Source organism: Algibacter sp. AS12, assembly GCF_046736315.1.
GTDB lineage: Bacteria > Bacteroidota > Bacteroidia > Flavobacteriales > Flavobacteriaceae > Algibacter_B > Algibacter_B amylolyticus.
In genome coordinates this window covers 2,955,388-3,013,058 of sequence record NZ_CP151841.1, presented here as the reverse complement: position 1 = coordinate 3,013,058, position 57,671 = coordinate 2,955,388, and the positions used below count along the sequence as shown (strand labels likewise).

The following is a 57,671-nucleotide window of genomic DNA, read 5'->3' as shown; positions in this document are numbered from 1 at the left end:
TTTTTTCGTCGTCCTTCTTATAAAATTCTAAAAGACGCTCCATAGAGCCATTTGTTTGTTGTAAAAACTGTTGGATTTGATAATCTACATTTTTTCTTACTTCGGCATCAGAAACAGGAATACTATCTTGAATAGCATGATGTGCATATAGTTTTCTTTCTAACATTAAACCAAATAATTCGCAATCTTCTACCCCTTCAATAGATCCTCCACTTGCTGTTATTTGATCTTTTTCTTTTTGAATATCTGACTCTAAAACTATAAAATCGCCAACCACAGCTGCTACTCCATCTACCTTTCTAGCATTTGATGTATCAACAGAATCTACTTTTTTAGTAACTACCTCTTTAACTTCATCTTCAATAATCTCTTGAGCATTTACAGCATTTGCTGTTACTAAGGCTACGCATAAAGAAAATACGTATTTAAGGTTAATTGTATATTTCAAATTGTTTGTTTTTAATCGCATCTTTGGTGATATCTTTTTCTAATTCTCTTATAAACTCAAGCTTACGCTTATTAATAACTATTTGGTCGATAGTTGGCTTAACATATTCCAATGGTGCCGTATCATTTCTAACCAAAACATCATTAATTTGCATCAAATATACTCCTAATGAATCTTTGAGTTGTACAAAATTAGATTTTTTTAACAGTTGATTTCTATTTTCAGAATTTACAGATGGAATTTTCTTAATAACTTGACTCAATTTAATCCAAATGGAGTCGTTAAGCGAATAGGATTTAAACTGAATGGAAATAGAATCTAGTGCCTTTCTATCTTCGCTATTATAGCGTTTCAGTTTCTTTTTAATATTATCAAAATCAATGATGTTTTCATTTACATGGATGTAACGGAACTTAATAAGCTCTTCATTTAATTTAAAAACCTCCTTGTTATTGTTGTAGTAAATCTCAGCCTCTTCAAACGACACTTTTCTATCTACACTGCGTTCCACTAGAGCCTCTATGTAGGCTTTACTATATAAATCGTTTTTGTATTGTTGTACCAACCTGTCAAAGTCAGCTTGTTTATCTTCTCCTAAATTTAGTTTGGCACCATCAACAAGTAATTGTTGTGTAGCCCAACGCTTAATAAAATTTTGCACTATTAAGGTGCTATCCTCTTGCGAGGCATCTTCGGAGACTAAATCTTCAATATCATCTAAATACAAGTAGTTTTCATTTACGCGTGCTATTGGGCTGCCTTCATCGGATGTTTTTAAAAACTCGCATGAGCAAACCGACACTAAAACTAACAGAATATATATTTTTTTACGCACGCTTATTTATTAAGTTTAGTTTTTACCGCTTGTAAAACGTCTTGATTAACATCAATTTTATATTTAGCTTTTAAGGCTTTAAGCCAATTTTCTTCTTTATAATTTTGATAATCGCTAGTTACAGCGCCTTTAGCTTCATCGAACGTTTTTTGTGCTTTTGGAAATATTTCTTTAACCTTAACTACCACAAAAGCATCGTTATGCTTATAAATTTTAGATACTCCTTTTTTGAAGTTGAATTTCTCAGGAAGGGTTTGATGGCTAGCATCCATAACATCTGAAGTAAAAATAACATCGACATTATCATTACTGTTCACTAATGATTTAATACGATCTATTGGCATATTTTCATTAAGTAGTTTCGATACTTTTTTTAATGTTTTTTGTTTAGGTGATGTTGCCACAATCGCATCTATTCGCTCTTCCTGCATATAATCAGTCTTATGGCTATCGTAAAAATTTCGAATACCTGTAGAATCTGTTTTTGAAGCATTCCAAATGGTTGTTTCCATTAAATCGAATAACAATAACCCATCTCTATATTCTTCCACAATATTTGCATAATCTTCATTATCCTCTTCTAAATGCGCTTCTTGATAATCGATTAAGTTTTCATTTAAGAAGGCTTCGTATTTATTTAACACTAATCTCTTAAAAGCTTCTTTAACCGAAGTATTACGCTGTGAGTTAGTTAAATACACACCAAAATCGTTATACGTTAATTTTTTATCTCCAATCGCAACTAAAGGTTGATTACCTGCAAAATCCGATGGAAGCTTCCATGTTTTCTTAAAATAATCATCATTTAAAATAGAAATAAAATAGTTTAAATTTGGCGGCGTATCGCTAATTGAATACTTAGCCCTTAGCTTATCCGTAAGTGCTTTATCAATAAGCTTAGATCTGCTATCGCGTTTTACTTTCTCTACTAATTCGAGCTTAATAGTTTTAAGACTTGGTACTGGCGAAATTTCATGTAATTTTACAATATGCCATCCAAAATCTGTTTTAAAAGGTTTCGATACATCGCCTATATTTTTTAATCGGAATGCCACATCTTCAAATTCCTTAGCTCTTAATTGTCCACTTGAAAAAGCTTTAAGCATACCACCTTTTGATGCTGAATTTTTATCGTCTGAAAACTGTTTCGCCAATGCGTCAAAAGCCTCACCTTGAGTTAGTTTTTTATAGATATCTTGAATTCTAACTTCTGGATTTTCTGCTAAAGAATCATTTTTATTTTCTACTACCATAATATGAGCAACAGTGCGCTCTCCTCTAGATTCTCGTTTATCTAAAACATGAAGTATATGATAGCCAAAACGCGTTCTAAACGGTTGAGAAATATCACCAACATTTGTATTAAATGCAGCATTTTCAAATTTATAAACCATTTTAAAACCACCAAAATAACCAAGCTTCTCGCCATAAACGGTTTGTCCGTTATGTACTTCTGCTCTCACTTTTTCAAAACCTTCTTTTAAAGCTCGTTCTCTTAATTTAGATATATTATTAAAAGCGATAAGCGAATCTTGAGGTGAAGCATTTTCATTAAGTTTAACTAAAATATGGTTAGCGTTAACCTCGTTTAACGTTCTATCGTAAGCCTCTTCAACCAAAGCATCGGTAACCTTAGAGTCTGTTATATAGTTTTTTGCTAATTGCTTTTTATAGCTAGACAATTCTCTTAAATAACTTGGTTTCTTGTCCAACTCCAAACTTTTAGCTTCTTTTAGCTTTAACTTATAGTTTGTAAAAAGCGTTAAATAAGCATCAACATCTTTTTGCGATTCATCTTGAACCAAATCTAAATTTTTATTGTAAACTCTTAAAAATTCAGAAGCATATACGGGAGCGCCATCTACGGTAAAAAGCACGTCGTCTTCTGCAGTTTGTCCCTTTACGTTTAACGCTGCTAAAGTTAAAAACAGAGTAAATAAATATCTTAATGTCATCAGATTAAATTTTAAAGTGTTCATCGATTGGGTAGCATAACGCTATTATTAGTTATAGTATTACAGCCTCTTAGTTTAGACGCCTAACATATAGCGTGATATTTTTTTTCAACGCTTACAAAAATAATAATATAAACCTATTATACAAGTTGTTTTGCTAACGATTAAAAAAACTAATTAGTATAATTAATAAACTTTAAAACAAGAGATTATATTTGTTTCTATTAGCTTTATATTTGAACCTAAAAACAGCAACTTATACACATGCGTAAACTTAAACTTATTTGGGACTTTCGCGGTCCAGATGCCAGTAAAATAGCAGAACACCATGAAATTCATTTAAAAGAATATATTCAATTAGAAAAGTTAAACATTACCATTACAGGTGTTGAAACATTAAGCGAACTTCATACCCTTGCTTTTTTAGTTGTAAATGAAGACCAAATGAAGCCTATAAGAGATGCCTTAAAACCCCACCGCGGAGAAGTTTATAGCGATGAAAAATAAATTACCTTTTAGGATATTGCTTTCTAATATTCCAAATTAACTCCTCCAATCCATTTAATTTTAATTCGTAAACCTGTTCTAGCATAGTGCCTAATTTTCCTTTTGGAAATCCTTTACTATGGTACCAAACTACATAGTATTCTGGCAAGTCTATTAAGTAACGGTCTTTATATTTACCAAACGGCATTTTAGTATGCGCCAAGTCTATTAAAAATTGTTTATCTGGCAGCATAGGTTTAGTTTGTTTATTTAATTGGTTTTTAATTTGATGCGTATTTCGAAAACTTTTCAAGTTCAGAACTCATAAAAACATCCCATGATGCTTGCGCTTCTTTATTTCTTGAAAAATCCGTTTCGCTGTCGTACTTTTTTTGCATCACAGCTAGTTCTGCTTTAATCGTTTTATAAAGTATTTTAAGTTCCTGTTTTATAGAATTGGAAATGTTCAGCTTACTAATTCTATATCTAAACTTTCTTGCAAATAACTCTGTTATATTAAAATGAGTTTGTTCGTGACCTAAAATATGTGTAGTAGCCCGATCTTTTTTATACCAAGACTTTTCGTGGTAAAAATGAGCAAATACCTCGGTAGTAAAACCAACCACCTCATCTTTATCCGTTTTAGTAACCGAATATCTAAATGTTATTCCAGAAGCGGTATTAGCAACTGCTGCTTCGTCCATTTTAGGCGTGCCCTTAAAATCTTTCCAGGACAGTTTGTTTGCATCACTCCAAACCAAGAAAGGCTCGTTATCTTGAACACAAAAAAGACATATAAAAAGTAGTAAAACTTTGCTCACAAGAATAAAACGTATAGCCTTAAGTATTATTATTTGACCTCAACAATAGTTAAATCGTCGTACTTTACTAGGTAAACAGAATCGTTATAATACCCTCCAAAAAGTTTCTTTTTATAGGCAAATTTATTCTCAACATATTCCGTTAATGGTGCACTAATTACTGAAGCATATAAATCGCTAGACGAAACCAAACGCAACACCACATCCATAGTTAAATCGAATCCTTTAACAGCCCTTTTATTTGGCGTTATATTATATAATTTCTCGTATGCTTTAACGAAAGAATTATTATCATTTTCGCTGTATTCCTTTGATGCTGCTGCAAAATGAAACTGTAAGCTCGATAAATGTGAGTTATTAATTTGATCGCCTTCAAAAGCCGAATTAATATTGGTAGTTAATAAAACAATCTCGGTTGCTTTAGCATCTGCTTTTTCAGGATTAACTCTATTATTTAACGACGCTAATACACTCGTTACATTGGATGCATAACCTTCATTTTGTGTTTCTAAAAACACCATGTTTTTACCCGGTTTTAGCGCTCCCTCAATATCCTCTTTAGTTACAAAAAACTCATCTTTACCATCTTTATTCTTTCTAGAATACACAATTTTTGCAGCATTAAACTCTCGTTTTAAGCTATTGGCAATAGTAATATTTTTAGTATCGGCAATAATAACGATATTACTAGCCGTAGAGTCAGACTTAACAAAATTAACCACCTTATCTTTTAATAAGTCGTTAGATGGTCTAGATTGAAACACATTGTCGTGCAATTTTAAGTTTGTACCAATTGGCGAAATTACAGGAACATTATAAGGTTTTAACTCCAAAGCAACCTTATTAAAGCTCGCAGGTGTTAATGGCCCAATAACGGCATCGACATTTTCAAAATTATTTTCTCTTAAAATCCTAGATACTTCGCTAATCTCATAACGTGTATCGTAAACATCTACTTTTAAAGATACACCTAAAATTTTTAAAGAATCTAAAGCCATTAAAACACCCGAATGAAAATCTAAAGACACGTCTAAATAAGGATCTCTTTTTAAACTACTTTTTATATCACTTACGGAGTCAAAATCAACACGATGCATTCTAAAAGGCAGCATAACAGCAATATGCTTGGTATCCAAATTAGATATACTTCTAGATAAATCACGAGCTTCCCCTTCCTGCATCGCACCACCCAATTCGTTACTATTTGCTGTAGCAACATTTGTTGTATGTGGTATTTTTAAAATCATTCCAGACTTTAAACCCGTTTCCTTTAATCCTAGGTTTAAAGCTTCAATTTCAGCTTGCTCCAATCCTAATTTTAACTTTAATCGATAAAAGCCTTCTTTAGGCAATACCTTATAATAACTGTACTTCTCGTCGTATTGCTTTTGTTCTTTAGCTTCAAGATTTGGCACAATAATAGAAGCTCCTTCATTTAAAACCGCTGGCATATCTGGGTTTAAAGCCTCCAATTCATCAACAGTAATTCCAAATTTATATGCAATACGCCATTTCCCTTCTTTTGGTTTTACGGTATACGTTTTTGTTGTAGCAACTTCCTCAACCGTTTCTGTAATTTTAAACTGTGGAATTTGAAGTTTATCACCTTTCTTTAAAGGGTTTGCATACAAGAACTTGTTATGCTTTTTAATATCATCCTCAGATATTTTGTACTTTTTAGCCAAACTATAAAGCGTTTCTTTTCGCTTCGTTTTATGCTCTGTAAAACCCACTAACTGCTTATCTACAGTTACTTTTGGTCTATTAGCCTTAGATATAGGAATTATTAAAACCGTATTAGGTTTTAATGACTTTTTAGCATCTGGGTTTAACTTATAAATATCAGAAGGCGTTACAAAATATCGCTTTGCAATCCCTTCAACCGTTTCTCCGTTTTTAACCTGGTGCGTACTAAAATTTTGTGCTTGTACACTTGTAAAACCAAATGCTAAAACTAAAAAAAGTACTAATAAAAATCTATTCATGTTATTGTAATCTGCTAATAAATATAAAAACCCCGACTATAAAATTATATACGTGCCAACCCTAATAAAGGACTAAAGCAAAACTATTTTTCTTAACACTAGCACATAACATGCCAAAACTTATTTGGGCGTTACCCACAAGGGTCGCGCTGGGAGCCTGTCTTGAGCAAAGTCGAAAGGCTACAAGTCCTCGCACATCCTTCGTCGGGCTGTGGGCTATCCGCTGCAATCCCTAACGCAGAACGGTCTTCAGTTCGCAGTCTTCAGGTTTAGTTATAACGCTACCGTAAACTGCTTACTAAATTACTCCCATTCAATAGTTGCAGGTGGTTTACTACTAATATCGTAAACTACTCTATTAACGCCTTTAACCTTATTTATTATATCATTCGATGTTTTTTGTAAAAACTCGTAAGGTAAGTTTACCCAATCGGCAGTCATACCATCCGTACTTTCAACAGCTCTTAAGGCGACACATTTTTCGTAAGTACGCTCATCGCCCATTACACCTACACTGTTTACTGGTAATAACATTGCTCCTGCTTGCCAAACCTTATCGTATAAGCCCCATTCTTTAAGGCCGTTTATAAAAATAGCATCAACTTCTTGAAGCATACGTACTTTTTCTGCAGTAATATCTCCTAAAATACGAATTCCTAAACCAGGACCAGGAAACGGATGACGACCCAATAATTCTGGATCAATGCCTAAAGTAGCCCCAACACGTCTTACTTCATCTTTAAAGATAGCACGCAAAGGTTCTACAATTTTAAGTTTCATAAAATCCGGTAAACCACCAACATTATGGTGACTCTTTATAGTTGCCGATGGTCCTCCAGTTGCCGAAACACTTTCAATAACATCTGGATAAATAGTACCTTGCGCTAACCACTTAACATCTTCTAATTTATGAGCCTCGTCATCAAAAACTTCAATAAAAGAGTTTCCAATAGCTTTACGCTTTTTCTCTGGATCTTCAATTCCGGCTAAGGCATCTAAAAATCGTTTAGAAGCATCGACACCTTTTACATTAAGGCCCATACCTTCGTATTGTTTTAAAACACTTTCAAACTCATTTTTACGAAGTAAACCATTGTTTACAAAAATGCAGTATAAGTTTTTACCAATAGCTTTATTTAAAAGTACCGCTGCTACTGTTGAATCTACACCTCCAGAAAGTCCTAAAACCACTTTATCGCCTCCTACTTTATCTTGAATAGCTGCTACTGTTTCTTCTACAAAAGAATCTGGCGTCCAATCTTGATTAATACCAGCAATAGTTACTAAAAAGTTTTCAAGTAACTGTTTCCCATCGGTAGAGTGATATACTTCTGGGTGAAACTGTATAGCAAAAGTAGTTTCGCCTTGAATTTTATAAGCCGCATTTTCCACATCGCTAGTACTAGCCAATAACACACCGCCTTTTGGTAAAGCCTTAATAGTATCGCTATGGCTCATCCAAACTTGAGATCCTTCAGATATATTAGATAAAAATGCTTCACCTTTTTGAACAAACGATAAGTTTGCACGACCATACTCTCTTGTATTTGATGGTGCTACTTCACCTCCCGAAAAATGAGCCAAATATTGCGCACCATAACATACGGCAAGCATTGGTTTTTTCCCTCTTATTTCCGACAAGTCCGGATGCAATGCATCTTCACCTCGTACAGAGTTTGGGCTACCAGAAAGAATTACAGCTTTGTAATCTTCTATGTTGGTTGGAATTTTGTTAAATGGATGTATTTCGGAGTAAATGTTGAGTTCTCTAACTCGACGAGCAATAAGTTGTGTGTATTGCGATCCGAAGTCTAATATTAATACCTTATCATGTTGCATGCGCAAAAATAGTAATGATTTTATAATTATAAATATCTATTCAAGTTTTTTTAAGGCTACTTTTCAACAGTTTCTTTTTATAACATTTTTAATTAAACCATCGAATCTAAAATAGATTTTATATCGTCTTCTGTAGTATCTGGGTTTATAAAACAAAAACGCGAAACGGTTTCAAAAGTATCGCCATTTTTCCACTTGGTAGGTGTAACTAAGGCAAAACCAGATTTATGATTTTCATAGGTCCAATGTGTATAATCTTCAGGCTTCCATCCTATCCTTCTATATAAGACACAAGACAAACTAGGTGCTCTTACCAATTCTACATTCGGGTTTTCTTCAATTAACCTGCCTGCAATTTGCGCTAATTCTATACCACGTTCTATAGCTTCTTTATACCTATCCGTGCCATGTGTGGCTAACGAAAACCATAAAGGTAATCCTCTCACACGACGAGTTAATTGTATTTGATAATCGGTTGGGTTAAACCCATGCGCCCCTTCATCTTTAAAAATATCTAGATAAGACCCCTGTTGCGAGTGTGCATTTTTAGCTAATTCTGGGTCCTTATAAATAATAGCACCACAATCGTAAGGCGAAAACATCCATTTATGCGGATCTATGGTTATACTATCGGCACGCTCAATACCATTAAACAAATGCCTTACAGAATCGGCAGCCAAAGCACCACCACCATAAGCAGCATCAACATGAAACCATATGTTTTCGTTTTCGCATATTTTGGCAATGCCTTCTAAATCGTCAATAATACCAGCATTAGTTGTGCCTCCTGTTCCTACTACGGCAAATAACCGCGTGCGTTGTTGCTCGGTTAAACCATCTATTGTTTTTTGTAAATCTAAGCCATACATAACATCTTCAGTATCTACTAAAAGAATATCTACATCGGCTACCTTAGCCATAGCTTTTATAGAAGAATGCGCCCCTATTGAAGTTATTATTAAACCTTTTTCTCTTTTAAATGCGTCGTGCTCTCGCCAATGTTCTCGAGCTGTAACAATTGCCGATAAATTAGCTGCTGTTCCGCCGCTTGTAAACACTCCAAAAGCACCTTCTGGTAAACCTGTTAAGGATACAATCCATTTCATGGCTTCGTTTTCGCAAAAAATACCGCCAGCGCCTTCCATCCAATAGGCACCATGAATGCTAGATGCAGAAGTTACCAAATCGAACATAATAGCTGCACGTGTTGGAGCTGCAGGCACAAATGCCAAATTTCGCGGATGATCTACCGGCACATTAGCTTTCATTAAATGCTTTCGCCACTTTTTAAACGCAACTTCTCCTCCAATACCTTCTTTAGTAATGGTTTCGCCCACCAACGCCTTTAACTCTTCTGCCTTTTTGGGCTTGCCTATTTTAGGATTAGTAGAAGAAATCCTATCAATGGTGTACTTCATGACATCCATAGTCATTTCTACTAATTCAATATCTATTTTATGCATGCTTTTACAAGTTTAAAATTAAAAACTCGCCTTTTAAAGGCTCTAAGTTTTCAATTAGATTAGGAATTAGTTGGTCGCCATACTCTAAATAAAACTCCGAAAAATTGGCGTTTCGTTCTTGCAAACTTTCGTTAGGAAATAATTCGTTTTTTATGGCTGTCATGCGTGCTACCTCATCAGACAGTTTTCTTTTTTGTGCTTTCAACAGGCGCTTTTCTAGATTATCAAGACCTTTTAACTGTTTCAACTCTTGCGCTTTTACAGCGCCTAAAAAAGATTTATCGGTTTGTTCTGCTAATTCATATAACGCTTTAAACTGATCTTCTAAATGTGTTTTTTGAGGCGAAAAATCTATATCGATATTCGAAATATCTCTTACTTTTTTATTAATTAAAGACGCTCGCTTTAAAAATAAATTTTCGGTTGTAATATTTAACTTCTCAAGCTTTTCTACTTGCTTTTCTGTTCTTATTAGTACCGAGTTTCTTAAAAGCAACATCGGGAAAGGCACCTTAACGGCATCAAAATAATCTTTTAACTGCATCCAATAGGCCAACTCTCCGCCACCACCAATATAGCATAAGTTTGGTAAAATCACCTCTTGGTATAAAGGACGCATTATAACATTAGGCGAAAATTTTTCTGGATGCTCCAAAAGCTCTTTTTGTATGGCATTTTTACTAAACATAATTGTGGTGTTTAGTACTTTGTATACATCATCTTCAAAAACAATACGATCTCTTATGCCCTTTTCTAAATAAAATAAATTTATTTCTCTTGGGTTTACTTGTATTTTATAAGCGTCTGATACTGCTACTAACCTATTATTTGTTTCTGTAACTTTGTTAAAAGACGTTTGGTTAAACAATTCGGCTTCAACATACGGTATAAACAACTTTTTTAATGCGGCATCATTAGCATCTACTATTACTAACCCGTAATCTTTAAACAATTCATTTGCCAAAAATCGTGTTGCATCAGCAAGATTATCATGCTTTAAATAGGCATTTTCAAATAAGGCTTTTATATGTTGTGCATTTGTGGTTTGCCCTAAATCTTTCGAAAATATATTAAGAATAGCATCTAAACCTTCGGTTGAAAGTTCTCCAACAGCACCACTAGCCACTTTGTTCCATTGAAATTTCTTCCCTTTAAAATTGAAAAAATTAATTTCATCAAAATCATGATCTTCTGTCGCCATCCAATAAATAGGAACAAAATCTTGATTTGGATATACCGCCTTAAGCCTTTTAGCCAAATTTATAGTGGAAACAATCTTGTACAGAAAATAAAGTGGCCCCGTAAATAAATTAAGTTGATGCCCTGTTGTTATAGTAAAAGTGTTAGTGGCATTTAAAAGCTCTATATGGCTATTAGTTTCAGCTGAAGTATCTAAACTTTTATATTGTTTTTTTAAAACAGAAACGAGCATTTTTCTGTTTTCCATTGGAAAAGACGCCGCTTTATCTTGTATTTGAGCTTTAAAATTTTCGAGTTTAGGAAAACGATTGTAAAAAGATTCTAATTCTGCTTTTTCATCTAAATAATCGCATATTAACGACGAAAAGTATCCTGTTTTATTAAATGCTATATAATCTTGTGTCATGCTTTACATTAAAATCATGTAAATATACGGCTATTCTATTTTTAGAAATCTAAAAAATAAGTTAAGAGTTTTTACATATTTACAACAAGGTAATATTAGGGTAACATACTCCAACAAATTAGCAACTCTACTTAATACTATTTTAACCTAGATAACTTTATTATAACCCTAAATTAATAAAAGGACAAGGCTAGCTTAACACCATTACGACCTTGTAATAATAGTTTTGACTACATATAATTAACCAAATAAAACAATCGAAATTATGAAGAATTTTTTAAGACTACTATTAGCATTTTTAGTAGTTTTTTCAACAAGTACAACACTTTTAAGTTGCGAACCAGAAGACGGTAAAAACGGTATTGATGGTATAGATGGCGAAGACGGAGCCGACGGTGAAGATGGAGCCGATGGTGAAGATTTTACACCAGCAATTACTATGTTTGAAAACAAATCTACCTTGGCACCTTTAGTATCCATAGGTTCAGATTTTAGCACAGTAAATGCATTTTCTTTAATTAGCTCTACCGATGTACTTTCTAACGGTTTTAGATTAATAGGTGCACAAGATGGCGCTGGATTTCTTAAAGATGGAAATGAATATATATATGTAGTTAATGCTGAAGATGATTATAGTGTTTCTCGTATCCGTTTTGATGAAAACTTAAACCCAATTAAAGGAGATTGGTTATTAAATGCTGGTGTTGCAGATTTTGCAAGGCAATGTTCTGGTACCATGTGGGAAAAAGAGATACATGGTGGAGATAAAGACATCTTTTTATCGGCTTCTGAAAGCATTGCTTACGATGTTAAAGGTATTGACCCTTGGATTGAAACACCTACTCCTACTGCCGATTTTGGATTAGATGCTTTAGGTGAGTTTTCTTGGGAAAACGCTGTGCCATTACCAAAAAACACCTATGCTGGTAAAACAGTTATTGTTGGTGGAGACGACGATTCTAGCGGATCTGAAGGTCAAGTTACTATGTATTTATCTGAAAATGGTGATGCCGATTTAGAAAACGGAAAAATTTACGTTTTAAGATTCAAGCAAGTTTCTGATGGTGCAGGTGGTGCAGTTGCTGTAGACGCAGATAAAGTTTATAACGAAGGTAGCCTTGATTTCCAAAAAACTTACGACGTTGAATTTGTTGAAATCGTTGATGGTGCAGCCATGACAAAAAACGAAATGGAAGATGCTTGTACAGCAGTTTACGCCTCACAATTTATGCGTGTTGAAGATGTAGATTACCAAAAAGGTAGCGATGCCAATGCATTAAATGTGTTTTTTGCAGTAACAGGAAGAGGACCAGGAAGAGGAACTTACAACGATTGGGGCACTGTTTACAAATTAGAATTAGATGCTAACAACCCATTAGAAGGGAAACTAACTCAAATTGTAAGTGGAAATACAGATACTAACAACATGGACGGAAACCTTGATGCCCTACAAAGTCCAGACAACATATGTGTAACAGAAAACTATGTTTATATTCAAGAAGACCCTAACTCTTTTAGTAGAGGTCATGCAGCTCAAATTTATCAAACAGATTTATCTGGTAATGGATCCAAAGTACTTTTAGAATTAGTAGTTGAAAATAATCTTGACCCTTCAGGAAGTTCAGGTTTTTCAGGAGAATTTGGTGCTTTAGTAGACATCTCAGACAAAGTAGGTGTGCCAGATACGTTTTTATTAAACTTACAGCCACACTACTGGGAAAGCGACGAGTTTGTTACTTCTGCTTTACCTCATAACCAAGGTGGTCAAATTGTATTATTACAAGGCTTACCTAGATAACATTACATTTTTATTTAATAATAAAAGAATCTCCATTTAGTAATGGAGATTCTTTGTATTTATAATTTTATTCAAAACATGACTTCCACCATTAAACTTTTAAGCATTCTAACATTAATAACCATTCTTCATTCTTGCAACAAAGCAAAAGATGAAACTGTTCCGCTTCCTAATTGGTCGGCGGCACAAAATTATTACTTAGAGCAAATCAATACATCAATTGCATATCTTGACAGCTTAAAAGCCGAAGGCATACACGGACAAAAATCGAAACACTATTTTACATTAGCAAGAGCCGCTTTTAAAAAAACAGAACCCTACGCGTCTTACCTAAACCCAGAAGTTGGCCATAGAGCAAACGGACCTGCACTTCCTGTGTATAAAGAGGATAATGGCAAAATACTTAATCCTGTTGGTTTTCAAAAAATAGAGGAAAGTGTTTACGACAAAGCAACATCGACCGATGAATTTAATGCAGAAGTATATGTTACCACAGGAATGCTACATGTGCTAAAAAAAGGAATTGCCAAACGCGAATTAAATGCACAACGCTTTTTTATTGCGACACACCAGCAATTATTTAGGATAGTGAGTTTAGGTATTTCTGGTTTCGACACTCCCGTAAGCCATTTAGGAATAAACGAAAGTAAAATTTCATTAGAGGCATTACATACTGTTTATAAATACACTATACAACCCATTGTAAAAGCGAAAGACGCTAATTTAGATTCTCAATTTCAAGACCATATAACTAAAGCAATAACTTACATTGAAAATAATACCGATTTTAACACCTTTGATAGGTTTACGTTTACTAGAGATTTTATGAATCCTATAACTAGAAATTGGGTTGAAATTCGGAAAACAAGTAATATTTGGGAACCAATTACTACAACGCCTTTTAATTTTGATGCACCTACATTTTTTGAGGATAACACATTTAACCTTAACTATTTTACTCCAACAACCAACCGTAACCCAACCGAAAAACAAATTGCTTTAGGTAAAAAACTTTTTTTAGACCCTAAACTATCTGCAAATGGTAATATGGCTTGTGTAACTTGCCACATACCAAGTAAAGGCTATGCCGATGGTATGGCGTTAAATTTAGATAACCAAGGTAAACCCTTGCAACGCAATACCCCTACTTTAATAAATTCCACATTTCAAAAAAGTTTCTTTTGGGACGGTAGAGCTAATAGCTTATTAGATCAAATTTCAATGGTTTTTAAAAACAATAAAGAGTTTAATACCAATGTTCATGAATTTTCGGATGCTATTCTTAAAGACTCTACATATAATAAGTTATTTGAAGATGCCTACGGCTCAATTCCTAAAAGCAATAAAACGGTTATTAAAGCTATATCATCATACATATCAACCTTAAACGGTTTAAACTCTAAATTCGACCAAAACATTAGAGGTGAGAAAAACACTTATACAGAAGAAGAAAAACAAGGCTACAATCTATTTATGGGAAAAGCATTATGTGCTACTTGCCACTTTATGCCTTTAACAAATGGTACTGTACCTCCTTTTTTCACCGAAACAGAACGCGAGGTTATTGGTGTTCCAGAAACTAATAAAAACCAAAAGCTTGATGACGATTTAGGCTTTTATTGGAGGTTTAAAGAAGATATTCATTTAGGCATGTTTAAAACACCAACCATACGTAACATAGCCCTTACTGCGCCTTATATGCATAATGGCGTTTTTAATACTTTAGAAGAAGTTATGGAGTTTTACAACCAAGGCGGCGGAGGCGGACTAGGATTTGACCTTGCACACCAAACTTTGCCTTTTGATCATTTAAACCTATCTGAAAAAGAAGTAAAATCTATTATTGCATTTATGAAAACATTAACCGACAATAGTGCAAACAATGCCTATGAATAAAACAAATCTATTGATTTTTAGATAATTACAGATATATTTTGTATTTTAATAGATGAATTAAACACAAAATATAGCCATGAAAAACATAACATATTATACGATTGTCTATATAACTGTTCTATTATTCTTTAGCAGCACAGGCATTATAGCTCAAAATCCGGATACATTTGAAGAATTAAATGGAAAAATAGTTGATGCCGATAGCAATACACCATTAACTTTCACCGACATTGTTATAACCAACTCCAACATAAGTACGGTTACTAATAATGACGGTGAATTTCTTTTAAAAATACCAACTACACTTTTAGATGGCACATTATCTATTTCTCATTTAGGCTATGAAAAGGTAGATTTAAAAATAAGCGACATTAAACTTAATTCAAAAATTAAATTAACACCCGCTCTTACCACATTAAACACTATTAAAATTACAACAGTTACTAAAAATGCCCGAGATGTAGTCATAGAAACGCTAAAAAAGAAAAGCAGTCTATATAATAACAAAAACACTGTTATGACGGCCTTTTACAGGGAAACCATAAAAAAACGCAGAAAAAACGCATCCTTATCTGAAGCGGTTGTTAAAATTCATAAACAACCGTATAACAATATTAAGAATGACCATATTGAGTTAATAAAAGCCAGAAAAAACACCGATTATTCCAAGCTAGACACTTTAGCTTTAAAACTACAAGGTGGTCCGTTTAGTAATCTATATACCGATATTATTAAATACCCGGAATTCATTTTTACAACCAATGATATACCCATGTATGCCTTTAGCTTTGATAATTCTACAATTATAAATGGCAGAGACATTTTTGTTATAAATTTTAAGCAAAACGAAAATATAAGCATTCCATTATACTACGGTAAATTATATATCGACGCAGAAACACTAGCGTTAACCAATGCGGTTTACAGCCTAAATATTTCAAACAGAGAGTTGTCTAGTAATATGTTTGTTAGAAAAAAACCGAAAAAGGTTGATGTTTACCCAACGCAAGCCACATATCGTGTAAATTACAGAACAACAAACGGCAAATGGCATTATGCATACAGTAATATAGCTTTAACCTTTAAGGTAAACTGGAAAGGCAAACTATTTAATAGTGTTTATACTTTAAATAGTGAAATGGCAGTAACAGATTGGGAAATTCACAACACTAAACTAGCCAAGACACGAACTACATTAATACGCCCAAACACTATTTTAAGTGATAAAACCTCAGGTTTTTCAGACCCTGAATTTTGGGGGTCATTTAATATTATAGAACCAGAAAAATCAATTGAATCGGCTATTAGAAAAATCCAAAAACAGCTAAAACGGACGTAATAAGTCGATTTTAGCGAAGTTTAAACGCTTTTATTTAGAACAAAGTAGTTTGTCCTTCGCCATCCTTATCCTCATCCTCACTAGAGTTTGGTTTATCTGCCGCTCTGTCTTGATCTTGATTATTTCCGTTCGATTTAGACATTTCTTGTTCATCTACAACTTCTAAGTCATCTGCATGAACCGCTTCATTGGACTCGTAAGGTAATGGATCTAAAAGATTAATTTGATTCACCTTATCTTTTGTTAATTGATTACCTTGTGCTGTAAGTCCCTTAATATCTATAAACTCTTCAAGATTAATTTCTAAGTTTTCTTTACGCTCCTTACCACGCTCTTTAGCAAATACAATTTCTGCCATAGGTTTCCAATCTGTAGATACTATTTCTAGTTGCGAATTAGGATGCTCAGAAATAAAAGACTCTTCTTTACCTTCTTGCTCTATTAAAAAACGTTTAACGTAATAAAGTTCTTTTTCACCATTAAAATAAATAGCAGATATTGGTTTTTTAGGCTCCCATTTTTCCATGACAATCATATCGTCATCAAAATGCATAGTAACCTCTGGAGTAACGGTTTTAATTACACCAGATTGGTTGATAATTAATAATTTATCTTCACCTCTAAATTCCCCTATCAGTTCGCCTCTGCCATCCACATTTAAGCGTTGAACGGTATCATCAAACCAAATTTTTCTTGGTTTCAATGTTGAAACCCCTTTTTCCTTTAACTCAACACGTTTAATAGGATATTTGGTAACTACATTTCCTTTTGAAGCACGTCCTTTAATAAGTATATCTGAAAAATCTAAATCCCATTTTAACTTCTTAATACTACCTGCTTGTCTTAGGTTGATAGACACCACTTCCGCCTCGCCATTTGGGTTTGCTGAAAAATATAAACAAACGGAACCTTTGTTTCCATTGGTTAAATCGTATTCCCTATCGCGTGTTACGCTTGTAACAGCAAATCGTTTTATATATGATGGGCCTTTGGCACCATCCTTATAAATCATATTATATATGGTACGTTTATCTTTCTTTTTAAAGATAGCAACATGAATAATATCCTTACCAATAAATGTTTTTGTATCGACTTTAGTAACCATCATTTTACCGGCTTTGGTAAAAACAATAATATCATCTATATCACTACAATCGCCAACATATTCGTCTCGTCTTAAAGATGTTCCAATAAAACCCTCTTCCCTATTTACATAAAGCTTCGTGTTTCTAATAATTACTTTTGTAGCATCAACATCATCAAAAGTTCTAATTTCTGTTTTACGCTCGCGCCCTTCTCCATACTCTTTTTTAAGTCTAGTAAAGTACGCAATAGCATAATCAATTAAATGCGCTAAATGATGTTTTACCTCAGCGATTTGATCCTCTAAAGCATCAATTTTCTGTTGCGCTTTATCAATATCAAATTTAGAAATACGTTTAATTCGAATTTCTGTTAAACGTGCTATATCTTCGGTAGTTACCGCACGTTTTAAATGTTTTATATGTGGCTTCAGACCATTATCGATAGCCGAAATAACACCATCCCAAGTTTCTTCTTCCTCAATATCACGATAAATTCTATTTTCAATAAAAATACGTTCTAAAGACGCGAAATGCCATTGTTCTTCAAACTCACCTAACCTTATTTCAAGCTCTTGTTTTAAAAGCTGAACGGTATTATCTGTTGAGCGACGTAACATTTCTGTAACACCAACAAATAATGGTTTATTATCTTCAATAACACAACCTAAAGGCGAAATAGACGACTCGCAACTTGTAAATGCATAAAGGGCATCAATAGTTTTATCTGGTGATAATCCGGAAGGTAGATGCACTAAAATCTCAACTTCGGCAGCCGTATTATCTTCAATCTTTTTAACTTTAATTTTACCCTTTTCATTCGCTTTTAGAATAGAATCAATAAGCGAACTTGTAGTGGTTCCAAAAGGCAACTCGGTAATAACTAAAGTGTTTTTATCTAATTGCGAAATTTTAGATCGCACGCGTACTTTACCACCTCTTAAACCATCGTTATAATTAGAAAAATCTGCTATTCCTGCAGTTGGAAAATCAGGTAGAATAGTAAAACGTTTTCCTTGTAAATGCTTAATTGAAGCATCAATAAGTTCTATAAAGTTATGTGGTAATATTTTTGTAGAAAGTCCTACTGCAATACCTTCACCACCTTGCGCTAAAAGCAATGGAAACATAACCGGCAAGTTAATAGGCTCTTTACGACGACCATCGTAACTGGCTTGCCATTCGGTTATTTTAGGATTAAAAACAACATCTAAGCCAAACTTAGAAATTCTAGCTTCTATATAACGAGAGGCTGCAGCGCGGTCTCCAGTTAAGATATTACCCCAGTTTCCTTGGGTATCAATTAATAAATCTTTCTGACCAATTTGTACCATAGCATCTGCAATACTTGCATCGCCATGTGGGTGATATTGCATAGTATGACCAACAATGTTAGCTACTTTATTATAGCGTCCATCGTCAAGATCTTTCATGGAATGCATGATACGGCGTTGTACGGGTTTAAACCCATCTTCTATTGCTGGTACTGCACGCTCCAATATAACATACGAGGCATAATCTAAAAACCAATCTTTATACATACCAGTGACTCTGGTAATGGTTTCTTGAGGCTCATTTTGATCGTTAGTTAAATCGTCGTTTTGGTCTTCTGTCATACTACTTATTCCTGCACAGGCAGGAATCTTTTTAATTTATGTTCTTCTTTTCTTTATTTAATATTATCTAGAATTCCAATATATAAAACTTAGTTAGTTTCTTTATCATTAGTAAACTTACCAAAGTTTCATTTTTCACCTCTAGTTTTAAATATTTATTTAATTATTTACTAAGCTTAAATACATACTATATTTTTTCCTTTTTAATATAGAGATTCCTGACTTCTCAGAAATATTAATCTTCTATAATATCTAGTTCCACCTTTAAATTGTCAATAATAAATTCTTGACGTGTTGGTGTATTTTTACCCATATAAAAGGATAACAAATCTTCGATAGACATATTATCATCCAACATTATAGGATCTAATCGAATATCTTCACCTATAAAATGCTTAAACTCATCTGGCGATATTTCACCTAAACCTTTAAATCGTGTTATTTCTGGTTTTGGTTTTAACTTCTCAATAGCATCTCGCCGTTCTTCTTCAGAATAACAATAAATGGTTTCCTTTTTATTTCTAACCCTAAATAAAGGGGTTTGTAAAATATACAAGTGCCCTTCTTTAATTACTTCGGGGAAAAACTGTAGGAAAAACGTAATTAATAGTAAACGAATGTGCATACCATCTACATCGGCATCGGTTGCGATTACCACATTGTTATATCTTAAATCCTCAAGCGATTCCTCTATATTTAAGGCTGCTTGTAAAAGATTAAACTCTTCGTTTTCGTAAACTATTTTTTTAGTTAACCCGTAACAGTTTAATGGCTTTCCTTTTAAACTAAAAACCGCTTGTGTATTTACATCACGAGATTTTGTTATACTACCAGAAGCCGAATCTCCCTCGGTAATAAATAGCGTAGATTCTAAATTACGTGCGTTTTTAGTATCGCCAAAATGTACACGGCAATCGCGTAATTTTTTATTATGTAAACTCGCTTTTTTTGCTCTGTCTTTTGCTAACTTTCTTATACCCGATAATTCCTTACGCTCGCGTTCTGCTTGCAGAATTTTACGTTGAATTTTCTCGGCAGTATCAGTGTTTTTATGTAAATAATTATCCAGCTTGGTTTTTAAAAAATCATTTATATAGGTTCTTACCGTTGGCAAATCGCCACCCATGTCTGTAGAACCTAACTTGGTTTTAGTCTGACTTTCAAAAACAGGTTCCATAACTTTTATAGCTATGGCGCTTACAACAGATTTACGAATATCTGAAGCATCATAAGTCTTACCGTAAAACTCACGAATGGTTTTTACTAAGGCCTCTCTAAATGCTGTAAGGTGTGTTCCCCCTTGTGTTGTGTTTTGTCCGTTAACAAAACTATTATATTCCTCGCTATATTGCGTTTTACTATGCGTTAAAGCGACTTCAATATCATCACCGCGTAAATGAATAATTGGGTATAGTAAATCTGTATCTGCTATTTTTTCAGATAATAAATCTTTTAAGCCGTTTTCACTAAAATATTTTTCACCATTAAAAACAATGGTTAATCCAGGATTTAAATACACATAGTTTTTGAGCATTTTTACAACATACTCACTACGATACTTATATTTTTTAAAGATGATTTCATCAGGAATAAAAGAAACTTTAGTTCCCTTTCTTCTACTTGTTTCTTCTAACAGCTCTTTTTCTATAAGATTTCCTTGTTCAAAATCTGCAGATGCACTTTTACCATCCCGAGAAGATTCTACTCTAAAATAGGATGATAATGCATTTACAGCTTTTGTACCAACACCATTTAAACCAACCGACTTTTTAAAGGCTTTGGAGTCGTACTTCCCTCCCGTATTCATTTTCGAAACCACATCGACAACCTTACCCAACGGAATACCACGACCGTAATCGCGAACAATAACTTTACTTCCTTGTATTGAAATTTCGATGGTTTTACCTGCGCCCATTACAAACTCATCAATAGAATTATCTAGAACCTCTTTAAGTAAAATATAAATACCATCATCTGGAGAAGAGCCGTCACCTAATTTTCCAATATACATTCCTGGACGCATACGAATATGCTCTTTCCAGTCTAGTGAACGAATATTGTCTTCGGTATATTTGGTTTCTTCTGCCATGCTCTAAATTAGAAAAATTGGTGAGGTGTGCTAATATAGTACAACCATTTAAAAAATAAAACAGGAAGACTACAAATTAATTAACAATAAATAATTATTGTTGTTAAGAACGAACTTTAAGTATTTGATGTTTTATTTAAGGACACTAATAAAATACCAATTATAACCACCAAAGCTCCAAATAACTGAACCCAAGTTAGCACTTCGTTTAAAAAAACGCCTGCTAAAATTATAGTAGAAATAGGCCCTACACCTGCTACAATTGCAAAATTTGATGAACTAATCATTTTTATAGATGCGGACACTAAAAACGATGGAATTACAGTTGCAAAAACCGCTATTAAAGCCCCTAAAACATATACTTGCCATGAAAAACCTAAAAGATTTAACTCCCTAATAAAACCGTAATGAATAAACACGCAAACACAGGAAACAAGCATAGCATAAGCCGTAAATTTAATAACGCCAAATTTAGGAATTAACCATCCGCTTCCAACTAAATATGAGGCATACGTAATGGCGCTTAACAAAATATAGAAACCTCCTAAATAGGCATCTATTCCTGTAATTGAAACTTCGTTTGAAAATGCAATAACAATCCCCAAATACGTTAACCCAATGGCAAGACCTTGAATTTTAGAAATAGGTTGTTTTAAAAACAACTTATTTAACAACAAGACTATGGTTGGATACAAAAACAATATAATACGCTCTAAACTCGCCTTGATATATGTAAGCCCTACAAAATCGAAATAGCTCGCTAAATAATACCCAACAAAACCGAAAAACACCAGCCATAAATAATCTTTTTGATTGGGATTAGCTTTTACTTTTTGGTTTCTATGCCAGTAGGCAATTACTAAGTAAAAAGGAAAGGAAAACAGCATACGTAAAAGCAATATACTAATAGAATCGACCTTATAGTTATAGGCCAATTTTACCATAACAGCTTTGGAGGAAAACAATACAATTCCTAAAACCCCTAAACCTATTCCGTACCAAAATTGTTTTGATGTTTGCATGAAACGAAAGTAAGTTGGCATTTTTTAACAACACTAACCCTAAAGATAGAATTACGATGCCCAACAGTGAATAGGAAACATAGAAAAAAGCTTTTGTTTAAAGCATAAAAACAAAAGGTTTTAAAATAATTTTAAAAACTATTACTTATGCGACTATTACCTGTTCTGCTTTAGCACGAAGTATTTGATTTCTAGTTTTTAATAGCTTGCTCATATATCCTTTTACATAAATCCAATCTAAAAACTTACCAAAAACACCATAAGGGAGTTCGTAGTAAAACAAATCTATCATGATGGTTTTATCGTTCTCCTCTTCAAAAATATGCTCATGTCTATAAGCCTTAAAACTTCCATTAACGATCTCGTCAACAAATATTTTTGGTGATTGAAAATCTACAATTTTTAATGTAAGGTGCTGAACATAACCAAGATGACTAGTTTCCCAAATTACAATATCATCTAAATCTACTAAACCAGTAGTTTTTCCTGAAATTGCAATTTCCTTTGAATGTTTTAAAGATTGTTGGTAAAAGTCGAGATCTCTAGCTAAATCAAAACAGGTTTTTATATCTGCATTAATTTGCGTTTCAACTTTAATTAACGTCATAGGTTCTAAAATATAAGTTTATGGATAGCTTGGGGCATCCAATACATTGGACCCAAAAGTATACCAAAAGTCACATAGTACCAAATTAACGTTTATACATTGAATAAGAAATGCATAATATCGCCATCCTTTACAATGTAATTTTTACCTTCAACACGCATTTTTCCTGCCTCTTTTACTTTAGCTTCGCTCCCATAGGCAACATAATCTTCATAAGCAATAACCTCGGCACGTATAAATCCTTTTTCAAAATCGGTATGGATAACACCAGCTGCCTGTGGCCCCGTTGCTCCAACCGCTACAGTCCAAGCTCTTACCTCTTTTACACCTGCTGTAAAATACGTTTGTTGGTTTAGTAATTTATATGCCGAACGAATTAATTTTGCCGCTCCAGGTTCATCTAAACCTATATCTTGAAGAAACATTTGGCGTTCTTCATAATCATCCAATTCATTTATATCTGCCTCCGTTCCAACGGCTAAAACTAAAACTTCTGCATTTTCATCTTTAACAGCTTCCTTTACCTGCTCTACGTAATCGTTTCCAGAAACTGCTGCGCCTTCATCTACATTACAAACGTACATTACTGGTTTATCTGTAATAAATTGAGACGGTTTAACGTATTCTTCATAATCTTCCTCAGAAAACTCTAAAGCTCTTACCGATATTCCTGCTTCCAGATTTTCCTTTATTTTTAATAAAACAGCCTCTTCTTTTTGAGCCTCTTTATTTCCTGTTTTAGCTGCACGCTTAACTTTATCTAGTTTCTTTTCGGCAGTTTCTAAATCTTTAAGTTGTAACTCCATATCGATAGTTTCCTTATCTCTAATAGGATTTACATTTCCATCGACATGTACAATATTATCATTATCAAAACAACGCAAAACATGAAGAATAGCATCTGTTTCACGAATATTTGCTAAAAACTGATTACCTAAACCTTCCCCTTTACTAGCGCCTTTAACCAAACCAGCAATATCTACAATCTCTACTGTAGCAGGTAATACGCGCTCTGGATTAACCAAAGATTCCAGCTTCTCTAAACGTGGATCTGGTACATTAACCACACCAATATTAGGCTCGATAGTACAAAACGGAAAGTTTGCACTTTGTGCTTTTGCATTTGATAAACAATTAAATAAGGTTGACTTCCCTACGTTTGGTAATCCTACAATACCTGCTTTCATCTAAAATATATTTTTTATTTCCGAAATATCGAAAACCCTTTTACAACTTATTTTTTTTAAAATGAATTGCCTCTGTAACCGGACAACTTATTTTGCGAATGCAAATATATAGTTAATTAGTAGTAATTTATAATTTTATCTAACGGAATAACACTGATTATTATTAAGTGATTTTCGTGTTTTATTGAAAAATCACTAAAAATTATAAACAAAACATAAACATCCAATAAGGTTTTAATTATATTAGTACCTACTAACTTAAAATTATTAAATATGAAAGCAATTTATTTTTATCTATTTCTATTTTGTACTTCGGTAACATTTGCCCAAAAACAGGTAAGCGGGACGGTTAAAGATGCTTCTGGCATTCCACTACCAGGAGTTAACATTACGGAAACAGGAACAACCAACGGAACAACTTCAGATTTCGATGGAAACTATAAAATATCGCTTAAATCGGCTAATACTTTAACGTTTAGCTATGTTGGATACAATACCAATGTTATTTCTGTAAATAACCAATCCATAATAAATGTCACTTTAGAAGAAGGCGTTAGCTTAGACGAAGTTATATTAGTTGGATCTCGTAGTCCAAAAAGAACAGCTACCGATACTGCGGTACCTGTAGATGTTGTAAATGTTTCGGAAATTGCAACAACAACAGGTAAGGTTGAAGTTAATGAAATATTACAATACGCTGCTCCTTCTTTTAATGCGAGTAAGCAATCAGGTTCCGATGGAGCCGATCATATTGTACCTGCATCACTACGTGGTTTAGGACCCGATCAAACTTTAGTTTTAATTAATGGAAAACGAAGACACCAATCGAGTTTAGTAAACGTATTTGGTACTAGAGGTCGTGGTAATTCGGGTACAGATTTAAATGCTATTCCTGCCAATGCTATTAAACGTATTGAAGTGTTAAGAGATGGTGCTTCGGCACAATATGGCTCCGATGCTATTGCAGGTGTAATCAATATAGTTTTAAAAGACAACACAGATGGCTTTACAGGTGGTGTTACTTATGGCGCCTATAGCACAGCGATTGGTGATGGTTGGGAAGAAGAAACTGGAGAAACACTTTATAACGTTGAAGGGAAAAACAGATTAGATGGTGAAGACAGAAGCTGGGATGGAACCACAATAAAAATTGATGCTAATTACGGTGTTGCTTTAAATGATGCTGGTGGTTATATAAATTTTACCACCGAGTTTTTATCTAGACAAAATACATTAAGACCTGGTTTTTCTTGGAGAAAAGGTTACGGTAGTGCAGGTGTTGACGGTTTTAACTTTATGATAAACTCATCGTTACCAATTAACGATAAAACCGAAATTTATGCCTTTGGTGGCCGAAACTACAGAGATACTGATGCTTATGCGTTTTCTCGTGATAGTTTTGATGATGGCGATAATAGAGCCGTACCAAGTTTATACCCTAATGGCTTTACTCCTAGAATTACATCCAACATTACCGATGTTTCTGTATCGGTTGGTGTAAGACACGAAATGGAAAACGGTTGGAACTTAGATTTTAATAACACGTTCGGTAAAAACAACTTCCACTACTACATAAAAGATAGTAACAATGCTTCTATGCAAGATTCGTCGCCTACAGATTTTGATGCAGGTGGACATTTTCTATCTCAAAATACAACAGGTATAGATTTTAATAAATATTTAGATGATGTAGCCTCAGGATTAAGCTTAGCTTTCGGTTTTGAATACAGAACAGAGAATTTTGGTATTTTTTCTGGCGAAGAAGCATCTTATGGACTATATGATGACAATGGCGTAATCATTACAAATCCTGCAGTACAAAACGTAGCTACCGATAGCAATGGAGACGAATTACCTGGAGGCTCTCAAGGTTTCCCGGGGTACAGTCCAGACAACGCCGTAGATAGAAGTCGTACTAACTACGGAATTTATTTTGACACAGAGCTTAATGTAAGTGAAGCTTTTATGGTTGCAGGAGCAGTTCGATTTGAAAACTACAGCGATTTTGGAAATACATTCAACGGAAAATTAGCAACACGACTAAAACTGAACGATTATTTTTCCCTTAGAGGTTCTATTTCTACAGGATTTAGAGCACCATCGCTTGCACAACTGTATTATAATTTAAAATTTACCAATATTGTTGCGGGTACCTCGGTTCCTTCACTTTTATCTGCAAATAATAGTACCGTTACCAAAGCCTTTGGAATTGGACAATTAAGCGAAGAAAAAGCTTTTAATACAAGTATTGGATTTACGTTTAAAAAAGGTGGTTTTTCGGCAACTGTTGATGCTTATTCTATTAATGTTGATGACCGTATTATTTTAACCGATAACTTTACAGACCAAGCTATTTTAGGTCCTTTAAATGTAGATGCCGCGCAATTTTTTGCAAATGGTGTAGATACCAAAACGAATGGGCTTGACATTGTTTTAGGTTACGATTTTAATGTAGGAGATAACGGAAAGATTAAAACAGCATTAATCGGTAATTTTAACGACTTAAAAATTAAAAGGATCAATAATGGCGATTTAAATGAGTTTACCTTTTTTGGCCCATTTTCTCAAGCCTATCTTAAGGCTGCCGCTCCAGATTATAAATTTGGGTTAAACCTTGGATACTCTTGTAACAAGTTTAATGTCACTACAACCTTAACGCAATTTAGCGAAGTAACGCTTCAGGATTTCCAATGGGTAGATTCGCCTGCAACTACCCAAGCAGAAGCCGATGCGCTTTTCCCGGTAGCAACAGATATTTATGAAGCTGCTTTAGTAGTAGATCTTAGTTTAGGTTATGAAGTTTCAGATAAAGTTAAATTTAGTTTAGGTGCAAACAACCTATTTAACACTTACCCAACACCGCAATTTGACGGATGGACAGACCAAGGTGGTCTTGCCGATTCTGTTCAAATGGGTTCTGATGGTACTTATGTTTTTGCTAGATTAAACTTTAGCTTATAAAACACCATGATAAACTAAAAACCGAGCAAATTGCTCGGTTTTTTTTCTTTACAATCAGTATGTTTTTAACCAGACCTGTTTATAACATATTCCTAGACCATAAGTTTAACATTAAAATAATGTTTAAATTTAAAGTCATTGTTTGTCAACCATTTATTTTTACATAATTCCTTTAAAAAAATTCCCTCATGAAGAAAAACTACCTTTTAGCATTATCCCTTCTAATTTCCGCATTTCTGTATGCGCAATTAACGCCACCTGCAAATCAACAAAGCTACTATTCCAATGTCGACTTTAATAAAACTGGTATAGACCTATTTGATGACTTAGCTGTTGAAACTGCCGCAAAACACACCAATTACCTAAGCTACACTCCTGGTATTTGGGAAGCAAGTAAAATTACCGACGAAGACCCTTTAAACAGCGCAAACGTATTATTAATATACGGCTATAGCGATTCAGACGGAAATTATATAACCGACAGAAGTCGTAGTAAAAACAGTAATGGAGGTAGCGCAGGCAGCGATTGGAATAGAGAACACACATTTCCAAACTCGCTAGGCTCCCCTAGTTTAAATAGTAATGGAACTAATGTTCCGCCTTATGCCGATGCTCATAACTTAAGACCTTCAGATGTTACCATGAACAGCGACAGAGGCAATTTAAAATTTATGGATGGCTCTGGTAATGCACAAAACATCTCTGGAAACTGGTATCCTGGTGACGAGTGGAAAGGTGATGTTGCTAGAATAATTATGTACATGTATTTAAGATACGGCACACAATGTAAACCCTCTTACGTTGGTGTAGGAACTCCAAACAGTATTGATGCCGACATGATTAATTTATTTTTAGAATGGAATGAGGAAGACCCTGTTTCTGCTTTTGAAGACAATAGAAACACCTACCATGCTAACGCATCCAATACGTATGCCCAAGGCAACAGAAACCCTTTTATAGACAACCCGTATTTGGCCACTGTTATTTGGGGAGGAAACCCTGCCGAAAACCGTTGGGGAGACACTCCAGATCCTGATACCGAAGCACCTACAACACCTACCAACCTAATGGCTTCAAACACGTCATCAACCACTACCGATTTGTCTTGGTCAGCCTCAACCGATAATGTTGGAGTCGTAGCTTATAATATTTATGTTGATGGCGCCTATTATGTATCAACAAACTCATCTGCTACCACCATTACTATAACAGATTTATCGCCAGAAACCAGTTACACTTTTGCTGTTCTTGCAGTTGATGCCGCAAACAATACATCTAACTTAAGTGCATCTATAAATGAAACAACATTAGAAGCTTCAGGTGGAGGCGACACTTGCGTAAGTGAAACGTTTGAGCTTATGCCATCGAATTCTTCTAGCTATTCCGATAGAACTTGGACTGGCGATAACGGCGGAACATGGAGCGCTACACGAGCTAGAACAGACCAAACTTTAAACGGTGGTAGAGCTTTAGTTTTTGATGGTAGATCGTCTTCTGCCGGATCATTAACATCTCCACTAGTTGAAGGAGGCATAGGAAGCTTAATAGCAACAACTAAAAGAGCCTTTAGCGGCGGAACTGGAAATTTAGAAGTTCAAGTAAACGGTGTAAAAGTGGGCGACTTACCTTATGGCGATGACACCCAAACTACAACTATTGACAATATTAATATTGAAGGAAATGTAACTGTGGTAATTGCCGAAACAACTTCTGGCGGAGATCGTGTAACTATAGACGACCTTTCATGGACTTGTTACAGTACTTTAAATGTATCAGATAATTTTATCAAACAAATAAAAACTTTTCCAAACCCTATTTCTAGCAATGTTTTCAATATTGAAACCAAGGAGGTTTTAAATTTTAAAATTTTAGATCTTTTAGGAAAAACACTAAAAACAGGGCAAGTAAGTCCAAGCAATAAAGTAATAGATGTTTCTATTTTAAATAAAGGAGTGTATCTTTTAAAACTTGAAGCAAACAATCAAAGCATTACTAAAAAAATAATAAAACTTTAAATCATATTTTATTTTAGAAAAGGCGACTCTACACGAGTCGTCTTTTTTTTGTTTAATAAAGCGTGGATAACTCTTCATATTGTAATTACTTTTTTTGTAAATATTCTATTTAAAAGACCTAAATTTGCGCTTTCTTTAAACACATACAAATCAATATATAATGATTCATTTCTTTGGAAACATAACCAGTAAAGTATTTGCTGTTCAAACAACAAAAGAATTATCAACAGAAACCATTTCTAAATTGGAATGGCTATTTGGCAACCAGTCAAAAATAGAACAAGCATCCTTAGATGCTTTTTTTGTTGGCCCACGCGCTGCCATGATAACGCCTTGGAGTACAAATGCTGTTGAGATTACCCAAAACATGGGAATATCTGATATTATTAGAATTGAAGAGTTTCAAGCTGCAGATAAAGATTTTTCTGATTTTGACCCTATGATTTCTGAGAAATTTAATGGTTTAAACCAAGAATCTTTCACCATAGATATAAAACCAGAACCTATACTTGATATTGCGGATATTGCCGCTTATAACCAACAAGAAGGCTTATCGCTTAGTGATGAAGAAGTAGAATATTTAGAAAGGGTTGCAAAGAAAATTGGTCGTCCATTAACAGATTCTGAAGTATTTGGATTTTCACAGGTGAATTCTGAGCATTGCCGTCATAAAATTTTCAACGGAACGTTTGTAATTGATGGTGAAGAAAAGCCTGTATCGCTTTTTAAAATGATACGACAAACCTCTGAAGCAAACCCAAATGATATTGTTTCGGCATATAAAGATAATGTAGCTTTTGTAAAAGGCCCTAAAGTGGAGCAATTTGCACCTAAACGTGCCGATGTTCCAGATTACTATACTACAAAACCCTTCGATTCTGTTATTTCACTTAAAGCAGAAACGCATAACTTCCCTACAACGGTTGAGCCTTTTAATGGTGCTGCAACTGGTGCTGGTGGAGAAATTAGAGATAGACTTGCTGGTGGTAAAGGTTCTTTACCTTTGGCAGGAACAGCGGTTTACATGACATCGTATTCTAGACTAGAGGAAAACAGACCTTGGGAACAAAAATTTGAAGCTAGAAAATGGTTATATCAAACCCCAATGGATATTTTAATAAAAGCTTCAAATGGTGCTTCGGACTTTGGAAACAAATTTGGACAACCATTAATTACGGGTTCTGTTTTAACTTTTGAGCATAACGAAAATGCATCTTCAAGTGATGCACCTGCAAGACGCTTAGGTTTCGATAAAGTCATCATGCAAGCCGGAGGAATTGGTTACGGTAAAGCAGAACAAGCATTAAAAGACACACCAAAGGAAGGCGATAAAATAGTTATTCTTGGTGGTGAAAATTATAGAATTGGAATGGGTGGTGCAGCAGTATCATCTGCAGATACTGGTGCTTTTGCATCTGGCATCGAGCTAAATGCGGTACAGCGTTCTAATCCAGAAATGCAAAAGCGTGCTGCTAATGCCGTTCGTGGTATGGTAGAAAGCGATGATAATTTTATTGTTTCTATTCACGATCATGGTGCTGGTGGACATTTAAATTGCCTATCGGAATTGGTTGAAGATACCGGTGGAAAAATAGATTTAGACGCTTTACCTGTTGGCGACCCTACCCTATCGGATAAGGAAATTATAGGTAATGAATCACAAGAACGTATGGGCTTAGTGATTGCCCAAAAACATATAGAAACATTAAACAAAATAGCAGATCGTGAACGTTCACCAATGTACACTGTTGGTGATGTAACAGGCGATAACCGTTTTACCTTTCAATCTAAAACCAAAGGCAACAAACCTATGGATTTAGCCATGGAAGATATGTTTGGAAGCTCTCCTAAAACAATAATGACCGATAAAACAGTTTCTAGAAAATATAAAAACCCACGATACAAAACTAAAAATTCACAAATCTATTTAGAGCAAGTATTACAGCTAGAAGCGGTAGCTTGTAAAGATTGGTTAACAAATAAAGTAGACCGTTGTGTAGGTGGTAAAGTTGCTAAACAACAATGTGTTGGTCCTTTACAAATTCCTTTAAACAACGTTGGGGTTATGGCTCTAGATTTTAAAGGTAAAGAAGGTGTTGCAACATCAATTGGCCACTCGCCTATTTCAGGATTAATTAATCCGGTTGCAGGAAGTAGAAACTCGATTACCGAAGCCTTAACCAACATAGTTTGGGCACCGTTAAAAGATGGTTTAAATGCGGTTTCATTATCGGCTAACTGGATGTGGCCTTGTAAAAACGAAGGTGAAGATGCTCGTTTATACGAAGCTGTTAAAGCCGTTTCTGAATTCTCAATAGATTTAGGCATTAATGTTCCTACAGGAAAGGATTCGCTTTCTATGAAGCAAAAATATCCTGATGGCGATGTTATTTCTCCCGGTACTGTAATTATTTCGGCAGGTGCTAACTGTAATGATATTACCAAAGTTGTCGAGCCAGTTTTTAAACAAAACGGCGGAAATGTTTATTATATAAATATTTCTCAAGACGATTTTAAATTAGGTGGTAGCTCATTTAACCAAGTATTAAATACTATTGGAAGCGATGCGCCTAATGTTAAAGATGCCGCTTATGTTAAAACTGTATTTAACACAATACAATCTTTAATTGTTAGCGATAAAATTGCTGCTGGACACGATGTAGCTTCTGGTGGATTAATTACGACGTTATTAGAACTTTGTTTTGCCGATGTTAATTTAGGAGCAGATTTAGACCTTACTAAATTAAATGAAGAAGATTCTATAAAAGTGTTATTTGCTGAAAACTCCGGACTTGTTTTTCAAGCCGATGCTTCAATTGAAAGTATCTTATCGGATAATAATATTGAGTTTTTCAACCTAGGACATGTAAATAATTCTAGTACGTTAACCATTAGAAATAACGACGATAATTTCAGCTTTGATATTGCTAAAAACAGAGATGTTTGGTACAAAACATCTTTCCTTTTAGACCAAAAACAAACAGCTAACGGTTTAGCACAAGATCGTTTTGATAATTATAAAAACCAACCGCTTGAATATACATTCCCAAAACAGTTTACAGGAAAACTGCCGGTTTTAAAAGGTAAACGACCAAAAGCTGCTATACTTCGTGAAAAAGGTTCTAACTCAGAGCGAGAAATGGCAAACGCTATGTATTTAGCTGGTTTTGATGTAAAAGATGTACACATGACCGATTTAATTTCTGGTCGCGAAACCCTAGAGGATATTCAGTTTTTAGGTGCCGTTGGTGGTTTTTCTAACTCAGATGTTTTGGGATCTGCAAAAGGATGGGCAGGCGCCATTAAATATAACGAAAAAGCTAATAAGGCTATTAAAAACTTCTTTAAAAGAGAAGACACCTTATCTGTAGGGATTTGTAATGGCTGTCAACTATTTATGGAGTTGGAAGAAATTAATCCAGAACACGAGGTTCACGGAAAAATGGTTCATAACGATTCTCATAAACACGAAAGCTCGTTCACTTCAGTTAACATACAAGATAATAATTCTGTCATGCTATCAACACTTGCAGGAACTACTTTAGGAGTTTGGATTTCACATGGCGAAGGAAAATTTAATCTTCCTAACACTGAAGATCAATACAATATTGTAGCTAAATACGGTTACGAAGGTTACCCTAATAACCCTAATGGTTCAGACTTTAACACAGCAATGCTTTCTGATAAAACAGGTAGACATTTGGTAACCATGCCACATATTGAGCGTTCAACATTCCAATGGAACTGGGCTAATTATCCAGAAGGGAGAAAAGACGAAGTAACACCTTGGCTAGAAGCTTTTGTTAATGCGCGTCTTTGGATTGAAAATAAATAAGTATATTTCACTAATCAAATCTTAAATTGTTTAGTGAAATATTTTTTTATATTCTTTTTATACATTTTTGCCTCTGGATTTTATCAAATAGAAAACGTAATTGCTAATAATAAACCAATTACGCATAGTTCAGAAAAAGAAATCACACATGCTTATCGAGACGGCACTGCATCTCAAATTGAATGGTATAATTCCAAAGGCAAAATTGATAGCTTAAAAAGCTATTATAAAACTGGGGAGTTAAATGAATCCTTTTACTTTTTAAAAGGTAAATACCATGGTAAATCCTATAAACACAACAAAAATGGAGAGACACTCACCATTTGGACTTTCAATAAGGGACTATTTATAAACCGTGAAGACCCCAAAATAGAATTTAGTGCTAAAACCGAAATACAAAAAAAAGAGTTACACGAGAGCCTTAAAGAGGTGTTATCACAATTTAAAACCTCGCAAAACAACCTAAAGTATCGCCTTAAACTAGAGAGTATTAGAAAAAAATTGGGCAATTACACGCTTGCACTAAGCGATCTTAACAAAATTGAAACTTTAGTAAATAATTACGCACTCCGTAAAAAGATTAAAACACCAAAAAGCATCCTAGCTAGCATATACGAGCGAAAAGGCAATATATATTCTTATCTTGAAATGGACGAAAAAGCTCTGCTATTTCTAGAAAAAGCATTAAAGGAAGACCCGGATAACACTCGAATAATGTACAACTTAGGTGCGCATTTACTATCGACAAAATCATACAATCGCGCTAAATTATATTTGGACAAAGTAATTACATTAAAACCTACACATTCATTCGCAAACAGAAGTTTATCAGAATATTACATAGAGCATAAAGATTTTAAAAAGGCAAAGTATCATAACGACATTGCACTAACAAATGAAGAGAGTTTATTAAAGTATAGTCATCCAGAATTGGAAAATGATTTAAGAACACAACGTGGTTTAATTTTTCATAAATTAGGAGATAGTGAAGCTGCCATTAAAATATTAAATGAAGTAATACGTTTGAATAAATCAAATTCTTATGCTTACAGAAATCTTGGAGTAATTTATTACGATTTAAAAAACTTAACTCTGGCTTACAACTATTTGAATAAAGCAAAAGCGTTAGGTTTCATTAAAAAATACGACTCAAATCATATTGAATCTTTAATATCAGCTTCTTCTAAAAATTAAAAAAACTGAACTTAAACTAATCCCCAAATAAAACATATTTACTTATGCATTTAAAGTAAAATAAAAAGCATTTAAAAACAAAACACCACATGAAATAAAACATTATATCGCTGTATTAACATAAGTTCCCAAAACTAATGTTAACTTTAAAAATATTAATTTTTTAAAAATCAGTTGAAATTTAAACGTAATATTCAAAAAGACCCTCTTTTTTTTATATTATTTGAAATTCTCATTTTATTTCATACTTTGCAATCCTCCTAAATTAACAAGTACAAATGACAGAAATAACTAGACTTTTTGATTTCCCATATTACCAGTTGGAAAACAATCCTAACGATGCCGCTTTAGTAACGAAGTATAATGGCGAATGGGTTAAAACGTCAACCCAAGAATATGTAGATAAAGCAAATGCTATGAGCAGAGCTTTATTAAAACTTGGTATTAAAAAGGATGATAAAATTGCTATAATTTCTACCACAAATAGAACTGAATGGAATATTATTGATATTGCTTCTTTACAAATTGGGGCTCAAAACATTCCTATTTACCCAACTATTTGTGCCGAAGATTATGAATATGTTTTAAATCATAGCGAATCTATATACTGCTTTGTATCTGATGTTGAAGTACTTGAAAAAGTGAACAAGGTTAAAGCAAATACACAATTAAAAGAAGTCTATTCTTTTGATCAAATTGAAGGCTGTAAGCATTATTCTGAATTATTAGAATTAGGAAAAGACACATCAAACCAAAATGAAGTTGAAGCCAGAAAAGACGAAGTAAAATCGACAGATTTAGCAACCATTATTTACACATCGGGTACTACAGGAAAACCAAAAGGCGTAATGCTTTCGCATTGGAACATAACTAGCAATGCATTAGCTAGTAGCCCTAGAGTTCCCTTTAGAGATGGTAAAAAAAATAAGATTTTAAGCTTTTTACCTATTTGTCATGTTTTTGAGCGCGTCCTTATATACGTATATCAATATACAGGTACTTCTATTTATTATGCCGAAGCCATAGATAAAATTGGAGATAATGCTAAAGAGATTAAACCTAATATGATGAGCGTTGTACCAAGACTACTTGAAAAAGTGTACGACAAAATTATGGCTAAAGCCGAAGAATTAACCGGTATAAAAAAAGCATTATTTTATTGGGCTGTAGGTTTAGGTGAAATTTGGGAGCCTTATGGCAAAAACGGTGCTTGGTACGAATTTAAATTAAAAATTGCTAATAAATTAATTTTTAGCAAATGGCGAGAAGCTCTTGGAGGAGAACTACACACTATGGTCTCTGGTAGTGCAGCATTGCAACCTCGATTAACCAGAATTTTTTCGGCTGCCGGTATGCAAGTCATGGAAGGCTACGGACTTACCGAAACCTCTCCTGTAGTATCAGTAGGGCGCTACGAAGATAAAATGTTTAAAGTAGGCTGCGTGGGAATGCCTATTGATGATGTTGAAGTAAAGATTGCAGAAGATGGCGAAATTTTAATAAAAGGTCCAAATGTTATGATGGGTTACTACAAAGACCCAGAAAAAACAGCAAGTGTAATGACGGGAGATTATTTCCATACAGGCGATAAAGGAGAAGTTGATGCCGATGGTTTTGTTAAGATAACGGGGCGTAAAAAAGAAATGTTCAAAACATCTGGTGGTAAATACATTATTCCAACCTTATTAGAAAACGACTTAAAACAATCGCGTTTTATAGAACAAATAATGGTTATAGGCGAAGGCGAGAAAATGCCTGCCGCTTTAATTCAACCAAATTTCGATTTTATAAAAGACTGGATCGATCATAAACATCTAACTATCGAAAAAACGAATAGTGCCATTGCTAATTCTAAAGTTGTGCAAGATAGAATTCAAGAAGAAGTTAATAACTGTAACCAAAAATTTGGTAAATGGGAGCAAATTAAACGCTTTGAGTTAACACCAGATGTTTGGTCTATTGATGATGGTCACCTTACTCCTACTATGAAAATGAAACGAGATGTCATCAAAAGCATGTATACCTCATTAGTTGAAAAGATTTACAGATCTTAATATAATTTAAAAATAATTTTTCTTCAATCGTATTTAATTAAATTACTATTTTTTATCAATTTTATTATGCATGCATAATAAAATTTTATATATTTGAACATATCATTTAAATATATGAAAGACAAAACCATAGATTACATCCTAAGAACCACTTGGTTATCGGTTCAGAAAATGTACAATGAAGAGGCTTTAAAGTTTGAAAGCACTATGGCAACAGGCTTTACTTTATTAAGTATAGATCCTGAAAATGGAACACCTTCAACTGCATTAGGTCCTAAAATGGGGATGGAAGCAACTAGTTTATCTAGAACTTTAAAAACCATGGAAAAAAAGGGGTTAATAACAAGAAAACCCAATCCTAAAGATGGTCGCGGTGTTATTATTTCTCTTACCGATTTTGGTGTAGAAAAAAGAGAATCTTCAAAAGAAAAAGTGTTAATATTTAACGAAGCTATAAAAAACAATGTTTCGCCAGAAAAGCTAAAACATTTTTATGAAGTAGCCGATGTTATTAACGACATGGTTTGTAACAAAAAAATATACAATCAATCTGATAGTTAAAAAAACAATGAGCAAACGACGAATTAAAAAAATAGCCATTATTGGCTCTGGAATTATGGGAAGTGGCATTGCATGTCATTTCGCTAATATTGGCGTAGAAGTCCTTTTATTAGATATTATTCCAAGAGAACTTAACGACAAAGAAAAAGTTAAAGGCTTAACTTTAGTAGATAAGGTAGTTAGAAATAGATTGGTTAATGATGCGCTTACAGCATCGTTAAAATCTAAACCATCTCCAATTTATCATCAAGATTTCGCTAGTAGAATTACCACGGGTAATTTAGAAGACGATATTGCTAAAGTAGCCGATGTAGATTGGATTATGGAAGTTGTAGTCGAAAGACTAGACATCAAGAAAATGGTGTTCGAAAACTTAGAAAAATATCGCAAACCGGGAACGTTAATTACATCTAACACCTCTGGTATTCCTATAAAGTTTATGAGCGAAGGTCGTAGTGAAGATTTCCAGAAACATTTCTGCGGAACACACTTCTTTAACCCGGCGCGTTACTTAAAATTATTTGAAATCATTCCTGGACCAAAAACAGATGCTTCTGTATTAGAATTCTTAAATGGTTACGGTGAGCAATTTCTTGGAAAAACATCGGTAGTTGCTAAAGATACACCTGCTTTTATTGGTAACCGAATTGGTATTTTCAGCATTCAGAGTTTATTCCATGCTGTTAAGGATTTAGATTTAACCATCGAAGAAGTAGATAAATTATCTGGACCAGTAATTGGTCGTCCAAAATCGGCAACCTTCCGTACGGTAGATGTTGTTGGATTAGATACTTTAGTTCATGTTGCAAATGGTATTGCAGAAAACTGCCCTAACGACGAACGATTAGAGCTGTTTAAACTACCAGATTTCATCAAAACAATGATGGCAAACAAATGGTTAGGAAGTAAAACAGGTCAAGGTTTTTACAAAAAACAAGTATCTACAGATGGGAAAAAAGAAATCTTATCTCTAGACTTAAATACACTAGAATACCGTTCGGCTAAACGTGCAAAATTTGCAACTTTAGAACTTACAAAAACGATTGATAAGGTTGTCGACCGATTTAAAGTTTTAGTTAAAGGAAAAGATAAAGCTGGCGAATTCTACAGAAAAAGCTTTGCTGCCTTATTTGCTTATATTTCAAATAGAATTCCTGAAATAACAGACGATCTATATAAAATTGATGATGCTATGAAAGCGGGGTTTGGATGGGAACATGGTCCTTTCCAAATTTGGGATGCCATAGGTGTTGAAAAAGGTATTGAAATTATGAAAGCTGAAGGTTTAGAGCCTGCTGCTTGGGTAAACGAGATGCTAGCATCTGGAAATTCTTCTTTTTATACCATTAAAGAAGGCGCGAGTTATGCTTATGATATTCCTAAGAAATCACAAGAAAAAATCCCAGGACAAGACAGTTTCATTATTTTAGATAACATTAGAAAATCTAACGAAGTATTTAAGAATTCCGGTGTTGTTATTGAAGATTTAGGAGATGGCATATTAAACTGCGAGTTCCAATCTAAAATGAATACCATTGGTGGCGATGTCCTTGCTGGATTAAATAAAGCTATTGATTTAGCCGAAAAAGATTTTGCTGGTTTAGTCGTTGGTAATCAAGCTGCAAACTTCTCTGTTGGTGCAAACATCGGAATGATTTTCATGATGGCTGCAGAGCAAGAGTATGATGAGCTTAATATGGCTATTAAATATTTTCAAGATACTATGATGCGTATGCGCTATTCTTCAATTCCAACTATTTCTGCACCTCACGGCATGGCTTTAGGTGGTGGTTGCGAGTTATCCTTACACGCCGATAAAGTAGTTGCAGCAGCAGAAACTTACATGGGACTTGTAGAGTTTGGTGTTGGTGTGATTCCCGGTGGTGGTGGTTCTAAAGAAATGGCTTTAAGAGCATCAGACACTTTCCGAAAAGGTGATGTGCAATTAAACACACTTCAAGAATACTTTTTAACTATTGGTATGGCTAAAGTATCAACTTCGGCTTACGAAGCTTTTGATATGGGCGTATTACAAAAAGGAAAAGATGTTGTGGTAGTGAATAAAGACCGCCAAATTGCAGTTGCGAAACAACATGCTATGTTAATGGCTAATTCTGGTTACACACAACCGGTAAAACGTACTGACGTAAAAGTACTTGGTAAACAAGCTTTAGGTATGTTTTTAGTAGGAACAGATTCTATGAAAGACTCCAATTACATTTCTGAACACGACATGAAAATTGCTAATAAATTAGCTTACGTTATGGCTGGTGGAGATTTATCTGAGCCAACTTTAGTTAGCGAGCAATATTTATTGGATTTAGAGCGTGAAGCTTTCTTAAGTTTATGTACAGAACGTAAAACTTTAGAACGTATTCAGCACATGTTAACCAAAGGTAAACCTTTAAGAAACTAAGAAAAATGAAAACAGCATATATAGTAAAAGCATATAGAACCGCAGTTGGTAAAGCACCAAAAGGCGTGTTCCGTTTTAAAAGAACAGATGAATTGGCAGCTGAAACCATCAAATATATGATGAAAGAATTGCCAGGTCTAGACCCAAAACGTATTGACGATGTTATAGTGGGTAACGCCATGCCGGAAGGCGCTCAAGGATTAAATATGGCGCGTTTAATTTCTTTGATGGGATTAGATGTTGTTGATGTTCCTGGTGTAACCGTAAACCGTTTTTGCTCTTCTGGGGTAGAAACTATAGGTATGGCAACAGCTAAAATACAAGCTGGAATGGCCGATTGTATTATCGCTGGTGGTGCGGAAAGCATGAGTAGTGTTCCAATGACAGGTTTTAAACCAGAATTAAATTATGATGCAATTGTAAAAATGGGTCATGAAGATTATTATTGGGGCATGGGAAATACTGCAGAAGCAGTTGCTAAACAGTTTAAAGTATCGCGTGAAGACCAAGATGAGTTTGCATTTAATTCTCATATGAAAGCCTTAAGAGCTCAAGCTGAAAATCGTTTTCAAGATCAAATAGTACCAATTGAAGTGGAACAGACATATATTGATGCGAACGGAAAGAAAGCTACAAAATCTTACACAGTAACTAAAGATGAAGGACCTCGTGCAGGAACAAGCAAAGAAGCCTTAGCAAAACTGAGAGCTGTATTTGCTGCAGGAGGAAGTGTTACCGCTGGTAACTCGTCACAAATGAGTGATGGTGCTGCTTTTGTAATGGTTATGAGTGAAGACATGGTTAAAGAACTAGGCTTAGAACCAATTGCAAGAATGGTTAACTATGCCGCTGCAGGTGTTGAACCGCGCATTATGGGTATTGGACCAGTAAAAGCAATTCCAAAAGCATTAAAACAAGCAGGATTAAAACAAGACGATTTATCTCTTATTGAATTGAATGAAGCCTTTGCTTCTCAATCTTTAGCAGTAATTAGAGAGTTAAACCTTAATCCAGATATCATTAACGTAAATGGTGGAGCCATTGCCCTTGGTCACCCATTAGGATGCACAGGAGCAAAACTATCAGTACAACTTTTTGATGAAATGCGTAAGCAAAACATGAAAGGGAAATATGGAGCAGTTACCATGTGTGTAGGAACAGGTCAAGGTGCTTGTGGAATATTTGAATTTTTAAACTAATTAAGAACTTAATACAAAAATATAAAATGGAAGCAAATGAAAAAGACATCTTAAGAGGTGGTCAATTCTTAGTGAAAGAAACAAATTGTGAAGATGTGTTTACTCCTGAAGATTTTTCGGAAGAGCAAACAATGATGAAAGAATCCGTAATGGAATTTAACGATCGTGAAATCATTCCTCATAAAGCACGTTTCGAAGCTAAAGATTATGCACTAACTGAAGAGGTTATGCGTAAAGCTGGGGATATGGGCTTTTTAAGTGTTGCTGTTCCTGAAGCTTTTGGTGGTATGGGAATGGGCTTTGTTTCTACTGTATTAACATGCGATTATATTTCGTCTGGTACAGGTTCTTTTAGTACTGCTTTTGGTGCGCACACAGGAATTGGTACCATGCCAATTACCCTATACGGAACAGAGGAACAAAAACAAAAATATGTACCAAAATTAGCATCTGGCGAGTGGTTTGGAGCTTACTGTTTAACAGAGCCAGGAGCCGGATCTGATGCAAACTCTGGTAAAACAACTGCCGAACTTTCTGCAGATGGAAAATCTTATAAAATTAACGGACAAAAAATGTGGATCTCAAATGCAGGTTTCTGTAGTTTGATGATTGTTTTTGCCCGTATTGAAGGTGATAAAAACATTACAGGTTTTATTGTTGAATACGATGGTGCAACCCCAAACGGTATTGTTTTAGGTGAAGAAGAACACAAATTAGGTATTCGTGCGTCTTCTACGCGTCAAGTATTTTTTAACGATACGGTTGTACCTGCCGAAAATATGTTAGCAGGTCGTGGTGAAGGTTTTAAAATTGCAATGAATGCCCTTAACGTTGGTCGGATTAAATTAGCTGCGGCTTGTTTAGATTCGCAAAGACGAATTTTATCTACAGCTGTAAATTATGCTAAAGAACGTAAACAATTTAAAACACCCATTGCAGATTTTGGAGCCATTAAAGTAAAGTTAGCTGAAATGGCTGCTAGTGCCTATGCAGGTGAATCTGCAACCTATAGAGCTGCTAAAAACATTGAAGATAGAATTGCTCTTCGCGAAGCTGCTGGAAACTCACACCAAGAAGCAGAGCTTAAAGGTGTAGAGGAATATGCTATTGAGTGTTCTATTTTAAAAGTTGCGGTATCTGAAGATGTACAAAACGCAGCAGATGAAGGTATACAGATTTTTGGTGGAATGGGATTCTCTGAAGAAACTCCAATGGAATCTGCTTGGAGAGATGCTCGTATTGCTCGTATTTACGAGGGTACTAACGAGATTAATAGAATGTTAGCCGTTGGTATGTTAGTTAAAAAGGCTATGAAAGGACATGTTGATTTATTAGGTCCTGCGCAAGCCGTTCAAGAAGAACTAATGGGCATACCATCTTTTGATGCTCCAGATTATTCTGAATTATTTTCGGAAGAAAAAGAAATGATTAAGAAGCTTAAAAAGACGTTCTTGATGGTTGCTGGCGGAGCGGTTCAAAAATATGGTCCAAAACTAGAAGATCACCAACAGTTATTAATTGCGGCTGCCGATATTTTAATTGAAATCTACATGGCAGAATCTGCAATTTTAAGAACAGAGAAAAACGTTAAACGTACTAGCGAATCTGAGCAATCTGCCCAAATCGCGATGGCTAAATTATATTTATATCATGCCGTAGATATCGTTGAAGAAAAAGGAAAAGAAAGTATTATTTCTTTTGCTGAAGGCGACGAACAACGTATGATGTTAATGGGTCTTAAGCGTTTTACTAAATACGCAAACTACCCAGATATTGTAGATTTACGTATCGAGATAGCAGAAAAAGTTAAAGCAGAAAACAAATACTGTTTCTAACCATAGTAACTATAGAGTGACTAACTCAATTTTTAAAAAGCGCCTCGAAATTAATTTCGAGGCGTTTTTTTATTAATTTAGTTGAAAATCAAAAAAAATGAAATCAATTTTTATTGTTTGTTTATGCTTCTTCTCCTCTACTATACTTGCACAAGAAGAAAAAATCTTAGAACCAAAACTAGAAAATATTGCGTGGATTGCAGGACATTGGAAAGGCGAAGCTTTTGGCGGTATTACCGAAGAAATATGGAGCGAACCATCGGGTGGTTCTATGATGGCTACCTTCAAATTAATTAACGATGGTAGTGTTTCATTTTATGAAATTGAAATAATCAGAGAAATTGAAAACTCGTTAATACTTCAGCTAAAACATTTTAATAATGATTTAAAAGGTTGGGAAACTAAGGATGAAACCATAGATTTTCCATTGCAAAAAATAACCGCTTCTAAAGTTGTATTTGATGGCATGACTTTTGAAAAAGTAAACACTAACGAAATGAATGTTTATGTAGACATTCACCAAAAAGATGGAACTATTGAAACGAAAAAATTCAATTATACAAAATAGAAAAATTAACAAACACTTAATAACCTTTTTATTTAAATTGCCAAAAAACTAAAAATTGATGAAAAACACCTACTTTATACTAATTACCTTTTTACTTTCACCTTTATTATATTTAAATGCTCAAGGATTACTTTCAGAAAACACAAATTTCACAAAACAAGATAGCTTAAGAGGCTCTATTACTCCAGAGCGCGAATGGTGGGATTTAACCTATTATAATTTAGACATAAAAGTAGCCCCAAAAAACAAATTCATTTCTGGAAAAAACACCATTTCCTATAAAGTTTTAAAAAGCGATTCTATAATGCAAATTGATTTACAATCGCCAATGAAGTTTTTAAAAGCGGTTCAAAACGGTAAGGAATTAAAAGTACGCCACGAAGGTAATGCGCATTTTATTTCATTAGTTGAAAATCAAAACATCGATGACATTAACTCGGTCGTGGTCTATTATGAAGGTCATCCTAGGGAAGCTGTAAATGCACCCTGGGACGGCGGTATTTCATGGAAAAAAGATAAAAACGATAAGGATTTTATTGCCTCGTCATGCCAAGGACTAGGCGCAAGTGTTTGGTGGCCTTGCAAAGACCACATGTATGATGAAGTAGAAGGCATGAAAATAAGTGTAAACGTACCTAGCCATCTAACCAATGTATCGAATGGAAGGCTAATACTAGTAGAACGTATTGGCGACACTAAAACATTCCATTGGGAAGTAAAAAGTCCAATAAATAACTACGGCGTAAATATTAATATTGGCGATTACGCTAACTTTTCTGAAGTTTATGATGGTCAAGGCGGAAATTTAGATTTAGACTATTATGTTCTTAGTTACAACCTAGAAAAAGCTAAAGAACAATTTAAACAAGTACCTATGATGCTTAAAGCATTCGAGCATTGGTTTGGTCAATACCCATTTTACAGAGATAGTTTTAAGCTTGTTGAAGCACCGTATTTAGGCATGGAGCACCAAAGTTCGGTAACCTATGGTAATGGCTACCAAAACGGCTATTTGGGTAACGATTTGTCGAGAACAGGTTGGGGTTTAAAGTTCGACTTTATTATTATACACGAATCCGGGCACGAGTGGTTTGCCAATAATATTACCAATAAAGACATAGCCGATATGTGGATACATGAAAGCTTTACCGCATATTCCGAAAGCTTGTATTTAGATTATCATTTTGGAAAAGAGGCCGGAGCAGAATATGTTATTGGCACCCGAGCTAATATTCAAAATGACAACCCATTGATTGGGCAGTATAATGTTAATAATGAAGGCTCTGGCGACATGTATTACAAAGGAGCAAATATGCTGCATACGCTAAGACAACTTATAAAAGATGATGACGTTTGGAGAAAAATTTTACGTAAAATGAATGTGAAATTTTATCATCAAACGGTAACAACACAACAGATAGAAAACTTTTTATCGTATGAAACAACTATAGATTTATCTGCTTTTTTTAATCAATATTTAAGAACCACAAAAATTCCGGTTTTAGAATATTCAATAAATAAGAAAGTTTTAAAATACCGATGGACTAATTGCGTTGAAGGTTTCGAAATGCCTATTCAAGTTAAAATTAATGATGAAGACCAATGGATTTCACCTAATGCTGAATGGAATACTTTAACCTTAGATTCTAAAATAGAAAATATAGAAGTGGATATTGATTTTTATGTTGAAACTAAAAAGATATAATCCTTTTGAAAACACCAGAACTCTATTTTAAAACACATACCGCGTGGCGTACATGGCTTAATAAAAACCATGATTGCTCTAACGGTGTTTACCTTATCTTTTATAAGGTTGAAAACAAAGAACCTTCAATGCGCTGGGAAGAAGCTGTAAAAGTGGCTTTATGTTTTGGATGGATCGATTCTACCGTTAAGAGTTTGGGTAATGGAAAGCGCAGGCAATACTTCTGTAAAAGGAACCCTAAAAGTGTTTGGAGCGCATTAAATAAAGCATACATAACAGAGCTTACCGGTAATGGTTTAATGCATGAAGCTGGCCGTGAAATTATTAAAATTGGAAAGCAAAATGGGAGTTGGACGGCTTTAGATGCTGTTGAAAAAGGCATTATTCCGCAGATTTTGAAAGATGCTTTTAATGAAAACCCCAACGCTTATGAGAACTTTAAAAATTTCGCACCGTCATACAGAAAAAGCTATTTGTATTGGTTAAATCAAGCCAAACGAGAAGAAACTAAAAAAAAGCGCATAATTCAAATAATCGAGCTATGCGCTAATAATATTAAAAGTCGAGATACAAGATAATGTTTTACAGATTTAAAAATACATCAATCATAGGTTTTGAAATTTTAGGATTAGCACCTTCGCTCTGTGCTACCAAAGCCCCAACTGCACAAGCATAATCTATGGCTTCTTGAGGATTAATTTTGTTAAGTAATTGGCTAACTAATGTACCCAAAAAAGAATCTCCGGCACCTACAGTATCTAAAACTTTTATTTGAAAACCACTATTATAATACAGTAAACCATCGTAGAGCATCACAGCTCCATGAGGCCCTTTAGTTACACAAACCCGTTTTGTATTTGTTGTTTTTGCAATGTAATGTATGTTTTGTTCTAAGCTATTATATTTTGAACCTAAAAACGCACTCACTTCATAAAGTTCATCATCATTAAATTTTATAAAATCGGCCTTACTCATCAAATAAATTAAGGTCTCTTCTGAAAAGTGTGGCGGTCTTAAATTAAGGTCGAATATTTTATAATTCGCATATTCTAAAAGCTTATGCAATGTTTGTTTAGAAGTATCATCGCGCGTACTTAAACTTCCAAATACTAAAGCATCTGAAGCTTTTACCGTATCAATTAAGCTATCTTTCAATTCTATTTTATCCCAAGAACTTGGATATTCAATGGTGTAAGATGCCGAACCTTTTTCATCTAAAAACACCTTAACTTCACCTGTTTTATAATGCTCTAAAACCTGAATGCATTCTGTATTAATTTCATGTTCTTTTAAATAGCTTAGCAATTCTTTACCAAGATGATCATTTCCAATAGCGCTAATCATAGATACATGGTTATCAAATGATTTTGCTCTAAGTGCCACATTTAAAGGTGCACCTCCAATTTTCTTGTGAGTAGGAAATACATCCCATAGAATTTCTCCAAAACAGACTATGTTCGACATAAACTAAATAAAATTAATAAACATTAGATTCCATGGTACGCTGATTAATAGAGCTTCTAAACACCTCTAGCATACGCTTTGCAATTCCTGTCCAACCAAAATTACGACGTGCAAAACGCGCGCCTTCAACCGATAATTCATTTCTTAATTTAGGATATAAAAGCGGCATAGCCATCATAGCACCAAATTCTTTTGGGCGATGCGGATCTGCAAATAATCCTTGTTTCCCAAAATCTATTAAATCGCATAAACCTCCATGAACAGTTATTATACTTGGCGTTCCGCATGCCATGGCTTCAATAGCAACCATTCCAAATGGCTCGTATCTTGAAGGCATTACAAAAATATTAGCGGACCTATATACATTTGCTAAATCCTCATCGGCAATATAATTTTTCCATGAAATTTTATCTGCAATCCCTAACTCGTCTGCTAACTTTTTAAGCTTTTTAATACCTAGATTATCTTGATCGGATTGATCGCCACCAATAGCTGCCACCAATCGCGCCTCTGGACATAACTCGAACACCGTTGGTAAGGCTTGAAATAGTAAATCGTAACCCTTGTTATGTGCCATTCTACCCAATGCTAAAATATCTGTGGGCTGAATGTCGTACTTGGCTCGTATTCTATCATTTTCTTTTGAGGGCACTGGAAAAAAACGATTTTCGTCAATTCCTGGAGGAATCATGCCGCAGTTTTTGGGCAATACATCATATTGTTTAGTCAATAAATCGACCTGAGGAAGCGTTGTTGCAATAACATAATTACACATTTGATATACGAAATACTCTTTTCTTATACGCTCTTTAAAACGGTATGTCTTTTCCATTTCTTTTTCTTCCATATCGCTACCCATACTATGTTGTTTCCACCAACCTAGTGAGTGCGGAGTATGCACATGCGAAATACCCAATTCTTCAGCTATTTTTTGTCCTGCCCAACCTGCATCCCAGTAATGCGAATACACGACATCATATTTTTTACGTTCCTTTTTAATGGCTGCCAAAGTATTGGTAACAAACTTTTTAAGATGATCGTGCATGTCCTCTTTTCGGATAAACTTTTTACCTCCAAAAGGAATTCTCCAAACGCTGTAGTTTTCATCTACATGATCGTATTCGGGTTGATCTTCAAACTGTCGAGTTACTAAATCGACTCTTTTCCCTAGTCTGCTAAAACGTTCAGCAAGTTCTAAAACATATACTACTTGTCCGCCTGTATCTGGTTTTCCTAATTCTGCATTTGCTCCAACATAGCCGTGTAAAGAGATCATCAATATCGATTTCATAGTGTTTTGCTTTAGTTATTATATTAATTATTAAATTATTTTTAAATCATGACAAGCAGAGATGTATTGAGCTGCAGACCATGCTTGGTAAGCTTTCCCCATTGGTTTTCCAGTGGTTCCATGTGCCCACTCGGTAAACTCCCATTCTACATTAATACCTTCTTTATTTATTAAAGCAAGTTTATGTAACTCCGCAATGGCTATATCTCTAAAACCTAACTTGTTTACAAACTTTACCCAAAAACCACCCACAAATGGCCAAATACCTCCATTATGATAATGGTTTGGTAGGTTTAATAAATTAACGGTGTAATATGGTCTCCAATCTGGATCGCCCGGGCTTACTACAGGATATACATTAGCTACAGGAAAAGGATCGTTAACCCCAACACCCCACATAAATTTAAAGGTTTGATGTGCTTTTTCAGCATCGATTGTACCATGTAAAAAGGCCAAAATATTTCCTAAAGTGTCGCAACGCCAGCTAAAATCGAAAGGTGTTGTTTGAGCGATTAAATAAGAGGTATCTCCTAATGTAAATTGCTTTTCGGCAAAAGAAACCGATTGAAATAGTTGTTGCTTTGTAGACGGCCAAAAGTTTTGTAATATTTCTTTTTTAATAACTTGCGACCATCTAATATGCTCTCCAGCTTCTTCATGATCGCCTAACATTTCCATCATTCGACCAAAACAAACATTAGCACGATACCAAAGAATTTCGTCGTAAAGGATGTTATAACTTCTACCGAATAAATCAGTCCAATCTCCGGCTTCAGGAATTTCTAATAAAGCATCATTATTACTATCATGCGCTCCTAACCAACGCATTGTTTCTTTTATATCTGATATATGTGTTCTTAAAAACTCAATATCTTTAGTTTCGTTTACATATTCGTAAAAAGCAATAACCACCCAAATACCACTATCAATGGAACAAATACCACCTACACCAGAATAATCTGGAATATTATCTTTAATACGCACATTTGAAGGTATTTGGCCATTACGAGAAATATGCTCAAACAAAGTTAAAAGTGTTTGTCTTGCACATTTGTGAATCTCTTCATCCTTATGAATTAAAGGTAATGCTCCAATTACAGTAATGGCTCCATCTCTAGCCCAAACGCTATAATAATTCTCGTCGGTACCATGAGCCACATTATCTTTTATAGAACAGGCCGAAAAGCCAAGTGGTGTAATATTCTTTTTTAAGGCCAAAACAGCTTTTTCATAACCTTCGCGAATTAAAGCTACTTTCTCATCGGCATCCTCGGCGGCTAAACTTTCTGATTCTTGTTTTATAAAGAAATCATCTTTATGATCAATATTAATGTCTTTAATTGCTGCACTAGGTAAAATGCTATAATAAACTAAACCTTCAATAATACCATCACTCTTTTCTTTTTCGGTGTGATAAACCTGTCTGTGTTTTGTGTATCGATATAACTCTTCGTGGGCATTAGCAACTACAATTCCCTTAACGTTTGGCAAATCGAACATAGCAGAATCATTACCACTATCTCCAGCTACTAAAACAGATTCTGGTTTTAAACCCAACTTTTTTGTTAACCATTGCAAGGCATTACCTTTGTTAGCAAATTTTGGAAGAATATCTAAAAACTTATCCCCAGAATACACGACATTAATACTCATGTTCGCATTTTCAAAATCTTTTTCTACACTTGTAATAAGTTCTGGACTAGCGTTATGGAAAAAATAACTTCTTTTATAAGCATGCTGAAACTTTGTTGGTTGATCGCTAATAGGATGGTCTATGTTTTGAATTAAATCTTCAACAGCTTTTAAATCCCACCCATCATCAAGTACATTATTAAATTCTTTTACGATGCATTTGTCCTTATAATTATAAATGTGTGTACCAACACCAGAAATTATATAATCCGGTTCTGGAAGAACGCCTTTATCAATTAAATTAAGTACATCATCAATTAATCGTCCTGTATTATAGGTAAGAACAACATCTTTAGGTTTATACTTTTTCCAGGTTTTTCGAAAATTACTTTTATGAGTGTGAAAGTCTATTAATGTATTATCAATATCGAAAGAAAGAAAGTTAATTTCCGGCTTATTTATGTCTTTATTTTTGCTCATATTAAAAATCTAAAAATTCTACTTTTTTAATGTTTTTTACTTCATTTTGGTAGAAACTAATAGATTTTTCACGTAAAAACAAGAAAAACAGGCTGATTTTAGACAATATTCTAATTGTGATAATTAGCAAGCCTTACTTTAAGAATTATGAAAAATAGACTAAATCATTTTGAGTATATGATAATGAGCTTAAAACTAAAATGCTGTAATAGAAAACAATAGTTCTATTACAGCACTTTAAAATTTTAGTATATGTCTTTAGTGATTAAATACCACTTATAAAACTACCATAAGGATCTTTAAATTGAATGCCTTCGGTAAATCTATGTTTACTTAATAATTTATATTCCACCAATGCCCAAAGCACAAACTCTTTAACAAAGTAAGCATCTTCTTTTGCTATGTTTGGTTGAAATTCGGTAATAAGATCATCTAAAGGAGAAATACCATTTAATAAAGCCTCATACTCTTTATCACGTAATTCGTCTAACAACTCAAAACCTTCTTTTAAATTAAAAAACCAAGATACAATATCATCATACGGGCTTTCTTCTTCTTGCTTTTGAAGCTTTCCAATTTTAGGAAAAAGATCTTCGAACAAACTTTTTACAGCCTCGCCTATTAGATTATAAGCTACGGCAGCTGCTCCCTCCTGCTCGCCTTCGTAAACCAACTCTACTTTTCCCGTTATGGCTGGAATTATACCTACAAAATCTGATAGCCTTAATGTTGTCCTATCATCTCCATTTATTAAAGCACGTCTTTCTGCTGTACTCAATAAGTTTTCTAAAGCGGTTATACTTAATCGTGCACTTACTCCACTTTTGGCATCGATAAACTCGCTCTCTCTAGCTTCAAACACAATTTGCTCAAGTAAATCTCTTGCTAAATCTGGAACTATAACGGTTTTATTTTGACCTTCAACTATTTTTGCTTCTTGTTGCGTAATACGTCTCGCAGTTTCAATATCTGCCGGATAATGTGTTAAAATTTGCGACCCAATTCTATCTTTTAAAGGTGTTACAATACTTCCTCTGTTAGTATAATCTTCGGGGTTTGCCGTAAACAAAAATTGCATATCTAAAGGTAACCTCAACTTAAAACCTCTAATTTGAATATCCCCTTCTTGTAAAATATTAAAAAGTGCCACTTGAATTCTGGCTTGTAAATCTGGCAACTCGTTAATAACAAATATGCATCGATTTGCTCTAGGTATCATTCCGTAATGAATAACACGATCGTCTGCATAACTCAGTTTTAAATTGGCAGCTTTAATAGGATCGACATCTCCAATAATATCGGCTACAGTAACATCTGGAGTTGCCAATTTTTCGGCAAAACGCTCGCTACGGTGTAACCATGTTATTGGGGTGTTATCGCCTTTGTCCTTAATTAACTCCACGGCATATCGCGAAATGGGTTTTAAAGGATCGTCATTTATCTCGGAACCAGCTACAACCGGAATATATTCATCTAATAAATTTAGCATTAAACGAGCTAAACGAGTTTTTGCCTGACCTCTTAAACCCAACAGGTTAATATTGTGCCTAGATAAAATAGCACGTTCCAGCTCTGGAATTACGGTGTTTTCGTAGCCATGGACACCTTCAAACGTAGTTTCTTTATTCTTTATTTTAGTAATTAGATTATCTCTTAATTCATCTTTTATAGATTTTGATTGATAACCCTTTGCTTTTAATTCGCCAAGTGTTGACAGCCTCTCAGTACCCCTCTCCGAAGGAGCGGGAACTGTAGCCTGCTTACTCCTATCTGTAATTTTCATATATACTTATTTTTTATTGTTTTAGTATTCCTCCCCTTTGGGGAGGTTAGGTGGGGCGTTACCCCTTAATTCTTTTTTTCCTATTCGTTTCGTAATCTTCAAAAATCATTTCTCCCAATCCTTTAAGCCCTGTATAAAATGCTTTCCCTTGGTTAGCATAGGTAAACTCCCGTACAAACTGCATTAAGTAGCTATCTTGAGCTATCATAAATGTTGTAATTGGAATGTGTAGTTTTCTAGCCTGTTGTGCCATCATGTAGCACTTGTTTACGATATGAGAATCTAAACCATTACTGTTTTTATAATATTGTCCGTCTGGCAACCTTAAACAACTAGGTTTACCATCGGTTATCATAAAAATTTGTTTGTTTGTATTTCGTTTTCTGCGTAATAAGTCCATTGCTAATTGCAAACCAGCTACGGTATTAGTATGATAAGGCCCTACTTTTAAATAAGGCAAATCCTTTATTTCTATTTGCCACGCATCATTACCAAAAACTAAAATTTCTAAGGTGTCTTTAGGGTATCTTGTGGTTATTAATTCGGCCAAAGCCATAGCTACTTTTTTAGCCGGTGTAATTCTATCTTCGCCATACAGAATCATACTATGGCTAATATCAATCATTAAAACGGTACTCATTTGGGCCTTGTGAAGCGTTTCTTCAACTACCAAATCGTCTTCAGATAATGTAAAATCGCCGATACCGTGATTAATTTGGGCATTTTTTAAACTTTCGGTCATAGAAACTTTATCTAAAGCATCGCCAAACTGATAATTTCTAAAATCGCCTGTATGCTCATCACCAATACCTTGTCCCTTACTTTTATGGTTACCTTGTCCGCTACGTTTTATTTTTCCGAAAATATGGTCTAAAGCTTGCTGCCTAATGGCGCGTTCTGTTTTGCCAGTTATAGCTAAAGCACCATTTCCGTCAGGATCAATTTCTTCACGCAAATAGCCTTTTAGTTTTAAATCTTCAATAAAATCGTCTATAGTGTACTCTGGTGTAGTAAGCTTGTACTCTTTATCCAATTCGCGAAGCCAATCGATAGCCTCGTCAAAATCGCCAGATGTATGGGTAATTAACTCTTTGAAAATTTCAAAAAGTTTATCGAACGGCGATTGGAAAGGTGCTTCATATTTTTTAAATACAAAACCTTTTCTGTAATTTATATTGTTTTTCATAGCTCTATAAAAATACTATATTTTTACAGGACATTAAAAACTAAATTTAGTTTTATACTTAATTTAACAAGAATTAGTCTTGCCTATTATTCTACCCGTCTTAAACCATTAAGGTCTTCGATCTTAATAAATTTACCAAGGGTAGTAATTAAACCCTCTTTTTTAAATTGAGAAAGTACACGAATTGCAGATTCTGTGGCTGTACCAACAATACTTGCATAATCTTCGCGCGATAAAAGCACACTTAATGTCCCGTCTGGGTTTACGCCAAAATTATTATGTATATAAATTAAAGTTTCTGCTAAACGTTGTTTAACCGACTTTTGAGCCATGTTTACTATAATATCGTCGGCCTCCTTTAAATCGTGAGCCATATCTTGTAACACATCAAACGAAAATTTAGGATTTTTTTGAAGGTCTGCAATAATTTCACTTTTGGGTATAAAACAAACTTCCATATCGTTTAAGGCCACGGCTTGCAAATTTGAGCTCTCGTCGCTAATTAAAGAGCGTTGCCCTAATAATTGTCCTTTAACAACCATTTTTACAATTTGATCTTTACCATTTTCGCTAAGTTTAGATAGTTTACAAACACCATCCTTTACGCAATATACACCATTTAAGGTATCGCCTTCCTCAAAAATAACTTCGCCTCTTTTTATAGTTCTAGTGGTTTTACAAGCCGATATACGCACCAACTCGTCTTTGGTTAACGATTTTAAAGAATTAAACTGCTTAATAATGCACTGTTCGCACTTGCTCATACGGCTTATATTATATTGAAAGTTCTGTAAAAATAAATAAATCATGACTAATATCATATTTTATTTTTTGCTTATTAATAACCTTTGCCATAGGTATAAATGAGCAAATATTATGGAGCATAAAACATGTTACCATTGTGGATTAGATTCTACAACTACTGAAATTATATATGATAATAAATCGTTTTGTTGTAACGGCTGTAAAACGGTGTACGAGATATTCTCGGTAAACGATTTAACGTGTTACTACGATTTACAGAACGCTCCAGGTGGTACTCCGAAGGAAATTGAGGGTAAATATAATTTTCTAGACAATGCCAAAATTGTTGAAAATTTACTAGAATTTAACGACGAGAATACTCAAATAGTTACACTATACATTCCGCATATTCATTGTAGCTCTTGTATTTGGGTACTCGAAAATTTAAACAAACTACATCCTTCCATAAGTTCATCTATTGTAAATTTTGGTAAGAAAACCGTTCGTGTAAACTACCATACCAACAATTTTAGCATTAAGGATTTAGTAAAACTTTTAAGCAGTATTGGCTACGAGCCTTTTATTAGTTTAGACGACTATAGTGTTGGTAAGAAAAATGTAGACCGATCGCTTATTTATAAACTTGGCGTTGCTGGATTTGCTTTTGGTAATATTATGTTTTTGTCGTTTCCGGAGTATTTTGAATCTACAGAATATTGGTTGGAACAATACAAGCCATTATTTAGGTGGCTCATGTTTTCATTTTCGCTTCCTGTTGTTTTTTATTGTGCTCAAGATTATTTTATTTCTGCTTACAAAGGTTTAAAATCTAAAATTTTAAATATCGATGTTCCCATAGCCTTAGGCGTTACGGTTTTATTTTTAAGAAGTACTGCCGAAATAGTTTTAGATATAGGTACCGGTTTTTTTGATAGTTTAGCTGGCCTTGTTTTCTTTTTATTACTCGGTAAATTTTTTCAGCAGAAAACCTATAACTTTTTGTCTTTTGAAAGGGATTACAAATCGTATTTCCCTATTGGAATTACTAAGATTTCTTCTGATAATTCGGAGACATCCATTCAGGTTTATGATATTAAAAAAGGCGACCGACTTTTAATTAGAAATGAGGAGCTAATACCTGTAGATTGTATTTTAATTAAAGGAAAAGCAAAAATTGATTATAGTTTTGTTACTGGCGAATCTGAAACGGTATCCAAACAATCGGGCGACAAGCTTTTTGCTGGAGGAAAACAACTAAACGGTAGCATTGAGGTAGACGTTTTAAAAACTGTAGAGCAAAGTTATTTAACCCAATTATGGAGTAATGATGTTTTTAACAAAAACAAGGAAGATAGATTTACAAACTTAACCAACGCTATTAGCAAAAAGTTTACCATTGCCATATTATCTATAGCATTTCTTGCCACAGGATTTTGGTTATTTAACGACTCCACAAAAGCACTAAATGTGTTTACAGCGGTACTTATTATTGCTTGTCCTTGTGCCATTGCTTTGGCAGCACCGTTTACTTTTGGCAATATGCTACGTATTTTTGGTAAGCAAAAGTTCTATGCTAAAAACGCTTCGGTAATTGAACAATTAGCAGCTATCGATACCATTATTTTTGATAAAACAGGAACCATTACGGCTAATAAGCAAACTACAATTGAATATGACGGTTTTGAACTTTCGGGTACCGAAGAATCTTTATTAAAAAGTACTTTACGGAACTCTAACCATCCATTAAGCCGGTCGTTGTATGCCATTTTAGAAGAAAACAACATTGTACCTGTTGATGATTATGAAGAACATATTGGTCAAGGCATTTCTGCAAAACATAAGCAAAATTACATAAAAATAGGATCTGCACCTTATGTGGGACACGCTCTTGAAACGGCAACTTTAAATACCGCTGTGCATATTAGCACGAACAATCAATACAAAGGGAAATTTACGTTTTATAACAAATACAGAAAAGGCCTATCGAAGTTATTTAAAACTTTAAAAAAGGATTTCGACCTGGTTATTTTATCGGGCGATAATGCCGGAGAAAAGGAGAATTTAACTAAGCTTTTACCAGCCAAAACAAAACTGCTTTTTAACCAAAAGCCTGATGATAAATTAGAATACATAAAACACCACCAAAATTCTGGTGCTAAGGTATTAATGATTGGCGATGGATTGAATGATGCGGGTGCTTTGGCACAAAGTAATGTTGGCATTGCCATTTCGGAGAATGTTAATGTGTTTTCGCCTGCATGTGATGCTATTTTAGACGCTACTAAGTTTAATAAATTACATCATTTTATTAAGGCTTCTAAATCGGCTATAAAAATTATAAAATGGAGTTTTCTGTTTTCATTTATCTATAACATTATTGGATTATATTTTGCTGTAACGGGGCAATTAGCACCTGTAATTGCTGCTATATTAATGCCGTTGAGTTCCATTAGTATTGTGGTTTTCACAACGATTTGCACCAATGTTGTGGGTAAAAAATTGAGATAGGTTTTGTAGAGATGCACAGGTGAAAAATTGAAGACCGACTTTGGCGGATACTGCGTTAGGGATTGTAGTGGATAGCCCGCAGGTTTGCCAATTAAAATTGGCAAAACGAGGACTTGAAACGAAAAGCCCGACCTCTTTTTGAGGTAACGCCCAAATAAAATTATGAAACATGATAAATATCATCTTTTAAAAAACAGTATAAAAGTACTTTTGAACCATAACTTCTAATAGGTATGAGTGTTATATATATTTTACTTGCGGTAAGCATTGTAGTGGCTATATGTTTTTTTATTGCCTTTATAATTGCTGTTAAAAAAGGACAGTTTGACGACAGTTACACGCCCTCTGTACGCATGTTATTTGAAGACGAATTAATTAAAAACAAAACAGAAAAAACAATACTAACCAAAAAAGATTAATAATTATAATTATGGAAATGCAACAATTTCATTACGATAATAAAATCGTTAAAAACTTCATTTACGCCACGATGCTTTGGGGCGTTGTGGGTATGCTTGTAGGATTGCTATTGGCGTTTTTATTTCTATTTCCGAACTTAACAGACGGTATTTCGTGGTTAAGTTTTGGTAGATTAAGACCGCTACACACCAATGCTGTTATTTTTGCCTTTGTTGGTAACGCTATTTTTGCTGGTGTGTATTATTCCACACAGCGGTTACTAAAAGCTAGAATGTTTAGCGACCTTTTAAGTAAATTAAATTTTTGGGGTTGGCAACTTATTATTGTAGGAGCCGCTATTACACTTCCTTTAGGTTATACAAGCTCTAAAGAATATGCCGAACTAGAATGGCCTTTTGATATTGCTATTGCCTTAGTTTGGGTAATTTTTGGATGGAATTTAATTGGTACCATGCTAAAAAGAAGACAACGCCATTTATATGTTGCCATTTGGTTTTATATAGCTACGTTTGTTACTGTTGCTGTGCTCCACATCTTTAATAGTTTAGAGCTTCCTGTTAGCGCCATGAAAAGTTACTCGGTTTACGCCGGGGTTCAAGATGCTTTAGTACAATGGTGGTACGGACACAATGCGGTAGCCTTCTTTTTAACGACGCCGTTTTTAGGACTTATGTATTACTTTGTTCCTAAGGCAGCTAACAGACCTGTGTATTCTTATAGATTATCTATTGTGCATTTCTGGTCGTTAATATTTATTTATATCTGGGCAGGACCACATCACTTATTATACACAGCTTTACCAGAATGGGCACAAAATTTAGGTGTTGCCTTCTCTATAATGTTATTAATGCCATCTTGGGGTGGTATGATAAACGGATTATTAACCCTACGTGGTGCTTGGGATAAAGTACGTACAGATCCGGTTTTAAAATTTATGGTTGTAGCTATTACAGGTTACGGAATGGCAACTTTTGAGGGGCCAATGCTTTCGCTTAAAAATGTAAATGCTATTGCTCACTTTACCGATTGGATTATTGCACACGTACACGTTGGTGCCTTAGCTTGGAATGGGTTTTTAACCTTTGGTATGATTTACTATTTAGTACCAAGATTATTTAAAACCAAACTACACTCTTTAGCACTTGCTAACTTACACTTTTGGATAGGTACTTTAGGTATTATTATGTATGCTTTACCTATGTATGTTGCCGGATTTACACAAGCTAGTATGTGGAAACAATTTAATCCAGATGGTACTTTAACATATGGTAACTTTTTAGAAACCGTAACCGAAATTATGCCAATGTATTGGATGCGTGCTATTGGTGGTACCTTATACTTAACTGGTATGCTAATTTTAGTATTTAACGTTATTGCTACTATTAAAAAAGGAAGCAAAGTTGAAGACGAACTAGCTGAAGCTGCAGCCTTAGAGCGAGTATCTAAAAAACGTACTGCAAATGAAGGTTGGCACACGTGGATTGAGCGTAAACCAATACAATTAACCATAGGCGCTACTATAGCTATTTTAATTGGTGGTCTTGTACAAATTGTACCAACTATTGTTGTAAAATCTAATATACCAACTATAGCAAGTGTAAAACCATATTCTCCTTTAGAGTTAGAAGGTCGAGATATTTATATCCGTGAAGGCTGTGTAGGTTGCCATTCGCAAATGATTCGCCCATTTAGAAGTGAGGTAGAACGATACGGTGAGTACAGTAAAGCCGGCGAGTTTGTTTACGA

Annotated in this window: 39 protein-coding genes (2 of these 39 only partly in view); 19 read left to right on the top strand and 20 right to left on the bottom strand. The window is 34.4% G+C overall.

Annotated elements, in window-relative coordinates:
* The 3 genes in view from AAFN75_RS12545 to AAFN75_RS12535 are tightly spaced (at most 2 nt apart) and all read right to left on the bottom strand, a layout consistent with a single transcriptional unit that may run on beyond the window.
* A protein-coding gene (locus tag AAFN75_RS12545; RefSeq protein ID WP_411806641.1) for a peptidylprolyl isomerase crosses the window boundary here: on the bottom strand, positions 1-469 show its 5' portion. The gene continues 986 nt to the left of window position 1, outside the view; 469 of the gene's 1,455 nt are visible here — the first part of the coding sequence; the start codon lies at positions 467-469; its stop codon lies off the left edge, out of view.
* Complete coding sequence (locus tag AAFN75_RS12540; RefSeq protein WP_411806640.1) at positions 432-1,283, bottom strand: peptidyl-prolyl cis-trans isomerase; 852 nt, start codon at positions 1,281-1,283, stop codon at positions 432-434. The genes AAFN75_RS12545 and AAFN75_RS12540 overlap by 38 nt, the downstream gene beginning before the upstream one ends.
* Before the next feature lie 2 nt (positions 1,284-1,285).
* Positions 1,286-3,238, bottom strand: a complete 1,953-nt coding sequence (locus tag AAFN75_RS12535; protein ID WP_411806639.1) for a peptidylprolyl isomerase — start codon at positions 3,236-3,238, stop codon at positions 1,286-1,288.
* Positions 3,239-3,502: 264 nt separating this feature from the next.
* On the opposite strand from AAFN75_RS12535, the gene AAFN75_RS12530 reads away from it, so the two are divergent.
* Complete coding sequence (locus AAFN75_RS12530) at positions 3,503-3,745, top strand: hypothetical protein (RefSeq protein WP_411806638.1); 243 nt, start codon at positions 3,503-3,505, stop codon at positions 3,743-3,745.
* A gap of 1 nt (position 3,746) precedes the next feature.
* On the opposite strand, the gene AAFN75_RS12525 is transcribed toward AAFN75_RS12530, so the two are convergent.
* The 6 genes from AAFN75_RS12525 to bshC all read right to left on the bottom strand — a co-directional run bounded on the left by AAFN75_RS12525 (position 3,747) and on the right by bshC (position 11,438).
* Positions 3,747-3,977, bottom strand: coding sequence for a DUF3820 family protein (locus AAFN75_RS12525; protein WP_092851994.1), 231 nt, complete (start codon positions 3,975-3,977; stop codon positions 3,747-3,749).
* A gap of 28 nt (positions 3,978-4,005) precedes the next feature.
* Positions 4,006-4,545 carry a DUF922 domain-containing protein gene (locus AAFN75_RS12520; protein WP_411806637.1) on the bottom strand — a complete coding sequence of 180 codons (540 nt, stop codon included), beginning with the start codon at positions 4,543-4,545 and terminating at the stop codon, positions 4,006-4,008.
* A gap of 29 nt (positions 4,546-4,574) precedes the next feature.
* Entirely contained in the window at positions 4,575-6,530 is a 1,956-nt protein-coding gene (locus AAFN75_RS12515) for a LysM peptidoglycan-binding domain-containing protein (protein ID WP_411806636.1), read from the bottom strand.
* A gap of 303 nt (positions 6,531-6,833) precedes the next feature.
* Positions 6,834-8,369 carry a glutamine-hydrolyzing GMP synthase gene (gene guaA / locus AAFN75_RS12510; RefSeq protein ID WP_411806635.1) on the bottom strand — a complete coding sequence of 512 codons (1,536 nt, stop codon included), beginning with the start codon at positions 8,367-8,369 and terminating at the stop codon, positions 6,834-6,836.
* Between the two features lie 92 nt (positions 8,370-8,461).
* Positions 8,462-9,832: a pyridoxal phosphate-dependent decarboxylase family protein gene (locus AAFN75_RS12505; protein WP_411806634.1), complete on the bottom strand. Its 1,371-nt coding sequence runs from the start codon at positions 9,830-9,832 to the stop codon at positions 8,462-8,464.
* A gap of 4 nt (positions 9,833-9,836) precedes the next feature.
* The gene (gene bshC / locus AAFN75_RS12500) at positions 9,837-11,438 is read right to left on the bottom strand and encodes a bacillithiol biosynthesis cysteine-adding enzyme BshC (protein ID WP_411806633.1); all 1,602 of its coding nucleotides are present in this window, start codon (positions 11,436-11,438) and stop codon (positions 9,837-9,839) included.
* Positions 11,439-11,703: 265 nt separating this feature from the next.
* Between bshC and AAFN75_RS12495 the strand changes: the two genes are divergently transcribed.
* The 3 genes from AAFN75_RS12495 to AAFN75_RS12485 all read left to right on the top strand — a co-directional run bounded on the left by AAFN75_RS12495 (position 11,704) and on the right by AAFN75_RS12485 (position 16,471).
* A complete protein-coding gene (locus tag AAFN75_RS12495) occupies positions 11,704-13,236 on the top strand; it encodes a hypothetical protein (RefSeq protein ID WP_411806632.1) in 1,533 nt (510 codons plus the stop codon).
* A gap of 78 nt (positions 13,237-13,314) precedes the next feature.
* Positions 13,315-15,132, top strand: coding sequence for a cytochrome-c peroxidase (locus AAFN75_RS12490; RefSeq protein ID WP_411806631.1), 1,818 nt, complete (start codon positions 13,315-13,317; stop codon positions 15,130-15,132).
* Between the two features lie 76 nt (positions 15,133-15,208).
* Positions 15,209-16,471, top strand: coding sequence for a carboxypeptidase-like regulatory domain-containing protein (locus AAFN75_RS12485; protein ID WP_411806630.1), 1,263 nt, complete (start codon positions 15,209-15,211; stop codon positions 16,469-16,471).
* Between the two features lie 34 nt (positions 16,472-16,505).
* Here AAFN75_RS12485 and AAFN75_RS12480 read toward each other — a convergent pair whose 3' ends face one another.
* The 5 genes from AAFN75_RS12480 to ychF all read right to left on the bottom strand — a co-directional run bounded on the left by AAFN75_RS12480 (position 16,506) and on the right by ychF (position 24,074).
* Positions 16,506-19,169, bottom strand: coding sequence for a DNA gyrase/topoisomerase IV subunit A (locus AAFN75_RS12480; RefSeq protein ID WP_411806629.1), 2,664 nt, complete (start codon positions 19,167-19,169; stop codon positions 16,506-16,508).
* Positions 19,170-19,404: 235 nt separating this feature from the next.
* Entirely contained in the window at positions 19,405-21,258 is a 1,854-nt protein-coding gene (locus AAFN75_RS12475) for a DNA topoisomerase IV subunit B (protein ID WP_411806628.1), read from the bottom strand.
* Between the two features lie 116 nt (positions 21,259-21,374).
* A complete protein-coding gene (locus tag AAFN75_RS12470; RefSeq protein ID WP_411806627.1) occupies positions 21,375-22,301 on the bottom strand; it encodes a DMT family transporter in 927 nt (308 codons plus the stop codon).
* Positions 22,302-22,425: 124 nt separating this feature from the next.
* Complete coding sequence (locus AAFN75_RS12465) at positions 22,426-22,887, bottom strand: SRPBCC family protein (RefSeq protein WP_411806626.1); 462 nt, start codon at positions 22,885-22,887, stop codon at positions 22,426-22,428.
* 92 nt (positions 22,888-22,979) lie between these two features.
* Entirely contained in the window at positions 22,980-24,074 is a 1,095-nt protein-coding gene (gene ychF, locus AAFN75_RS12460) for a redox-regulated ATPase YchF (protein WP_144116973.1), read from the bottom strand.
* Between the two features lie 273 nt (positions 24,075-24,347).
* Here ychF and AAFN75_RS12455 point away from each other — a divergent pair, with 273 nt between their 5' ends.
* From AAFN75_RS12455 to AAFN75_RS12400, 12 genes are all read left to right on the top strand, one after another.
* Positions 24,348-27,035 carry a TonB-dependent receptor domain-containing protein gene (locus AAFN75_RS12455; RefSeq protein ID WP_411806625.1) on the top strand — a complete coding sequence of 896 codons (2,688 nt, stop codon included), beginning with the start codon at positions 24,348-24,350 and terminating at the stop codon, positions 27,033-27,035.
* Between the two features lie 188 nt (positions 27,036-27,223).
* Positions 27,224-29,050: an endonuclease gene (locus AAFN75_RS12450; RefSeq protein WP_411806624.1), complete on the top strand. Its 1,827-nt coding sequence runs from the start codon at positions 27,224-27,226 to the stop codon at positions 29,048-29,050.
* 160 nt (positions 29,051-29,210) lie between these two features.
* Positions 29,211-32,885 carry a phosphoribosylformylglycinamidine synthase gene (gene purL / locus AAFN75_RS12445; protein WP_411806623.1) on the top strand — a complete coding sequence of 1,225 codons (3,675 nt, stop codon included), beginning with the start codon at positions 29,211-29,213 and terminating at the stop codon, positions 32,883-32,885.
* A 33-nt stretch (positions 32,886-32,918) separates the two neighbouring features.
* Positions 32,919-34,079 (top strand): tetratricopeptide repeat protein, encoded by a 1,161-nt coding sequence (locus AAFN75_RS12440; protein WP_411806622.1) that lies wholly within the window; start codon positions 32,919-32,921, stop codon positions 34,077-34,079.
* 278 nt (positions 34,080-34,357) lie between these two features.
* On the top strand, positions 34,358-36,133 hold the full coding sequence (locus AAFN75_RS12435; RefSeq protein ID WP_411806621.1) for an AMP-dependent synthetase/ligase: 1,776 nt from the start codon (positions 34,358-34,360) through the stop codon (positions 36,131-36,133).
* A 114-nt stretch (positions 36,134-36,247) separates the two neighbouring features.
* Entirely contained in the window at positions 36,248-36,694 is a 447-nt protein-coding gene (locus AAFN75_RS12430; protein WP_411806620.1) for a MarR family winged helix-turn-helix transcriptional regulator, read from the top strand.
* 7 nt (positions 36,695-36,701) lie between these two features.
* Complete coding sequence (locus AAFN75_RS12425; protein WP_411806619.1) at positions 36,702-39,110, top strand: 3-hydroxyacyl-CoA dehydrogenase NAD-binding domain-containing protein; 2,409 nt, start codon at positions 36,702-36,704, stop codon at positions 39,108-39,110.
* Positions 39,111-39,115: 5 nt separating this feature from the next.
* Entirely contained in the window at positions 39,116-40,309 is a 1,194-nt protein-coding gene (locus AAFN75_RS12420) for an acetyl-CoA C-acyltransferase (RefSeq protein WP_411806618.1), read from the top strand.
* 26 nt (positions 40,310-40,335) lie between these two features.
* Positions 40,336-42,144: an acyl-CoA dehydrogenase family protein gene (locus tag AAFN75_RS12415; RefSeq protein WP_411806617.1), complete on the top strand. Its 1,809-nt coding sequence runs from the start codon at positions 40,336-40,338 to the stop codon at positions 42,142-42,144.
* Positions 42,145-42,241: 97 nt separating this feature from the next.
* Positions 42,242-42,712: a DUF6265 family protein gene (locus tag AAFN75_RS12410; protein WP_411806616.1), complete on the top strand. Its 471-nt coding sequence runs from the start codon at positions 42,242-42,244 to the stop codon at positions 42,710-42,712.
* Positions 42,713-42,770: 58 nt separating this feature from the next.
* Entirely contained in the window at positions 42,771-44,417 is a 1,647-nt protein-coding gene (locus AAFN75_RS12405; RefSeq protein WP_411806615.1) for a M1 family metallopeptidase, read from the top strand.
* Positions 44,418-44,422: 5 nt separating this feature from the next.
* A complete protein-coding gene (locus AAFN75_RS12400) occupies positions 44,423-44,995 on the top strand; it encodes a YdeI/OmpD-associated family protein (RefSeq protein ID WP_411806614.1) in 573 nt (190 codons plus the stop codon).
* A gap of 4 nt (positions 44,996-44,999) precedes the next feature.
* On the opposite strand, the gene AAFN75_RS12395 is transcribed toward AAFN75_RS12400, so the two are convergent.
* The 6 genes from AAFN75_RS12395 to AAFN75_RS12370 form a co-directional block, all read right to left on the bottom strand.
* On the bottom strand, positions 45,000-45,881 hold the full coding sequence (locus AAFN75_RS12395) for a carbohydrate kinase family protein (protein WP_411806613.1): 882 nt from the start codon (positions 45,879-45,881) through the stop codon (positions 45,000-45,002).
* Between the two features lie 13 nt (positions 45,882-45,894).
* The gene (locus AAFN75_RS12390) at positions 45,895-47,172 is read right to left on the bottom strand and encodes a glycosyltransferase (protein WP_411806612.1); all 1,278 of its coding nucleotides are present in this window, start codon (positions 47,170-47,172) and stop codon (positions 45,895-45,897) included.
* Positions 47,173-47,202: 30 nt separating this feature from the next.
* The gene (locus tag AAFN75_RS12385) at positions 47,203-49,284 is read right to left on the bottom strand and encodes an HAD-IIB family hydrolase (RefSeq protein ID WP_411806611.1); all 2,082 of its coding nucleotides are present in this window, start codon (positions 49,282-49,284) and stop codon (positions 47,203-47,205) included.
* 265 nt (positions 49,285-49,549) lie between these two features.
* Positions 49,550-51,067 (bottom strand): magnesium chelatase, encoded by a 1,518-nt coding sequence (locus AAFN75_RS12380; protein WP_411806610.1) that lies wholly within the window; start codon positions 51,065-51,067, stop codon positions 49,550-49,552.
* A 58-nt stretch (positions 51,068-51,125) separates the two neighbouring features.
* Positions 51,126-52,253, bottom strand: coding sequence for a vWA domain-containing protein (locus tag AAFN75_RS12375; protein WP_411806609.1), 1,128 nt, complete (start codon positions 52,251-52,253; stop codon positions 51,126-51,128).
* A gap of 86 nt (positions 52,254-52,339) precedes the next feature.
* The gene (locus AAFN75_RS12370; protein ID WP_411806608.1) at positions 52,340-53,017 is read right to left on the bottom strand and encodes a Crp/Fnr family transcriptional regulator; all 678 of its coding nucleotides are present in this window, start codon (positions 53,015-53,017) and stop codon (positions 52,340-52,342) included.
* 112 nt (positions 53,018-53,129) lie between these two features.
* Between AAFN75_RS12370 and AAFN75_RS12365 the strand changes: the two genes are divergently transcribed.
* The 3 genes from AAFN75_RS12365 to ccoN form a co-directional block, all read left to right on the top strand.
* A complete protein-coding gene (locus AAFN75_RS12365; protein WP_411806607.1) occupies positions 53,130-55,505 on the top strand; it encodes a heavy metal translocating P-type ATPase in 2,376 nt (791 codons plus the stop codon).
* 233 nt (positions 55,506-55,738) lie between these two features.
* Positions 55,739-55,924 (top strand): cbb3-type cytochrome oxidase assembly protein CcoS, encoded by a 186-nt coding sequence (ccoS, locus tag AAFN75_RS12360; RefSeq protein WP_144116954.1) that lies wholly within the window; start codon positions 55,739-55,741, stop codon positions 55,922-55,924.
* An 11-nt stretch (positions 55,925-55,935) separates the two neighbouring features.
* Positions 55,936-57,671, top strand: the 5' portion of a protein-coding gene (ccoN, locus tag AAFN75_RS12355) for a cytochrome-c oxidase, cbb3-type subunit I (protein WP_411806606.1). The gene runs 457 nt beyond the window's last position; 1,736 of the gene's 2,193 nt are visible here — the first part of the coding sequence; its start codon is at positions 55,936-55,938; its stop codon lies beyond the right edge, outside the window.

Coding starts and splice junctions, on each gene's coding strand:
- AAFN75_RS12535 (WP_411806639.1), bottom strand. CDS start 3,238: ATGACATTAAGATATTTATTTACTCTGTTTTTAACTTTAGCAGCGTTA.
- AAFN75_RS12530 (WP_411806638.1), top strand. CDS start 3,503: ATGCGTAAACTTAAACTTATTTGGGACTTTCGCGGTCCAGATGCCAGT.
- AAFN75_RS12525 (WP_092851994.1), bottom strand. CDS start 3,977: ATGCTGCCAGATAAACAATTTTTAATAGACTTGGCGCATACTAAAATG.
- AAFN75_RS12515 (WP_411806636.1), bottom strand. CDS start 6,530: ATGAATAGATTTTTATTAGTACTTTTTTTAGTTTTAGCATTTGGTTTT.
- guaA (WP_411806635.1), bottom strand. CDS start 8,369: ATGCAACATGATAAGGTATTAATATTAGACTTCGGATCGCAATACACA.
- AAFN75_RS12505 (WP_411806634.1), bottom strand. CDS start 9,832: ATGCATAAAATAGATATTGAATTAGTAGAAATGACTATGGATGTCATG.
- bshC (WP_411806633.1), bottom strand. CDS start 11,438: ATGACACAAGATTATATAGCATTTAATAAAACAGGATACTTTTCGTCG.
- AAFN75_RS12495 (WP_411806632.1), top strand. CDS start 11,704: ATGAAGAATTTTTTAAGACTACTATTAGCATTTTTAGTAGTTTTTTCA.
- AAFN75_RS12490 (WP_411806631.1), top strand. CDS start 13,315: ATGACTTCCACCATTAAACTTTTAAGCATTCTAACATTAATAACCATT.
- AAFN75_RS12485 (WP_411806630.1), top strand. CDS start 15,209: ATGAAAAACATAACATATTATACGATTGTCTATATAACTGTTCTATTA.
- AAFN75_RS12480 (WP_411806629.1), bottom strand. CDS start 19,169: ATGACAGAAGACCAAAACGACGATTTAACTAACGATCAAAATGAGCCT.
- AAFN75_RS12475 (WP_411806628.1), bottom strand. CDS start 21,258: ATGGCAGAAGAAACCAAATATACCGAAGACAATATTCGTTCACTAGAC.
- AAFN75_RS12470 (WP_411806627.1), bottom strand. CDS start 22,301: ATGCCAACTTACTTTCGTTTCATGCAAACATCAAAACAATTTTGGTAC.
- AAFN75_RS12465 (WP_411806626.1), bottom strand. CDS start 22,887: ATGACGTTAATTAAAGTTGAAACGCAAATTAATGCAGATATAAAAACC.
- ychF (WP_144116973.1), bottom strand. CDS start 24,074: ATGAAAGCAGGTATTGTAGGATTACCAAACGTAGGGAAGTCAACCTTA.
- AAFN75_RS12455 (WP_411806625.1), top strand. CDS start 24,348: ATGAAAGCAATTTATTTTTATCTATTTCTATTTTGTACTTCGGTAACA.
- AAFN75_RS12450 (WP_411806624.1), top strand. CDS start 27,224: ATGAAGAAAAACTACCTTTTAGCATTATCCCTTCTAATTTCCGCATTT.
- purL (WP_411806623.1), top strand. CDS start 29,211: ATGATTCATTTCTTTGGAAACATAACCAGTAAAGTATTTGCTGTTCAA.
- AAFN75_RS12435 (WP_411806621.1), top strand. CDS start 34,358: ATGACAGAAATAACTAGACTTTTTGATTTCCCATATTACCAGTTGGAA.
- AAFN75_RS12430 (WP_411806620.1), top strand. CDS start 36,248: ATGAAAGACAAAACCATAGATTACATCCTAAGAACCACTTGGTTATCG.
- AAFN75_RS12425 (WP_411806619.1), top strand. CDS start 36,702: ATGAGCAAACGACGAATTAAAAAAATAGCCATTATTGGCTCTGGAATT.
- AAFN75_RS12420 (WP_411806618.1), top strand. CDS start 39,116: ATGAAAACAGCATATATAGTAAAAGCATATAGAACCGCAGTTGGTAAA.
- AAFN75_RS12415 (WP_411806617.1), top strand. CDS start 40,336: ATGGAAGCAAATGAAAAAGACATCTTAAGAGGTGGTCAATTCTTAGTG.
- AAFN75_RS12410 (WP_411806616.1), top strand. CDS start 42,242: ATGAAATCAATTTTTATTGTTTGTTTATGCTTCTTCTCCTCTACTATA.
- AAFN75_RS12405 (WP_411806615.1), top strand. CDS start 42,771: ATGAAAAACACCTACTTTATACTAATTACCTTTTTACTTTCACCTTTA.
- AAFN75_RS12395 (WP_411806613.1), bottom strand. CDS start 45,881: ATGTCGAACATAGTCTGTTTTGGAGAAATTCTATGGGATGTATTTCCT.
- AAFN75_RS12390 (WP_411806612.1), bottom strand. CDS start 47,172: ATGAAATCGATATTGATGATCTCTTTACACGGCTATGTTGGAGCAAAT.
- AAFN75_RS12385 (WP_411806611.1), bottom strand. CDS start 49,284: ATGAGCAAAAATAAAGACATAAATAAGCCGGAAATTAACTTTCTTTCT.
- AAFN75_RS12380 (WP_411806610.1), bottom strand. CDS start 51,067: ATGAAAATTACAGATAGGAGTAAGCAGGCTACAGTTCCCGCTCCTTCG.
- AAFN75_RS12375 (WP_411806609.1), bottom strand. CDS start 52,253: ATGAAAAACAATATAAATTACAGAAAAGGTTTTGTATTTAAAAAATAT.
- AAFN75_RS12370 (WP_411806608.1), bottom strand. CDS start 53,017: ATGAGCAAGTGCGAACAGTGCATTATTAAGCAGTTTAATTCTTTAAAA.
- AAFN75_RS12365 (WP_411806607.1), top strand. CDS start 53,130: ATGGAGCATAAAACATGTTACCATTGTGGATTAGATTCTACAACTACT.
- ccoS (WP_144116954.1), top strand. CDS start 55,739: ATGAGTGTTATATATATTTTACTTGCGGTAAGCATTGTAGTGGCTATA.